We start from the raw sequence: 54920 nt of genomic DNA, 5'->3' as shown, positions 1-54920 counted from the left end.
GCATGAAGCGCACCCCGGCCAGCGCTATCCTGCCGCCGGCCGCCGGCAGCGCGTCCACTGGGTTCCCGCGGGCGAGCAAGCAGGCCCCCCCCGCGCCGGAGGCCAGCGGGTGGTTCGTCACCACCGTTCCCTTGCGGGCGGTGACAGGATGCTTCTCGGTCATGATCCCCTCCTCATGCCGGGTCCTCCGCCACGGCCACCGCCGCCGCGCGCGGCCAGCCCAGCCGCACCGCCATCCCCTCCGCCGGCATCAACGGAATGCGCCAGGACGGCACCTGCACCTTCAGCACGCCAAGATCCGCCGTCCCGACGGTGATCGAGAACTCGGTGCCGAGATAGGACCAGGCCGCGATCCGCCCCTCCACCACGTTCTCCTCCGCCGCCCCCTCCGGCAGCACGGCGATCTTCTCTGGCCGCAGCGAGAGCAGCGCCCGCCCCGGCCGCGCGGCGCCCACGCCCAGCACCCGCGTGCCGCCGCGGCGGAGCACGATGCCGCCCGCATCCCGCTCCGCCTCGCCCTCGATGAAGTTCGACCGGCCCAGGAACCCCGCCACGAAGCGCGTCGCCGGCCGCTCATACAACTCGCGCGGCGCCCCCACCTGCACCAGCCGCCCCTCGTTGAGGATGGCGATCTCGTCGGAAAGGCTCAGCGCCTCCTCCTGGTCGTGCGTCACGTTGATGAAGGTGCGCCCGACCCGCCGGTGCAGCGCCTTCAGCTCGTCCTGCAGCTCCGCCCGCAACTTCTTGTCGAGCGCCGAGAGCGGCTCGTCCAGCAGCAGCAGCGCCGGGTCGAACACGAGCGCCCGCGCCAGCGCCACCCGCTGCTGCTGCCCGCCCGAGAGCTGCGCCGGCCGCCGGTCCGCGAACCGATCGAGCTGCACAAGGTCGAGCGTCGCCCGCACCCGCGCCTCCCGCTCCGCCCGACCGAGCCGCCGCACCCGCAGCGGAAAGGCCACGTTCTCCGCCACCGTCATGTGCGGGAACAGCGCATAGCCCTGGAACACCATCCCGAACTCGCGCCGCTCCGGCGGCACGGCGGTGATGTCGCGCCCGTCCAGCAGCACGCGCCCCGCGCTCGGCTCCACGAAGCCCGCGATCATCATCAGGATCGTCGTCTTGCCCGAGCCCGAGGGGCCGAGCAGCGTCAGGAAGCGCCCGCTGCCCACCTCCAAAGAGGCCTCCGCCACCGCCACGAAGTCGCCGTAGCGCCGGGAGATCCCCTGCAGAGACAGCGCATGCCCCGCCCGCCCGCTCACGCCGCCAGGCCCCGCCGCGGCGCGGGGTTCGGATCGGGCCGCAAGGGCGGCGGAAGCGGCATCGTCAGTAGCCCCGGGCGGGATCGTAGAGGTTGGGCAGCGGCCCGCCCGCCTCGAAGCCGAGAATCGCCTCCGCCACGTAGCGGGCCCTCGCCTCCCGCCGCGCCACGCTCGCGACATGCGGCGTTACCGTGACCTTCGGATGGGACCAGAGCGGGCTCTCGGCCGGAAGCGGCTCGGGGTCGAAGACGTCCAGCACCGCGCCGGAGACCTGCCCCGAATCGAGCGCCGCCACAAGGTCCGGCACCACCACATGCCCGCCCCGCGCGGCGTTCACGAAGCCCGCCCCGGGCCGCAGCCGCGCCAGCAGCCCCGCATTCACGATCCCCGCCGTTTCGGGCGTCGAGGGCAGCAGGCAAACAAGCACGTCCGAGCGCACGAGGAAGGCATCCAGCTCCTCCGCGCCCGCGAAACTCTCCACCCCCTCCAGCGCCTTGCGGCTGCGCGACCACCCGATCACACGGTAACCCAGCCCCCGCAGCATCGGCACCGCGGCAGCCCCCAGCGAGCCCATCCCCATGATGCCCACCGTCAGGTCGCGCGCCGTGTCCTCCCCTACCTTATAGTCCCAGCGCCGCTCCGCTTGGGCGATCGCGAAGGTCCGCCCGTGCCGCAGCAGCGTCAGGCAGGCCCAGGCGAGGTATTCCCCCATCCTCTGCCCCGGCTCCTCGCCACCCATCCGCACCAGCGGCACATGGCTCGGCCAGGAGGGGTCGGCCGTGATGTGGTCCACCCCCGCCCCGAGCGAGAAGATCGCATTTAACCTCGGCAACCCCGCGAGCCAGCCCGGCGGCGGCCCCCAGGTGAGCACGTAGCGCACCTCTTCCGGCCGTACCTCCGGCGCGTCGAAGGGCCTGGCCGCCAGCCCCGGGCACATCCTCTCCAACAGGTCGCACCAGGCCTGGCGCGTCCGCGCGCCCTCCACCCTCACGAGAAGCATCAGCTCAGCCCGTGCCGGAACCGGAGGGCAAAGGGCAATCGCCCGCTGCTGAACCTTGCACCATCCATCATTCCCTTCTGCCGACCCCCGCCGCGGGGCGCCCACGGTGCCGTGCGGGCAAGCCCCATACCACGGCACCAGCCGAGGCAAGGCACCATCGGCTTGTTTCGATAAAGGAAAGGATACGTTTTCCATTGATCAGGCCGTTGCGGGAGCGGTAAATAAGCTACTCACGGTTTCGTGAGCTTCCCGAGCTACCCATCCATGCGGTGCAGGCACCCCGACGATGACCCGACCCGACCGGAAGGCCAACCACCCCCGCCGCCCGACCCGCGCCACGCTTCCCGGTGGAGTCTTCGCCCTTCTCCGCTACCTCATCGCCCAGGCTCGCTACCGGCCGGAGCGCCACTACATGCGCGGCCGCAGCGAAGCCCCGCGCGCGACCGGGAACGGTTAAGAGACCGGAAACCATCGCTGCCTAGCCTGCGGGGATGGAAACTCGAGGCGGCACATCCCCTGAAGGCGCCCCCGCGGCCCCGCGCATGCTCCGCGAGGACCACCGGGACCGCTTTCTCACCTTTGCCTTCGCCGCCGCCGACCTCCTGGTCGAGACCGGGCCGCACGCCACCATTACCTTCGCCGCCGGCGCCTTCCGCCACCACCTCGGCGAGGCGCCCGAGGCCTTCGTCGGCCGCCCCGTATACGACCTCATCGCCATCGACGAGCGCGGCGCCCTCCGCATGGCCATGCAGCTCCTTGCGGCCCGCGGGCGCCTGCCGCCCACGGCCGTCCGGCTAAACAACGCGGCCGGCACGCCCTTCTCCATCGCCGGCCTCGCCCCGGCCGGCGCGAACGGCCAGTTCTGCCTGACCTTCGGGCCCCTGCCCGCCCCGCCGCGCAGCACGGACATCGCGGGGGGCGCGGCCTTCGCCCAGGCCGCGGCCGGCATGGTGCGGGCTTCGGGGCGCGGCTCCCTTGCCGTCATCGACCTGCCGGACGACGTCCGCCGCGGCATCCCCGGCCGCCCGGGCCTGGAACGGGAACTCGACGCCGCAGTGCTGGCGGGCTCCGGCAGCGGCCTGGCGGGCCGCCTCTCCCCCGGGCGCTACGGCCTGCTCCTCCCGCGGGAGGCGGACATGCACAGCCTCGACGGCATCACCGCCGGGCTGGAGGCGGCGCTTCTCTCGCACGACATCCCCGCGCAGGTGCGGACCGCAAGCCTGCCGCTGGACGCCTCCTCGCTGACGCCCGCCCAGGCGACACGAGCCCTGCGGCAGGCGCTCTCCAACTTCGCCGGCAACGGCATCGCCGGCATCGCGCAAGGCGGACTGACGGGCGCGCTGCGCGACATCGCCGCCCAGGCCGGCAGCGTGCGCCGCGCCATCGGCGAGCGCCGCTTCGAGCTGCTCTACCAGCCCATCGTGAACCTGAAGGACCGCCGCATCCATCACCATGAGGCGTTGCTCCGCCCCACCGGCCTGAACGTCGAGACCTTCATCCGCTGCGCCGAGACCGTTGGCCTGACCGAGGAGGTGGACCTCGCCGTAACCGACCGGGTGCTCGACACCCTGCGCTTCACCCCGGGCGCAAGGATCGCGATGAACATCTCCGGCCTCTCGATGGAAAGCCCGCGCTTCCGCGAAGCCCTGCGGGCCCGGCTCGACGCCCAGAAGAACCTCCTACCCCGCCTCATGGTCGAGCTAACCGAATCCGCGGAGGTGGAGGACGAGACCGAGGCGCGCGCCACGCTCGACATGCTGCGCGACCGCGGCGTGCCGCTGTGCATCGACGATTTCGGCGCCGGCGCCGCCGCCTTCCGCTACCTCCGCAGCTTCCCCGTGAACTGGGTGAAGGTGGATGGCGCCTATGTCCAGAACGCCGTCCGCAGCGAGCGGGACCGCTCCTTCGTCGCCAGCATGGTGGACCTCAGCCTCGCCGTCGGCGCGCGCGTGATCGCCGAGCAGGTCGAGACCGAGGAGCACGCGGCGGTCATGGCCTCGCTCGGCATCGAGCTCGCCCAGGGCTATCTCTTCGCCCGCCCCGGCAAGCTCCCCGCCTCTTCGGGCGTCAGCGCCCCCGCCCGGCGGCGCGTCGCCTGAGCGGCGGCGCCTGCCTCAGCCCCCGTAGCCCGCCTGGCGCGGCAGCCACAGCGCGATCTCCGGGAAGGCGATCAGCAGCCCCGTCCCAGCCGCAAGCATCAGCATGTAGGGGATGATCGAGCGATTCACCTCGGCCAGCGGCGCTCCGGTGATCGCCTTGATCACCACGAGGTTCATCGCCACCGGCGGGCTGATCAGCGCCATCTCCAGCGAGAGCGTCAGCAGCACACCGTACCAGACCTTGTCGATTTCCAGCGCGCCCAGCGAGGGCAGGATAGCCGGCATGGTCAGCAGGATGATGGAGAAGCTCTCCAGCACCAGCCCGAGGACGAACAGCAGCACCATCATCGCGACCAGGAAGCCGGTGCGCGACAGCCCCATCTCCGTCACCAGCGCCGCCAGCTCCTGCGGGATGCGCAGCTTCGTCAGCATGTAGCCGTAGACGGCAGCGCCCGCGATGATCATCAGCAGCATCGCGCTCGTCCGCGTCGCATCCCCCACCCCATCCCAGAGGTCGCGCCAGGTCAGCGTGCGGTAGATGCCAGCCGCGATCAGGATCGCGTAGATCGTCCCCGCCCCCGCCGCCTCGGTGGCCGTGAACACCCCCATGTAGATCCCGCCGAGCACGAAGATCGGCAGCGTCATCGACCAGCCCGCGCGCCTGAGCGAGGTGCCCAGCCGCTCCGGCGGCGGCTCGTCCGCCGGCGCCACCGCCCGCCCCTCGGTGATGAACACATAGGCCGCGAAGACGAACGCCATCATCAGCCCCGGCAGCAGGCCCGCGAGGAACAGCGCCCCCACGCTCGTCTCCGTCACGAAGGCATAGAGCACCATCGGCGCCGAGGGCGGGATGAGGATGCCGAGCGTCCCGCCGCCGGCTACCACCCCGAAAGCCCCGCGCCGCGACATGCCGTAGCGCAGCATCTGCGGGATCGCGATCTTACCGATCGTCAGCGCCGTCGCGACAGACGAACCGCAGATCGCGGCAAAGACCGTGCAGGCGAGCACCGTCGCGATGCCCACCCCGCCCCGCACGTTCCGCAGCATGGCGAAGGCCGCGCCGTAGAGGTCGTTCACCACCCTCCCGCGCACCATCACATGCGCCATCATCATGAAGAGCGGGATGGCCACCAACAGGTAGCCATTGAGGTTACCGATGACGATCTCGCCCAGCGCGGGAATGCCGCCCTCCACCCAGAGCAACACCGCGAGCGGCAGCAGGAACAGCGCCGCGAACATCGGAATGCCGAGATAGAGCAGGCCGATCAGCACGGCCATCAACACGAAGAAGGACATGCGGCGCTACTCCCCGCGCGCCAGCGTGTCGCGCGGCAATTCCTCGTCGCCCGTCGGCAGGTACTCAGGTGTCCCGCCCATGAGCAGCACGATGAGCTGAGCAAGGGAAACCAGCAGCAGCACCGCCGCCCCCACGGGCAGCAACAGTTGCACCCACCATTCCGGGATCTCAGCCACGTCCGTCACCAGCCCGACCATCCTCGAGAAGGCGACCGTCTCCCACCCTGCCCAAAGCAGGATGCCCGAGACGGCGACGACCGAGGCCACGCCCACCACATGCGCCGCCCGCGCCAGCCGCGGCCCCATCCGTCCGACCGCCACATCCACCCCGATGTGCTCGAACCGCCGCTGCGCCTCGGGCGCCGCGAGCAGCACGAGCGCCAGCACCAGCCAGCCCGCTACCTTGTCGATCCAGGGCTGCGGCGCGTGGAAGGCGTAGCGCGCGACCACCGACCCGCCGATCAGCACGAGGCAGACGATCGTGGAGACCGAGGCCAGCCCATAGGCCAGGCGGGAGAGGGTGCCGACCGCTCGCCGCACCTCAGACCGCCCGCAGCAGTTCCAGCAGCCGCGGCCCGTTCTCGGGAGCCTGGCGCAGGAAGGCGTCCATCACCGGCTTCTGCATCACGTCGCGCCACTGAGCCACCTGCTCGGGCGTCTGCACCGTGATCGTCATCCCCTTTTCCCGCAGCTCGCCCACGGCGGCCTCGGCGGTGCGGACGGTCACGTCCACCGCCTCAACCTCCGCCTTCTCCAGCGCCGCCTCGATCACCGAGCGCGCATCGGGCCGCAGCCCGTCCCACCAGCGCGGATTGACGTAGACCTGCGTGGAAACACTGAAGAAGGGCGAGACCGTCCCGTATTTCTGCACCTCGTAGAAGCGGCGCGACACGGCCGCCGAGACATCCGTCAGCCCGGCATCCAAAATGCCCGACTGCAGCGCCCCCACCACCTCCGGCGCCGGCGTCGCGGCCGGGGCAGCCCCCACGGCGGTCAGCGACTGGTCGATGAGTGTGTTGATTCCCCGGATCTTCACGCCCCGGAAGTCCTCGGGGTTGACCAGCGCCTTCCGCCCGGAGGTGAAGATCGCGGAATTCGTGGTGAACAGCCAGGCCACCGAGCGCACCGCCCGCCGCGCCGTGATCCCGTCCAGGAACCGCCGCGCCTCGGATTTCGGGAAGCGCCGGTTCTGCTCCAGCCCCGTGAAGAAGAAGGGCACGGTCTGGGCGGACATCTCGGGGATGGTGTTGCCCCAGGTGAAGTTGGTGGCTACCGCCGCCTCGAAGGCGCCGCGCGCGACGCCCGGGAAGTTCTCGGCCACGCGCGCCAGCTGCTCGGCCGGGAAGACCTGCACGTCCACCGCCCCGTTGCTCCGCGCCTTCACCTCGGCCGCGAAGTTGGCCAGCACCCCGGCGATGTGGTGGGAGGGCGGATACTGGTGCGACAGCCGCATCACCGTCGCCGACTGGGCTGCCGCGGTCCGGATGGCCGGGGCGGAAATTCCTGCCGCCAGCGGCAGGGCGAGGAGATGGCGTCGGTGCATGGTCTTCCTCCGGGGCTCGTTGCCCCGGGGTTTGCGGCGCGCGCCCCCGCCGGTCAAGCGCGCAGCGCGCGGCTCAGTCCCCGCCGAACAGACGCCGCAGCGCCCCCGGCGCGAGCATCGAGAGTGGGTCGAGCCGGAAATCCGGGTCGTCCAGCTTGCCCGTCATGCGGAAATTGGCTGCGAAGATCCCCCCGTTCCGCTCGGCCGTGAAAAGCTGCCCGATCCCGGGAATCCGCCCCAGCGCGCTGTTCAGCGCATAGGAGGGAATGATCGTCCCCCTGAGGTCGTAGCGCTCCGCCTCCCGCAGGATGCGTCCCTCCACCGTCACGCCCAGCGAGGCGGAGACCGCCCGCGCCTCGCGCAGCGTCAGCGCCTGCGGCGTCAGCGTGTAGGGCGCGCTCGCCACGGTGAAGCGCAGCCCCGGCCCGCGCGCCGCCTCCGGGATGCCGTAGATCGAGAGCGCCTGCAGCAGCTTGCCAATGGACGCCGCCTCCCGCACCCCGAAGTCACGCAGCTCCGCCACCCCCGTCAGCGGCGCCCCCGGCGCATTGGACGGCCACTCCCCAGAGGCGTGGAAGGCCCCGTCGTCCACCGCCTCGAACAGCCCGAGGTCGCGCAGCAGGGTGCCAAAACCCGAGGCCCGCACCTCCATCGCCCGCCCCGCGCCGCGCGGCACCACCACCGCCTCGAAGCCGCCGCCGCGCACCCCGCGCCCGCTCGCCCGCAGCTCCCGCAGCACGCCGCGCGCATCCACGAACAGCGCCGCCTGCACCGGCGCCAGCTCCCGCCCCTCGTTCAGGAGCACCCGGTCGAACACGGCATCCACCCGCATCGCCGTCTCGCCGCCGCCTCGCCCGCTGGAGGAAGCGGCGCGTTCCCGCAGCAGCCCGCGCGCGTCGAGCACCGTGCCGCGTACCCGGATGTCCCAGGGATCACCCGGCCCGGTCGGAGAGGCGAAGCGCCCGACGAGCCGGCTCGCCCCCACCCGCGCCTCCAGCACATCGGCCGAGTAGGCGTCGCCGCGACCGAAGGCAACGCCGCCGCGCACGTCCAGCTGCGGTCCCTCGATCCGCACGCCCTCCAGCGCCACGAGCTCGTCGCCCCGGAAGCGCAGGGTCCCCTCTGCCCGGGCCGCGACGCCCGGCGCCTTCGAGTAAAGGAAGGGCGAGAGCGCCAGCCGCGTGTCCCGCAGGTCTGCCCGCACGGCGACCTCCGCCTCGCGCGAGCGGTGACGCTCCACCCCCACCACATAGCCCATCGGCCCCGTTGCATAGGGCGCGGCCTCCACGCCCAGGCGGCGCAGGTCGGCGGCCTCGGCTCGCCCCTCCACCCGCACCCGCTCCGTCACCTGGGAGGGCGGGCCGGGCCGGAAGTCGAGCTGCGCCTCCAGCCGCCCAGGGATGGTGCCGAGCTGCGCGTTGCCAGCCAGCCGCATCCCCGCCAGGTCCACCTGCACGTCGAGATCCGCCCGCTCCACCGGCTGTCCCCGGATGAAGTCGGCGATGCGGCCGTTCATCACCTTCCCCGTGGCGGAGACCGCGATCTCCTCCGTCCGCAGATCCTTCTTCAGCGGCGTGGTCAGCGTCAGCCGCGCGTCCACCATGCCGCCCGCCGCCCCCAGTTCCAGCGGCCGCTTGTCGAACAGGTGCAGCCGCGGATGCCGGATCACGGTCAGCACATCCGCCAGCGGCCCCGTCACCCGCCCGGTGATCTCCGCCTTCTCCGCGTCCACATCGAGGTCGAAGAGCCGCACCCGCGCCTCCGGCAGCGAAAGGCCTGTCCCCGACTGCCGGTTGGCCCGCGCCTGCACGACCACCTCGCCGAGCGAGAAGGTGATCAGCCCGTCCGCCCCCTCGATCGGCGGCACCGGGCGCAGCCAGTGCACCGTCACGCCCTCAGCGCGCAGCGTGCCGTTCACCTCCGTCACGCGCGGGTCGGAAAGGCCGGAACCCATCTCCCCCTTCACCACCCAACGGCCATCCCGCGCCACGCCCGCGGTCAGGTTCTCCACCAGCCAGGAGCGCACGTTCACCGCCAGGTCCGCCGGCCAGTAGCGGTCGAGGTCGGCCACCGCCAGCCAGTCCACCGTCAGCTCGGCCTGCCCGTGCCAGCGGTCCTCCCGCCGGTCCGCGCTCGCCGTCGCGCTGATCCGGGTGGGCCGCCCCGCGGGTCCCCTGGCGGGCAGCGTCAGCTCCAGCCGCTCCAGGCCAAGATGCGTTCCGTCGTTCGTCAGGACCAGTCGCGCCGCCTGGAAGGGCACGCGCCGGTCCGGCGCCACCACCTGCCCTCCCTCGGCCCTCACCTCGGCCCGCCCCGTGAAGCGCCCGTCCCCGAAGTCGTAGCGCCCGCTCAGCCGCGCCCCGAGGTCCGCCTCCAGCACCGAGAGCGGCTTGAGCGAGGGCAGCGCCGCCGCCAGCGCCGCCGGGCTCAGCGCGTCGATCTCGAGCGCCGCCTCCGCCACCGGCGGCTCCCCCGCCGCACGGCCGACGATGCGCACGGGGATCTGCTGCCCCGCCACCAGCAAGGCGCCGGACCCCGCGATGCCCAGCGCCCCGTCCGCGCCGCGGGTGAGAGAGAGCCCGACCTCGTCCAGCGACCAGTTGAAGCGCAGCGGATCGTCGCGCACCTGCACCAGCCCGCTCTCGATCCGCACCTCCTGGAGGGAGGCAAGCGGCGAATCGCTCGCCGGCCCCCGCAGCGCCCGCGCCAACGCCTGCGTCCCCGCCTCCAGGCTCTGCGCCCCGTCCGAGGGCGGCGCCTCGGGCACCGCCGGCGGCACGCCGAGGTCGAGCGCGAGGTCGCCCGCCATGTCCCGCCGCAGCGAGACGAAGGGGTCGCGCAGCAGCACCCGCTCCGGCGCCACCACGCCGTGCAGCAACGGCGCCGCCGCGAGCGTCACCTCCACCGAGGCGAGCGAGGCCCGCGTCGCCCCTTCCAGGTCCGCCACCCGCAACGCATCCAGCCGCAGCTGCAGCGGCGCCGGCCGGCCGTCCTTCCAGCCCTCCCAGGCCACCCAGGCCTGGCCGTAGGTGATGCGCACGCCCGGCGCCATGCCGGTCAGCCGCGCCGCCACCGCGTTGTTCACCGCGGTGATGGAGGGAATCGCCAGCGGCCCCTGCGCCAGCCGCCAGCCGAGCGCCGCCAGCCCCACCCCGATAAGGATCGCGGCGAGCATCGCGAGGCGGAGGACGAAGGAGACCGCCTGCACCGCGCGGCGCCAGGAGTGCCTCCCCACTTGACCAACAAGGCGCCTCACGCGTTGCCTGCTGGGAGATGTCCGACAACGATGCCAGCCGCCGCCGCCCGCCGCCGCCTTTCGACGAGGCGTCCGCGACCCGCCTGAGGGACGACTTCGCCGCGCGCGGGGCCGCCGAGGCCGCCTATGCCGCCACGCCCGCCGGCGCCGCCCTCCTCGGCGCGCTCGGCGGCCACAGCCCCTTCCTGGCCGACCTCGCGCTGCGCGAAGCCACGACGCTGCTCCGCATGGCCGAGCGCGGCGCGGACGCGGCCCTCGCGGCCGCCCTCGACCCGCTCGGCCGCGCCGATCCGGGCGCGAGCTTCACCCAGCTCGGCGCCGTGCTGCGCCAGGCGAAACGCCAGGCCGCACTCATCGCCGCCGCCGCCGACCTCACGGGCGAATGGGGCCTCGACCAGGTGACCGGCGCCCTCTCCACCCTCGCCGAGACCTGCATCGACCTCGCCTGCGCCCACCTCCTGCGGGAGGCCGCAGCGCGTGGCGACATCGCCCTGCCCAACGCCGCGAAGCGCGACGCCCGGAGCGCCAGCAAGGGCTCGGGCCTCGTCGTCCTCGGCATGGGCAAGCTCGGCGGGCGCGAGCTGAACTACTCCTCCGACGTCGATCTGATGGTCCTCTTCGATCCGGCAGCCGCCACCGATCCGGACGCCGCCCAGGCGACCTATGTGCGCCTGGCGCGCGACCTCGTGCGGCTGCTGGAGGAACGCACGGCGGAGGGATACGTCTTCCGGACTGATCTGCGCCTCCGTCCGGACCCGGCCGCGACTCCGCTGGCCGTCTCGATACAGGCGGCGATCACCTATTACGAGAGCTTCGGCCAGAATTGGGAACGGGCCGCCATGCTCAAGGCCCGCCCTGTCGCCGGGGACCGCGCCCTGGCCGAGGGCTTCCTGGCGGAGATCCGCCCCTTTGTCTGGCGCCGCCACCTCGACTTCGCGATGATCGCGGACATCCACTCGATCAAGCGCCAGATCCACGCCGTCCACGGCAGCAAGCGCGGCGCGGGGTCCGAGATCGCCGTCGCGGGGCACGACGTGAAGCTCGGCCGCGGCGGCATCCGGGAGATTGAGTTCACCGCCCAGGTCGCCCAGCTCATCTGGGGTGGCCGAGACCCCAGCCTGCGGGACCCCACCACCCTCGGCGCCCTCGTCGCACTCGCCGCCGCCGGCCGCATGGACCGGCGCGCAGCCGCCGAGCTGGCCGACGCCTACGTCTTCCTCCGCGATGTCGAGCACCGGCTACAGATGGTTGCCGACCGCCAGACCCACCGCCTGCCCGAGGACCCGGACGGCCTCGCCCGCATCGCCTCCTTCATGGGCTCCGACAGCACGGAGGCCTTCTCCGCCGCCCTGACCGGCCATCTGCGCCGCGTCGCCGGCCAGTACTCCCGCCAGTTCGAGGCCGGCCCGCCCCTCAGCCTTCCGGCCGGCGAGAGCTTCGAGGGCGGCAACCTCGTCTTCACCGGCCCCGAGAACGACCCGGCGACGCTCGAAACCCTGCGCGCCATGGGCTACGCGAATCCGACCGGCATCTCCGCCATGGTCCGCGCCTGGCACCACGGCCACCGCCGCGGCACCCGCAGCGCCCGCGCGCGGGAGCTGCTGACCGCCCTCATGCCCGCCCTGCTGGCCGCCTTCGCCCGCCAGCGCGAGCCCGACGCGGCCCTTGCCCGCCTCGACGCCCTGCTGGACCGGCTGCCGGCCGGTGTGCAGGTGCTCAGCCTCCTGCACCGAAACCCCGCCCTGCTCGACCGGATCGCCGGTGTCCTCGGCGCCGCGCCGGCCCTCGCCGACCACCTCGCCCGCGACCCGTCCGCGCTCGAAGGCCTGCTCGCCGGCGGCACGGGCCAGGCAGCATCGGCCATCCCCGCCCTTGTCGGCGCCGCCCGCCACTACGAGGAAGCCCTCGAATCGGTCCGTCGCATGGTGACGGAAGGCCGCTTCGAGGTGGATGTCGCGGCGCTCGAGGGCGCGCTCGACGTGGACGCCGCGGGCATCGCCCGCGCCGAGCTGGCGGAGGCCGCCATTTCCTGCCTTCTCCCCCAGGTGGCGAAGGACTTCGCCACGCGCCACGGCAAGGTCGCCGGCGGGGCGATGGCCGTCGTCGGCATGGGGAAGCTCGGCAGCCGCGAGATGCTGCCGGGCTCGGACCTCGACCTCGTCCTCATCTACGACCACGCCGAGGACGCGAGCGAGAGCGACGGCCCGAAGCCCCTCGCGGTGCCTACCTACTTCGCCCGCCTCGCCGCGCAGTTCGTGGCCGCCCTTACCGCCCCGGGCGCCGAGGGCAAGCCCTACGAGGTGGACATGCGACTCCGCCCCTCCGGCAACAAAGGCCCCGTCGCGGCCAGCATCGCCGCCTTCGAGCGCTACCACGGCCCGAAGGAGGGCGGAGGTCAGGCCTGGACCTGGGAGCGGATGGCCCTCACCCGCGCCCGCCCCGTCGCCGGCCCGCCCGCCCTCCGGAAGCGCATCGCCGAGTGCTGCCGAGGCGCCCTCATTGCCCATGCCGGCCCCCAGGCGGTCGCGGACGCTATCGCCATGCGCGCCCGTATGATCCGCGACCTGCCGCCCGAGGGCCCCTGGGACGTGAAGGCCATTCCCGGCGGCCTGGTGGAGGTGGAGTTCATCGCCCAGGCCCTGCAATGCGCCCATGCCGCAACGCACCCCCGCATCCTCGCCCCCACCACGCGCGACGCTCTCGCCAATCTCGCCCGCGCCGGACTGCTCGATGCAGAGGAGGCGGCCGCGCTGATCCGGGCGGAGCGCTTTTGGCGCACCATGCAATCCCTGCTCCGGCTGACGGTCGGCCGCGTGCGGACCGAGGCCCTGCCACCCGCCTCCGCCCACGCCCTGCTCCGCGCCCTCGCCCCCGCCTGCGAGGAACCGCCCGTTGACCTTCCCGCCCTTCGCGGGCAGATGCGGGACGTTGCGGCCACGGTTCGCTCGGCCTTCGAGCGCCGCCTCGGGCCGCTGCCAGTACGGGGGGCCGCATGATCGAGGTTGGTGACAAGGCGCCGGAATTCGACCTTCCAGCCGCGGGCGGGGTGCGCGCCAGCGCCGCCCTGCTGCGCGGCCGCCGCTATGCCCTCTATTTCTACCCGAAGGCCGATACCTCCGGCTGCACCGTCCAGGCCCAGGGCGTGCAGGAGAACCTCGCCGCCCTGGAGAAGGCCGGTATCACCGTCATCGGCATCTCCCCCGACCCGGTGAAGAAGATCGAGGCCTTCGCGAAGAAGTACGGCCTCACCTTCACCCTCGCCTCCGACGCCGACCAGTCCCTCGCCACCGCCTATGACGCCTGGGTCGAGAAATCGATGTATGGCCGCAAATACATGGGCATGGAGCGCAGCACCTTCCTCGTCTCCGCCGACGGCACGGTCGAGGCCATCTGGCGCAAGGTGAAGCCGGCCGAGCACGCCTCCCTCCTCCTCGGCGCCGCCTGAACCAAGTCCTGGTGAAACAAAGAGGGCACGGGGTGGACACGGCGCGCGTCCTCCCCTTTCCTGCGGCCCACTATCCGACTCAAGGGGCGTAGCATGCGGCGGAACTGGATGAAGTGGGTCATGGTCGCGGCGCTCGCCGCCCCCCTGGCCGCGGCGGACGCGCAGCAGCCGGAGGCCCAGGCCGCCCCGCATGCCTGGCTCTTCGGCAGTTGGACCGGCGGCATCTACCCCGCCACAGAGACCGAGGGTGCCAACTGCGCCGCCCAGCCCACCGTCATCTTCACCCGCGACGTCATCATGCGCGTCTCCGTACTGGAGGTGCCCTACCGCCAGCGCCTGATCGAGACCGTCTCGGGCGGCCCAGACGCCGTCGAGTTCCGAATGGCGCCCCCCGCCGCCGCCATCCCGCCCCTCGGCGGCCGCCTGCCGCCGGACAGCGCCTTCGGCTGCGCCAATCCCAACAGCCTCCGCGTTGAGCGCCGTGGTCCGAACGAGATTGTTTTCCCCAACTGCGCCGAGTTCCCGAGCCCGCTGAAGCGCTGCACCGCCCGCTGAGCCACCCGGCCGTGCCGGAGGATGAGGTACCGCTCCGCCTCACCGCCCACAGCCTTGGCGGACCGGCCCCCGCCCTCCGCCCCGCCCCCGCGCGGCGGGACTGGATGGACGCCACCCCGCAGGGCTTCGCCAATCGCTGCCTGCCGCTGACCATCGCCAATGCCCACGGCTGGGAGGTCGTCGGCGAGGGCGGCTTCGAGGCCTGGTGGAACGGTGGCCCCAACCCGGGGGACATCACCATACGCGCCGAGCGGCCCGGGCGACCCATCCCGGTCAGCCATTTCGGCTCGGCGATCCTCACCTTCCACATCGACCTCGTCTTCCGCACCGATCCCGGCATCAGCCTCTGGGTCTCGGGCCCGCCAAACCTGCCGAAGGACGGGATCTATCCCCTGACCGGCATCGTCGAGACCGACTGGTCCCCCGCCACCTTCACCATGAATTGGCGCTTCACCCGCCCCCGCCACCCCGTCCGCTTCGCCCCGGGCGAGCCTGTCTGCTTCCTCTTTCCCGTGCCGCGAGACCTCATCCCGCGGGTGGAACCCCGCCTCCGCCCCATTACGGACGATCCCGCGCTGGACGCCGCCTATCGCGAATGGTCCACCTCCCGCGCCGGCTTCAACGCCGGCCTGAAGGACCCGAACAGCGAGGCCCGCGCACAGGGCTGGCAGCGCGACTACCACCGCGGCCGCATCGGCGAGAATGCGGCGGAGGCCCACCTCACGCGGCTCCGCCCGAAGCGCTTCGCGCAGGACTGACCGGCGCCGCGGCCTCTGGAGAGGGCGCCGCCCTCTCCAGACCTCACCCGCCAAGGGCCTGAGGCCCCTGGACCCCCATCCCGCTGTCGCGGAACCTTCCTGAACATGCCGTCGCCTCGGGTCTTGGCCCCGAGGCGCACCGGCCACTCAGCGTTTCCAACTCGAAGAAAAAGATGAGAGGGGGTCCGGGGGAGAGAATTCCTTCTCTCCCCCGGAGTCACCCGTGCCGGCCAATCAAGCCGGCAGCGTCGCCACCGCCAACAACCCGCCTTCCGGCCGGTTCTCCAGCACCACGTCCCCGCCATGCGCCCGCAGGATGTTCCGCGCGATCGGCAGGCCGAGCCCCACGCCCCCGGTCTCGCGGTTGCGGCTCGTTTCCAGCCGGCGGAAGGGTTGGAACACCGCCTCGTGGCTTTCCTCGGGGATGCCCGGCCCCTCGTCCTCCACGCGGAGCTGGATCTGTCCGCCCTGGGGCGGCACCAGCACCACGCGCGCCGCGTTGCCGTAGTTCAAGGCGTTCGCGACCAGGTTCGCCAGCGCCCGCTTGAGCGCGATCGGCCGCCCGCGCACCGTCAGTCGCTCCGGCCCCTCATAGGCGAAGGTTTCCGCCGGCGCGTCCGGCCGGGCATCCGCCGCCTCGTCCAGCACCGTCCGGCAGAGCGCCGCGAGGTCGAGCGGCACAGAGGGTTCGGCCGCCGCATCGTCGCGCGCGAAGGCGAGGGTCGCGTTCACCATCGCCTCCATCTCCTCGAGGTCCGACAGCATCTTCGCTCGCTGCTCGTCGTCGTCCATGAACTCGGCGCGCAGCTTCAACCGCGTGATCGGCGTGCGCAGGTCGTGCCCGATCGCGGCCAGCATCTGCGTGCGGTCGCCGACAAAGCGGCGGATGCGCTCGGCCATGGTGTTGAAGGCATGGGCGGCGGTCGCGACCTCAAGCGGCCCGTCCTCGGGCATGGGCGGCGCGTTCACGTCCCGTCCCAACGCATTGGCCGCGCGCGCGAGGTCGCGCACCGGCCGCGTCAGCCGCCGCGTCGCCCAGACGATAAGCAGCGCCGCCGCCGCCGTCATGAGCAGGAAGGCGATGAGGAAGGTCTCGGAATGCCAGGGCCGGAGGGGCGGCATGCGCAGCTTCACGTTTACCCATTGCGAGCCGTCCGGCAGCAGCGCCGAGACATAGAGTGTCCCGAAGCCCATTCCCGCCTGCACTTCCCGTGCCCGCCAGCGCGGCGGCCCGCCCAAAAGAATCTCCGGCCTGACCATGCGGAGCACGGGCGGCGGTGCCGGCAGCATCCCCGACCGTACCCAGGGCAATGTGTCCAGCCCTGCCTCCAGCCCCTCCGGCAGCTCCATCTCCGCCAGCATGACGGCCCGCCGGTCCGGGGGGTTGATCACCATGCTGCGCCAGAGCGTGAACACGCGGGCGGAGGTCTCCCGCTCCATGGCCGCGCGTTGCAGGTCCACCCGGTCCAGCGCGTGGATGGTCAGTCCTGCCGCCTGCACAGCCATGAGCGCGAGCAGCAGGAACACCGCCGTCCGCGCCGCCAGCGTGCAGGGCAGGAAGCGCCGCAAGATACCTCTCATCGCGCAGGATGCGGCGGGCGCCGCATCAGGCCGCCCGCTCCACGTCGGCCGCCAGCACGTAGCCGCCGCCGCGCACCGTCTTGATCAGGCTGGGGTTGCGCCCGTCATCCTCCAGCTTCCGCCGCAGCCGGGAAACCGCCACGTCGATCGCCCGGTCGAAAGGCCCCGCCTGCCGCCCGCGCAGCAGGTCCATCAGCATGTCGCGCGTCAGCACCCGGTTTGGCCGCTCCACCAGCACCGTCAGCAGTTCGTACTCACCGCCCGTCAGCGGAACCTCCGCGCCGTCCGGGTTCAGCAGCCGGCGCCGCTGCGGCTCCAGCACCCAGCCGCCGAAGCGAATGGCACTCGGCAACGGGTCGCGCCGCGGTCCCTCGCCATGGGCGCGGCGCATCACCGCGCGAATCCGCGCCAGCAGCTCCCTCGGATTGAAGGGCTTGGCCACGTAGTCGTCCGCGCCCAACTCCAGCCCCACGATCCGGTCCGTCTCCTCGCCCATGGCGGTGAGCATGACGATCGGCACGTCGGACTGCGAGCGCAGCCAGCGCGCGAAGTCGAGGCCCGATTCCCCGGGCATCATCAGGTCCAGCACCACGATGTGGTAGCGCCCGAGCGGCCAGGCCCGACGCGCCTCCCGCGCCTCCCGCGCGGTCGTCACGCGGAAGCCCTGCTTTTCCAGGAACCGCGCCAGCAGCTCCCGGATCTCACGGTCGTCGTCCACGACGAGGATGTGCGGTGCGGTTTCCATGCCCGTTACATAGCGCGCCAAGGCGCCGCGTCGCGGGTCGAGTTGTTACAATCCATGTCGGAACGGCCGCCCGTTTCCAGCGGTTTCACCATCACGTAATCGCGCCTTCAACCAGCGCCGCGGCGTGCCAGATAGGGGGCAACGGCGGTGCCCTTCCCCCCAACTCCCCAGGGCATCGTCGGAGGAACGGCGACGGGCGGATCGCATCCCCCCCTTGTCGCGGCACCCGTCGCCGTTCACCTCACCCCCGCATGCCCCCGGACAGCACGAACCACCCAGCATGGGCCGCCGCAGGGCTGGCCGTCCTCGCGCTGGCCGATCCGGTCCTGCACGCCGTGCCCCTCGCGGCCGGCCCCCTGCCCTGGCGCCGCCGTGCTCCCGGCTTTCCCGGCCTGCTGCGCGCCATTTGCGGGCAGCAGATCAGCAACACGGCGGCCCAGGCCATCTGGAACCGCCTGCGCGCCCTTCCCGGCGCCCTCGATCCCGCGGGCGTCCTCGCGCTCGATGACGGCGCCCTATGCGGCATCGGCGGCCTCTCCCGCCCCAAAGCCGCCCACGCCCGCGCCCTTGCCGCCGCCATTCTCGAAGGCAAGCTCCGCCTGGACGCGATTCCCTCCATGACGGACGCGGAGGCTGTGGCCCACCTCTCGGAAACCCGCGGACTCGGCCGCTGGACCGCCCAGGTCCACCTTCTCTTCGCCGAGGACCGGCCGGACATCTTCCCCGAAGGCGACCTCGCCCTCGCCGCCTCCCTCGCCAACCTTCGCGCCCTGCCCGCCCGGCCGGCACCGCGCGCCCTGGCCGCCATCGCCGCGGACTGGGCCCCCTACCGCTCCCTCGCCGCCCGCCTGCTCTGGCACCACTGGCGCCATGTCACGGGACGGCCAGGGAAGGATCCGGAGGATGACGGCTAACTCCCCCCCTTGTGCCCCGGAGTCACCAGCGCCTCAGTACCCCAGCGCTACCGCTGCCTCACCGATCGCCCAGAAGACGGGAAAGGCGACGACGAAGGCCAGCATGGCCTCGCGCAGGGCATCGTTCGGGATCAGAGGTCGGGTTGCGGCATGGACGTATCGCATGGGCAGAAGTGAACATACCATGAACACGCCTCGCAAGCTCTGCCCTCACTCAGGTTCGCACGATCGCGCGACCCAGCTTCCTGCCGCGTCGTCCTGCGGCCGCCCCCCTCCCCCGGCACGCGACTTGCTGCAACCATGGTGCAGCGGCCTGTCCCGGCCGCAGCAAGAAGGGGGACAGGGTGCCGGCTTTCGACGAGATGCATGAGGAAGGAAGGGTGCGCGCCCCCTACGCGGGCATCGCGCGCTACCTTGAAGCGGCGGGCGGCCAGGCGCTGGAGGCCAAGCGCCGAGAGGCCGAGATTCTTTTCCGCCGCATCGGCGTAACCTTCGCCGTCTATACTGAGGGCGGCGACCCCGAGCGCCTGATCCCCTTCGACGTCATTCCCCGCATAATCGCCCGCGAGGAGTGGGAGAGCCTGAAGCGCGGGCTGGAGCAGCGCGTCCGGGCCCTCAACGCCTTCCTCGCCGATGTTTACGGGCCACGCCGCATCCTGGAAGCGGGCCTCATCCCCGCCGATCTCGTGCTCAAGAACGAGGGCTACCGCGCAGCCATGGAGGGCTTCACCCCGCCCGGCGGCGTCTACACCGTGATCTCCGGAATCGACCTCGTCCGCACCGCCGCCGACGAGTTCTTCGTGCTCGAGGACAACTGCCGCGTCCCCTCCGGGGTCTCCTACATGCTGGAGAACCGCGAGGCGATGATGCGCCTCCTCCCCGGCCTCTGCTCGGCCCACCGAATCGCGCCCGTCAGCCACTACCCCGAGGAACTGCTGGTCACCCTCAAGTCGCTCGCGCCCCCCGCCTGCGGCAACGAGCCAACCGTGGTGGTCCTCACGCCCGGCCCCTTCAACTCCGCCTATTACGAGCACTCCTTCCTGGCGGACGAGATGGGCGTGGAGCTGGTGGAGGGCGCCGACCTCTTCGTGCGCGACGACACGGTCTTCATGCGCACGACGGCCGGCCCGCGCCGCGTGGACGTCATCTACCGCCGCGTGGACGACGAGTATCTCGACCCCCTCGCCTTCCGCGAGGACTCCACCCTCGGCGTCCCCGGCCTCATGCGCGCCTATCTCGCCGGGCGCGTGACCCTCGCCAACGCGCCGGGCGCCGGCATCGCGGACGACAAGGCGGTCTACCCCTTCGTGCCGGACATGATCCGCTTCTACCTCTCGGAGGAGCCGATCCTGAACAACGTCCCCACCTACATGTGCGAGCGCGAGGAGGACCGCGCCTATGTCCTCGCCCATCTCGGCGAACTCGTGGTGAAGCTCGCCCGCGGCTCCGGCGGCTACGGCATGCTCGTCGGCCCCCACAGCACCCCGGAGGAACGCGCCCTCTTCGAAGCCCGCATCCGCGAGCGCCCGGCCGACTACATCGCCCAGCCCACCCTCGCCCTCTCCACCGTCCCCACCCTCGTCGCCGGCGGCATGGCCCCCCGCCATGTGGACCTGCGCCCCTTCGTCCTTTTCGGGCGGGACCAGGTGCGCATGGTTCCCGGCGGCCTCACCCGCGTCGCCTTGCGGGAGGGCTCGCTCGTCGTGAACTCCTCCCAGGGCGGCGGCACGAAGGACACCTGGGTGCTCGAAGGCGAGGCCCCCTCCATGTCGCAATCCATGGCGATGGGCGGCATGACACAGAGCATGGGCGACATGACGCAATCCTTCGCAAAGCCCGACGACGGGAATCCCCGCTGATGCTCGCCCGCACCGCCGACAGCCTCTTCTGGCTCGGCCGCTACATGGAGCGCGCGGGCAACGTCGCGCGCAGCCTCAAAGTCTCGCTCCGCATGGCCGCGCTCGCCGCTCCACGCGGCACGGAGGGCGCCGAATGGGTCGCCCTCCTCGCCGCCACCGGCACGGGCGCCCATTACGCCGAGCTCTACGGCGATCCCACGCCGGATGGCGCCGCGCGCTGGCTCACGCTCGACACCCTCAATCCTTCCTCTATTTCCGCCTGCTTCGAGGCCGCCCGCCGCAATGCCCGGGCCGTCCGCACGGCGCTCACCGTGGACATGTGGGAGGCCGTGAACGACAGCTGGATTGACCTCCGCAAGCTCGAACCCGGGGATGCCGGCGGGGACCGGCTGATGGGCTTCCTCGATTGGGTGATGTCCCGCACCGTGCTGTTCAACGGCGCCGCCATGGACACCATGCTGCGCGACGACGCCTGGCGCTTCGTCCGCCTCGGCACGATGCTCGAGCGCGCGGACAACACCGCCCGCCTCCTCGCCTCGCGCAGCGACGCCTTCGGCGTGGGGGCGGAGGAGAACCCAGCGAACCATGTCCAGTGGCAGGGCCTGCTCCGCTCCGTCTCGGCGCTGCGGGCCTATCAGCACATGTACCGCGACCGCTTGCGCCCGGCGCGCGTGGTGGAGCTGCTGCTGATGCGCCCCGAGCACCCGCGCTCCGTCACTGCCTGCTACGAGGAGGTGAACGACATCCTCAGCGTCCTCGCCATGTCCGAGGGAGAGGACCGCGTCTCCTGCCGCCGCCTGGCCGCGGCGCTGCGCGGCCGCTGCGTGGCGCAGACCCCCGCGCGCCTGATGGATGGCGGCTTGAAGAGCCTGTTGGGCGAGGTGATCGAGGGCAATGCCAACCTCGGCGTCTCCATCGGGAAGTGCTTCCTCGTCGGATAGGAACGAGCCGGCACGGCCCCGCCCTTCCGAGGTAGCGCAACCCGACGCTGGGCCCGCGGAAACGAAGTGCCGCGCCGCGTGTTGCCCCGGCGCGGCGGCGGGGAGCCCGGCACTATGACCTACTGCGTCGGCCTCTTCCTGAGGGATGGCCTCGTGATGCTCGGCGATACCCGCACCAACGCGGGCGTCGACAACATCTCCACCTTCTCGAAGCTGTACACCGCCGGGGTGGAGGGAGACCGGAACTTCGGCCTCCTCTCCGCGGGAAACCTCGGCATTACCCAGGCGGTCTGGAATCGCCTGCAGGAGGGCGTGCCGCTCGACGGCGAGGTGCAGACCCTCCTCACCGTGCCCACCATGTTCCGCGCCGCCCAGCTCGTCGGCGCCGCCGTGCGTGCCGTCTACGCGGCGGATGGGGCGGCGCTTAAGGCACAGGGTCTCTCCTTCACCGCCTCCTTCCTCATCGGCGGGCAGATCCGGGGCGACGACGCGCACCTCTTCCTCGTCTACTCCGCCGGCAACTTCATCGAGGCAACGGCGGATACCCCCTTCCTCCAGATCGGGGAGCACAAATACGGCAAGCCCATCATCACCCGCGTGCTGACGCACGACACGCCGCTGGAGGACGGGGTGAAGCTTGTGCTCGTCAGCATGGACGACACGGTGCGCACCAACCTCTCGGTTGGCCTGCCGCTGGATTTGCTTGTGCTCCGCAAGGATATCTTCGCGACGCCCGCCGTGCGCCGCATCGCCGCGGACGACCCGTATTTTGCGGTGCTGCGCGATGGCTGGTCCAGCCGGATGCGTCAGACCTTTAAGGACCTGCCCTCGCCGGAATGGCTCTGAAAAGGCAGCCATTCCTCACGTGGGATGCTGATGTGCCCTTAACGCAACAGTTTCACTTAGGTTGATCACGGGACTGTGAAAAGACGATGATAGGGCGCTAACCTCGCCTCATGAGCAATTTCCGAGCCCTCTCCCTCCCTGGCCGCGTTGTCCTGGTTCACGACATGCCTGATCAGACCGTGGTCTCCGAGTTCGATGCAGCGGAGGCGACGACGCTGCTGCGCCAGCTCGAGGACGCGCTGGCACAGGTCCTCCGCGGCCTGGCAGAGCAGGCTGGTGGGCCGCTCTGCCCGGAAGCCGTGGGCTGAGGCGAGCCGCCCGGCGCCTTTCGGCCCGGGCTTCGTGGGGATGTGGCGGGTCGCCTCGGCTTTGCCGGGGGAGTTCCGCCCCACGCGTCACGCCGCCAGGGCGCCGCGGATCGCGGCCAGGGCTTCGGCTGACTTGCCGCCCTCGGGGCCGCCGGCCTGGGCCATGTCCGGGCGACCGCCGCCGCCCTTGCCGCCGACCGCGGCCGAGGCGGCGCGGACGAGGGTGACGGCGTCCGCCTTCCCCTTCGCGGCCTCGCCAACGGCGACGACGATGCTCGCCTTTCCTTCCGCGGAGGAGACGAGGGCGACGACGTCGGCGGTGCCGCCCTTGAGGATGGCTTCCGCAAGGCCCTTCAGGTCGCGGGGCGGAACCTCGCCGAGGTCGCGGAGGGAGACGCGGAGGCCGGCGACTTCCTCGACCTCGGAGGCGCTGCCGCCGGTGGCGAGCTTACGGCGGAGGTCGGCGATCTCGCGCTCCAGCTTGCGGCGGTCCTCCAGCAGGGCCGTGATGCGGGCGGGGACCTCGCTCGCGGGGACCTTGAGGGCGGCGGCGGTCTCGCGGAGGAGGCGCTCCTCTTCCTCGACGATGGCGAGGGCGGCGGGGCCGGTGACGGCTTCCACGCGGCGGACGCCGGCGGCGACGGCGCTCTCACCCACGATCTTGAAGAGGCCGATGTCGCCGGTGCGGTTCACATGGGTGCCGCCGCAGAGTTCCAGCGAATAGACGCCGTGGCGCGAGGTGGCCTCGGGGTCGTGGGCCATGCCGACGACGCGGACCTCGTCGCCGTACTTCTCGCCGAAGAGGGCCATGGCGCCGGCCTCGACCGCCTGCTCGGGGGTCATCAGGCGGGTGGTGACCTCGCCGTTCTGGCGGATGCGGAGGTTCACCTCCTGCTCCACCCATTGCAGGTCCTCGGGGGACATGGGGGTGGGCTGGGAGACGTCGAAGCGGAGGCGGTCGGGGGCGTTGAGGCTGCCCTTCTGGGCGACGTGGTCGCCGAGGCGCCGGCGGAGGGCTTCGTGCAGGAGGTGGGTGGCGCTGTGGTGGGCGCGGATGGCGCTGCGGCGGTGGTGCGCGACCTCCGCCAGGACGGGGGCGCCGGTCTTGGCGGTGCCGTGCTGGACGATGCCGATGTGGATGAAGAGGCCGAGCTTCTTCTGGGTGTCGCGCACCGCGATCTGGAGGTTATCGGGGCCGGTGATGAGGCCGGCGTCGCCGACCTGGCCGCCGGACTCGGCGTAGAAGGGGGTCTGGTTGAGGACGACCGAGACCTCGGTTCCCTCGGGGGCCTCGGTGACTTCCTTGTTGTCGGCGACGATGGCGAGGATCGAGGCCTCGGCGCGTTCCGTCGTGTAGCCCTGGAACTCGGTGCCGGTGGCGAGGCGTTCCTTGATGTCGAACCAGAGGGTTTCCGTCGCGGCGTCACCGGTGCCGGACCAGGCGGCGCGGGCACGGCGGCGCTGCTCGGCCATGGCGGTCTCGAAGCCCTCGGTGTCCACGGGGCGGCCCTCGGCGCGGAGGGCATCCTGGGTGAGGTCGAGGGGGAAGCCGAAGGTGTCGTAGAGGCGGAAGGCGACATCGCCCGGGAGGGGCTGGCGGTCGCCGAGCTTCGCGGTCTCCTCCGCGAGAAGGCCGAGGCCGCGCTCGAGGAGGTGGCGGAAGCGGGTTTCTTCCAGGCGGAGGGTTTCGGTAATGAGGGATTCCGCGCGGACCAGTTCGGGGTAGGCGGCGCCCATCTGGCGGTTGAGGACCGGGACCAGGCGGGGGAGCAGCGGGTCCTTCGCGCCCATCATGTGGGCGTGGCGCATGGCGCGGCGGAGGATGCGGCGGAGGACGTAGCCGCGGCCCTCGTTGGAGGGGAGCACGCCCTCGGCGATGAGGAAGGCGCCGGAGCGGAGGTGGTCGGCGACGACGCGGTGGCTGGCCTTGAAGGGGCCGTCCGGGTCCTGGCCGGTGGCCTCGGCGCTGGCCAGGATGATCGCGCGGAAGGTGTCGGTGTCGTAGTTGTCGTGGACGCCCTGCATGATCGCGGTGAAGCGTTCCATGCCCATGCCGGTGTCGATCGAGGGGCGCGGGAGGGGGTTGCGGACCCCTGCCGGCTGCTCGAGGAACTGCATGAAGACGAGGTTCCAGATCTCGATGAAGCGGTCGCCGTCCTCGTCCGGGCTGCCGGGGGGGCCGCCGGGGATGCTGGGGCCGTGGTCGTAGAAGATCTCGGAGCAGGGGCCGCAGGGGCCGGTGTCGCCCATGCGCCAGAAGTTATCGCTGGTCGCGATGCGGATGATCTTCTCTTCCGAGAGGCCGGCGATCTTCTTCCAGAGGGCGGCGGCGTCGTCGTCCTCGTGGTAGACGGTGACGAGGAGCTTTTCGCGGTCTAGCGCGAAGTCCTTCGTGAGCAGGGTCCAGGCGTGGTGGATGGCCTGTTCCTTGAAGTAGTCGCCGAAGGAGAAGTTCCCCAGCATCTCGAAGAAGGTGTGGTGGCGGGCGGTGTAGCCGACGTTGTCGAGGTCGTTGTGCTTGCCGCCGGCGCGGACACACTTCTGGGCTGTCGTGGCGCGGTTGTAGGGGCGGCGCTCCGCGCCGGTGAAGACGTTTTTGAACTGGACCATGCCGCTGTTGGTGAAGAGCAGCGTGGGGTCGTTGCGCGGCACCAGGGGGCTGCTGTCCACGACGGCGTGGCCGTTGCGGGCGAAGTAGTCCAGGAAGGTGGCGCGGACGTCGTTGCTGCTGGTCATGGCGGGTGTTTTGGTTCCGATTCCTCGCGCGGACGCGACCGGTGCCCTTAGCCCGGCGGGGGTGGGGGCGTCGAGGGGCGGGGGTGTCATGGCCAGGCGTTCCTGACCGAAGGGGGGATGCGCTTGCGGCCGGCGGCGGCCCTGGTGAGGGCGGCGAGGGTTTTCAGGTGGGATCGGACGGCCTCGAGCGAGGCTTTCGTGGGTTCGAGGCGGGGGCGCGGGGCTCGGGCGACGATTTCGGGCAAATAGGGGTCCGGGAGGAGCCAGGGCGGGGCGTTGAGGGCGGTTCGGAGGCCGAGTTTACGGATGAGGAGGAGCAAGGGCATGCCGCCGAGGCGGGCGGCGCGGCGGGTGGCGCGGCAGATGGCGTACTCGATGGAGCGGAGGGGGTGGTTGGGGGCGGCCTCCGCCAAGGCTTCGAGGAGGCGGTGCCAGAGGCCGGCGTGAGTCAGGCGGCGGAAGAAGCGGGCGACGGTCTGGGGGTTGCCGTACTCGGGCGGGAGGGTGCGCCAGGGGTCGCCCGGGGTGTGGGCGAGGTGGAGAGGGCGTTCATGCGGTGGCGCAGGTCGGGGATGCGACGGCCCTGCGGGGCGCGGGGGAGGACGTAGGGGAGGAGGGCCTGCCAGGCGTCGTCCGAGAGGGGGGTGAAGGGGCGGGGTGGGGTGAGGCGGGACATTGGGGGGCCTCCGCCAAGGTCAAGATGCCTTGATAAAGGAATGAAGTCCTTTTGTCAAGAGGAACAGGTGAACACCGTAAAGACTGTGACCGTTTAGTTCTCTAGCGTCGCTGAGCGACTAAACCCGTAAATTATTGGACATTAGATATATGCCGCCTATGTAAGATGACAATTTCCGTTGACACGGCCACGTACGTGGGAGAAAAGCAATCTTGCAATATAAGTCACAACACTTCGTGCCAAAATGCCACATGAGACCATTCTCTAGCAACCAAAATGGAAAAACTGTTGTAGCCTTTAATATTCGAAGAAAGTTTGTGATCCCAAGTGCGGGCATTAAGGAACAGTGCGCCAGAGACTATTTTTACGATCGCACAGGCGATATAGACGCAATTTTCAACAATTGGGAGGGACGCTATTCCAGCATTGTACGTAAAGCAACCGCCCAATCCGGACGTCTTTCCGGAGAAGACCGCCAATTTCTGAGATTTTTTGCTTATCTCCAGTATCTTCGTACTGACGCAATGGCAAAGCAACAAGCTAGCGCCTTTGTTGAAATGGCTGACTTTGTCTTCGACGGGGACGCGGAAGGAAGAGCTTGGGCAACGTTTGACCCGAAGGACATTCCTGGAGAGAGTTTAGGCCACTTTCTAAAAACGATCCCGTACTTAGGAGGTTTGGCAGATTGCCTGATCTTAAATAAAACCGGAACGGATTTTATCACGTCCGACAACCCTGCAGTTGCTTCCAATCGCTTCCGTACGCAAAGACTAAAACATCTTCTCGGGGGATCGGGCACAATAAGTAGTGGCTACATGCTCACACTTCCACTCACCCCAAGGCTACTGTATGCCGCTTATGATCAAGGTATCTACAGTGCAAAACTCGATGGAAATAATGTGGTCTCGACATCGCGGACAGCAGATATAGATGCTCTAAACGCTTTACAAATAATTAGAGCAAGTGAGAATGTATACTTTGGTGCCGTCGATCAGAGTGCGTATGTAGTAGCTTTGATGCAGGCGTTCGAGGGATGCAGGCCAAAAGCGTGGTATAAATGGCATTTCGCGGTCGAAAATAAAGCTTTAGGAACAAAAACTTATCGGGCATTTTCCGAAGTACAAACACCGTCGGAGTTGCGGCAAGGAAATGGATTTATGCACATCGAGTCGATTGCCGTCGACCCAAAAAAATGGTGCTCCATTTTTAAATTTCGCAGCAATCCTCATTACGTAGATACGAAAAGCGCTGCTGGTCTAGTACGCTCCAAAGCACTCCTAGATCTACGCAAATACCTAAGTGACCTACCTCGACCGATTAAGGTGCCGAGAACGCCCAAGAACAAGAACACTACATCAGCTTAGAAGCAGATTGCGGGTCCAGGGGCCTCAGGCTCCTGGCGGATGGGGGTATCGGGGGGTCCGAGGCACTGCCTCGGACGCCGAAGGCCGGCAGGGCCTTCCCTCGGGCCGCTCGCCACGGTCGAAAACGAAAAAAGGCCGCACCCGGAGGTGCGGCCCTTCGTCGTTCCGTGCCGGCGCGGAGGTTACTCCGCCGCGGCGGCGGCTTCCTCGGCGTCCGGGGCGACCATCATGGCGTTGGCGACCTGGTTGGCCTGATCGCGGATGCGCTTCTCGATGGACTCCGCGAGGGCGGGGTTGTCGCGGAGGAACTGCTTGGCGTTCTCGCGGCCCTGGCCGATGCGCTGGCTGTCGGCGGAGAACCAGGCGCCGGACTTCTCGACCACGCCGGCCTTGACGCCGAGGTCGATGAGCTCGCCGACCTTGGAGACGCCCTCGCCGTACATGATGTCGAACTCGACCTGCCGGAAGGGCGGGGCCATCTTGTTCTTCACCACCTTCACGCGGGTCTGGTTGCCGACGACTTCCTCGCGGTCCTTGATCTGGCCGATGCGGCGGATTTCCATGCGGACGGAGGCGTAGAACTTCAGGGCGTTGCCGCCCGTGGTCGTCTCCGGGTTGCCGAACATGACGCCGATCTTCAGCCGGATCTGGTTGAGGAAGATCATCATGCAGTTGGAGCGGCTGATGGAGCCGGTCAGCTTGCGCAGTGCCTGGGACATGAGGCGGGCGTGGAGGCCGACGTGGCTGTCGCCCATCTCGCCCTCGAGCTCGGCGCGGGGGACGAGGGCGGCGACGGAGTCGATCACCAGCACGTCGATGGCGCCGGAGCGGACGAGGGTGTCGGCGATTTCTAGCGCCTGCTCACCGGCGTCGGGCTGGGAGATGAGGAGGTTGTCCACGTCCACGCCGAGCTTGCGGGCGTAGCCGGGGTCGAGGGCGTGCTCGGCGTCGATGAAGGCGCAGGTGCCGCCCTTCTTCTGGGCTTCGGCGACGGCCTGGAGGGCGAGGGTGGTCTTGCCCGAGGACTCGGGGCCGTAGATCTCGATGATGCGGCCCTTGGGGAGGCCGCCGATGCCGAGTGCGAGGTCGAGGCCGAGGGAGCCGGTGGAGACGACCTCCACTTCCTCGTTCATCTGCTTGCCGCCCATCCGCATGATGGAGCCCTTCCCGAAGGAGCGCTCGATCTGGGAGAGAGCGGCCTCGAGAGCCTTGTTCTTTTCCATTGTGGAAGTAGCCCCTTGCGTTCGGTGGACGCGTCGCGTGCCACCGGCGGATGAGTGGATGGCGTGTAACACCACCGCCTCACGCGCTTGTTAACCGGCCGGGGTGGGCGTGCACAAGGTGAAACGCCGCCCCGGTCCGGGATGTTCATATTATGTTCAGGGTCGGCGAAAGCAAGGGGAAAGCGGGCGATTCAGGGGAGGTTGGCGACGGCTTCGACGATGTCGGCGGGGCGGTAGGGCTTGGGGAGGAAGCGGGTGGGGGGGCGGGGGGCGCTTGCCTGTCCTGGCCCCTGCCCTGCCCCTTCGGTTGCCTGTGATCCGGGGGAGAGGTCGCGGGTGAGGTCGGTGCCGAGGGCGGCCTCGGCGTAGCCGCTGGTGAGGATGACGGGGAGGTCGGGGCGCCTGGCGCGGAGGGCGCGGGCGAGGGCGACGCCGTCCGTGCCGGGCATGGAGATGTCGGAGACGAGGGCGTCGGGGGTGAGGCCGTCTTCGACGAGTTCGAGGGCGGTGTCGCCGTCCTCGGCCTGGGTGACGCGGTGGCCGGCGCGCTCGAGGGCGACGGCGGAGAGGCGGCGGAGGGGGGCTTCGTCGTCCACGAGGAGGATGTGGCGGGTGGCCGGGCGCGGGGGGAGTGCGGGGGTGACGGTTGCCGCGGGTGCTTCGGCCTCTCCCTCGTGGCGGGGGAAGGCGATGCGGAAGCGGGTGTGACCGGGGCGGCTCTCGATCTGGAGGGCGCCGCCGGACTGGCGGACGATGCCGTGGACGGTGGCGAGGCCGAGGCCGGTGCCGCCCTGGGACGCGCGGGTGGTGAAGAAGGGCTCGACGACGCGGCCGAGGGTTTCGGGGGGCATGCCGGGGCCGTTGTCGGTGACTTCGAGGACGACCCAGCGGCCGGGGGGCAGGGTGTCGGGGAGGCCGGGTTCCTCGCGCAGGGCGACGGCGGTGTCGGTGGCGATGGCGAGGCGGGCGGTGCCTTCGGGCAGGCCGGCCATGGCGTCGCGGGCGTTGGTGGCGAGGTTGAGGAGGACCTGGTCGAGCTGGACGGGGTCCACGCGGACGCGGCGGCCGAGGGCGTTGGGGCGGAGGTCGAGGGTGATGCGCGGGCCGAGGAGGCTGCGGAGCATGGGGGTCATGGCCGCGACGGTGTCGTCGAGGCTGACCACGCGGGGTTCGAGTTGCTGGCGGCGGGCGAAGGCGAGGAGGCGACGGACGAGGGCGGCGCCGCGGGCGGCGGCGTCGAGCGCGGGTTGGAGGTCGGCGGCGGCCTGCGGAGCGGCCTCACGGGCGACGTCCACCGAGGAGACGATGATCGAGAGAAGGTTGTTGATGTCGTGGGCGATGCCGCCGGCGAGCTGGCCGACGGTGCGGAGGCGCTCGCCGGCGGCGGCGCCCTCGCGGCCGCGGGCGCGCTCGGAGAGGTGCTCGGCCAGGAGGATGCGGGTGCCGTCCGGGAGGGGAGAGAGGGTGAGGGCGGCGAGCAGCGGGGGCTGGCCCTCGGGCTGGGCGAGCTCGGCCTCCAGCGCTGTCGGGGCGGGGCTGTCGAGCCACTGGAGGATGGCGGGGCGGGCCGCGAGGCTCGCGAGGGAGATCGCGGGGGTGCCCGGGCGCAGCGGGACGGCGGGGCCGAGCATCCGGCGGAGGGCGGGGTTGGCGTGGAGGAGCGTGTTCGCCGCGTCCAGCAGGGCGGCGCCCTGAGGGAGCGCGTCGATGAGCGCGGGCTGGGCCGTGCCCGGCGCGGGGCCCGGCCGGGAAAGTCCGAGTGCCCTCCGGATGCCGTCCGCCATGGGGGCCAGCCTAGCGTGGGCGGTGGGCGCGTCCAGCGGTGCGGACGCGGTCCTCGCGCGGGGGCGGTTCATAGCGGCGGCCTGTTGCTGCGGGCGCGCCAGACGAAGGCGATGATCTCGGCGACGGCCTGGTAGTGCTCGGGCGGGATCTCAGTCTCGAGCGGCAGCTTGAAGAGGGCGCGGGCGAGGGGCGGGTTGGAGACGAGGGGCACACCCGACTCGCGTGCGCGCTCGCGGATGCGGGCGGCGACCTCGTCGGCGCCCTTGGCGAGGATCTTCGGGGCGGCGGCGGAACCCTCGTCGTAGCCGAGGGCGACGGCGAAGTGGGTGGGGTTGGTGATGACGACGGCGGCGCGGGGGATGGCGGCCATCATGCGCTGGCGGGCGCGCTGCTGGCGGACGGCCTTCTGCTTGCCCTTCACATGCGGGTCGCCCTCGCTGTCCTTCGCCTCCTGCTTCATCTCCTCGCGGCTCATCCGCAGGCGGCGGAGGTGGCGGAAGTGGACGAGGAAGACGTCGGCCGCAGCGAGGAGGGCGAAGGCGGCGAGGGTGGCGGCGACAAGCCGCAGGCCCTGGTCGGCGACGGTGGAGAGGAGTGCCGCGGCCGGCTGGTGCATCAGGGTTTCGAGCAACTCGGGTGCGGCGCCGGCGTGCCAGATGGCGGCGCCGACAAGGGCCATCTTGAGGAGCGTCTTCAGGAATTCGATCAGCGCTTCCATGCCGACGAGGCGCTTGAAGCCGGACATCGGGGAGAGGCGGGAGAGTTGTGGTTTGAGGCCCTGGGCGGAGACGAGGCCGCGGGTTTGCAGGAGCGTGGTGCCGGCGGCGCCGATCGCGGCAGCGGCGAGGACGGGGAGGAGGACGAGGGCGGAGGGTTGGAGGAGTTCCAGCGCCTGCTGGGCCGATAGCTCGTGGCCGCGTTCCAGGATGCCGCGGAGAGCGCGCAGGAGGTCGCGGCCCATCGTGGGAAGGGCGGAGGCGGCGGCGAGGATGGCGAGGAGGAGGGCCATGAAGCCCGAGGCCTCGCGCGAGTTCGGGACCTGGCCTTCCTCGCGCGCCTTTTCGAGCCGCCGGGCGCTGGGTGGGCCCTGGCGGTCCTCGGCGTCGGCGCCCTCCTCCTCGGCCATGGTTCAGCGAAGCCCCGGGAGGGTGGACCAGCGGGCCTGGAGCGCGACCATGAAGCCGTCCAGGAGCGAGGGCGCGAGGAGGGCGAGGAGCGCGAGGCCGGCGACGATCTGGCCGGGCGCCGCGACGAAGAAGACCTGGATGGAGGGCGCGACGCGGGCGATGAGCGCCATGGCGAGGTTGATGGTGACGGCGGCGAGCACAAAGGGCGCGGCGAGGCGGAGCGCGAGGGCGAGCATGGCGCCGCCGGCCTCGGCGAGTTCGCCCGCGGCCTCGGCGGCGGGCCAGGGGGCGCCGGGGGGCAGCAGCGTGTAGGACTCGGTGAGGGCGCGAAGCGGCAGCGCGTGCAGACCGGTGGAGAGGACGAGGACGGCGGCGGCGAGCGTGCCGAGGCGGCCGAGGGCGGAGGCGCCGCTGCCGAGCGCCGCGTCCGGGACGAGGATGTTGGCGAGGCCGAGCAGGGTGGCGCCGGCCTGAAGGGCGACGGAGAAGGCGAGCGCCAGGAGGCGGGCGAGGCCGCCGATCCAGAGGCCGGTCGCGACCTCCAGCGCGAGGAGGCGGAGGATGGTGGCGGGGTCGTCCGGGGCCCCCGGGAGGGCGGGGGCGAGGACGGGCAGCAGGAGCGGCACGAGGCCGAGGGCGAGGGCCAGGCGGACCGGGGCGGGCACGTCGCTCTCGCCGAGGCCGGGGAGGATCATCGCGGCGGCACCGAGGCGGGCGAGGATGAGCACGGCCTGGAAGGCGAGCGAGGGCAGGGCTGCGAGGAGCTCGGCCTCGGTCACGGCATGCCGCCGAGGGCGATCATGCGGTCGAAGAGGGTGACGGTCCAGGCGCGGAGCGATTCGACCATGAAGGGGCCGAGGAGGAGGAGGCCGCCGCCGGTGACGGCGAGCTTCGGCAGGAAGGCGAGCGAGGCTTCCTGGATCTGGGTGAGGGCCTGGATGACCGATACGGCGAGGCCGACAACGAGGAGCGCGATCAGCAGGGGCGCGCCCAATTGCAGGCAGATCCAGATCGCGTCGCGCATCGATTGCGCGACGAGTTCGACGTCCATTCGGCCCTCCTGGCCTTTGTGCGAGCGGTGTCGGCGGACGGGGCGCGCTAGATCGGCATGCGCATGACGTCCTGGTAGGCGGAGACCATGCGGTCGCGCACGGCGACGGCGGTTTGCAGCGCCATCTCGGCGCGGGTGACGGCGAGGACAGTGTCGGTGACGCTGACCTGGCCGAGGATGGCGCCGGAGCTGGCGGCGTCGGCCTGGCGGCCGGCGTCGACGGCGCCCTCGATGGCGCGCTTGAGGGCGCCGCCGAAGCCCTCCCCTCCCCCGCCCGCCGAGGGGGTGGCGTTCACGCCGCGATAGGCGGCGGCTGCGGCGGCGGCGCCGATCGGGGCGGGCATCAGCGCAGCGACTCGATCGTGCGGGTGAGCATGCCGCGCGTGGTTTCCAGCACCGAGAGGCTGGCGCTGTAGCTGCGCTGGGCCTCGCGCATGTCCATCACCTCGATGAGGCTGTCGACATTGGGCGTTTTCACATAGCCCTGGGCGTCGGCGGCGGGGCTGGAGGGGTCGAAGCGCCTGGGGAAGTCGCCGGGGGCCTGACCGATGCGCGAGACGGAGACGGTCTGCGCGCCCGTCGCGCGGTCGAGCTGGTTGGCGAAGCTGACGGTGCGGCGGCGATAGGGATCGGCGCCCGGGGTGTTGCCGGTGCTGTCCCGGTTCGCGAGGTTTTCCGCCACCACGCGGAGGCGGGTGGACTGCGCCGCCATGCCGGCGGCGGAGATCCGGAGTGCCCTGTCCATGTCCATGCGGGGGTTTCCTTGCGGTCTATCCGTTGCGGCCGAGGGCCGTGCGGAACATGCCCGTCCAGCGGCGATGCAGGCTCATTGCCAGGGAATGGGCGGTGTCGGTGTCGGCGACCTTGATGGCCTGCTCGTCGAGCGAGACGGCGTTGCCGTCGGGCGAGACCTCGGCCGCGCGATCGGGGCGGGTGCCGGCGGCGCTGCCGGTGCCGACGAGGTGGCCGGGGCTGGTGCGGGCCATGCCCTGGGTGCCGGTGGCGCGGGCGAGCTGGGCGGCGAAGGGCGTGAGGTCGCGGGCCCGGAAGTTCGGCGTGTCGGCGTTGGCGATGTTGCGCGCGAGGACCTCCTGCCGGCGGTCGAGCCAGCGGAGGCGGGCCTCGGCGAGCTCGATCGGGCTTCTGGCCGCGGCGGGGGTGGTTCGGTCCATGCCCGGCATTATCCGCCGGGTTGGTTAACCGATGCTTGATGCGGCGCGGAGCGGCGTTAACGGTTTGGAAGGGTTGGGGCGGCAAACTCTGCCGCATGACGAGCACGCCGCAAAAAGCCGTTCTCGCCGCCGTCGATGAGTTGCACGGCGTGCTGAGCCTCGCAGAGGTCCTCCTGATCACGGGACGGACGCTCGACCTTGGGGGACTGGACAAGGAGGTCGCGGCGATCTGCGACGCCGTGGCCGCCCTGCCGCCGGAGGAGGGCCGCGCCGCGCGGCCCGCCCTGACCGACCTGCTTCGCCAGGTGGAGGGGCTGCATGGCCAGCTTCGGGCGCGATGAGCCGGTTTTCCGTGGCCGGGCCGGGGGGCGGGCATGAACGAGGCGATGGGGCAGTGGGTGAGCGCGGCCGGGGCGCTGGCCGTGGTGCTGGGGCTGCTCTGGCTCGTTGCGCGGCTGGCGCGGCGGGGCGGGATGGCGGCCTCGGGGCCGCGGCGGGTGCGGGTGTTGGAGGCGACGGCCATCGATCCGCGCCGGCGCGCCGTGATCCTGCGGGTGGACGGGCGCGAGGCGCTGGTGTTGACGGGCGGGCCGGCGGACGTTTTCGTCGGCTGGCTCTGATCGCGGGGTTCGTGCTGCTGCCCGTCGGGGCTGCGGTAGCGCAGTCGGTTTCGCTCGATCTCGGCGGGTCCAGTTCGGGCAGCACGGCGCGGCTGGTGCAGCTGACGGCGATGATCGGGCTGCTGTCGCTGGCCCCTTCCCTTCTGGTGATGGCGACGGCCTTCGCGCGGATCGTCATCGTGCTGTCGCTCCTGCGGAGCGCGATCGGGGCGCAGGGGATCCCGCCCAATCCGGTGCTGATCGGGCTGGCGCTGTTCCTCACCTTCTTCGTCATGCAGCCGGTGATCGAGGCGTCCTGGGCGCAGGGACTGCAGCCGATGCTCGCGGGGCAGATGGCGGAGCTGGACGGGCTATCGGCCTCGGCGGAGCCGTTCAGGAAGTTCATGGCGGCGAATGCGCGGGATTCGGATCTCGCGCTGTTCCTCGATCTCGCGCAGTTGCCGGCGCCGGCAGGCCCGGAGGCGACGCCGTGGCGCGCGCTGGTGCCGGCCTTCATGGTGAGTGAGCTGAAGCGGGGGTTTGAGATCGGCTTTCTGATGTTCCTGCCGTTCCTCGTGATCGACCTGGTGGCGGCCTCGCTACTGATGTCGCTGGGCATGATGATGCTGCCGCCGAGCGTGGTGGCGCTGCCGTTCAAGATCATCTTCTTCGTGATGGTCGACGGGTGGCGGCTGGTTTCGGCGAGCCTCGTGCAGGGCTTTGCGAACCAATAGGGTTACGGCCGCCGCGTCCCCGCGTTCCCGATCCATCCCGCACGCCGCATGACGCGGCGGGGACGGCCAGATGGGGAACCGGTGGAGCGCGGCGGCCGAAACGCTTACCCGTTCTTCGGGAGGTGCTTCGCGATATAGGGCGGCAGGTTGAAGGCGCCCGCGTGAATTTCCGGCGTCCAGTAGCTGGTGGTGCCGAGGATGCCGGCCACCTCGGCGCGACGCCGGATTTCTTCCGGGGCGATCGCGCGCATCGAGGCGTCCTTCGCGGCCCAGCCGAGGGTCATCAGGCCGCCGACATAGGTGGGGACGGCCGCGGTATAGGCGTGGATGTCGGGGAAGGACTTTGCGCGGCGGAGCGAGGTTTCGGCGAGTTCCTCGGCCTGCATGGCGGGAACGCCGCACTGGTTCACGACAAGGCCGCGATCCGTCAGCAGGCGGGCCGTGTTGGCGTAGAACTCGTCGGTGAAGAGCGCCTCGCCGACGCCGACGGGGTCGGTGCTGTCGACGATGACGACGTCGAAGGAGCCGGCCTCGGCGCGGCGGACGTAGTCGATGCCGTCGGCCACCAGCACCTCGGCGCGTGGGTCGTTCCAGGCGTCGCCGGCGATGTTCGGCAGGAATTCCTTGGCAAGGCGGATGACCTCGCCGTCGATCTCGACCATCACCGCGCGCTCGACGTTGCGGTGCTGGAGGACGCGGCGGAGGACGCCGCCGTCGCCGGCGCCGATGATGAGGACGCGCTTCGCCTCGCCATGGGCGAGGAGCGGCACGTGCGTCAGCATTTCCTGATAGACGAACTCGTCCATCTCGGTGATCTGCACGGCGCCGTCGAGCAGCATGACGCGGCCATGCGTCTCCGACTCAAAGATCAGGATGTCCTGAAATTCCGAGTGGGTGCGGGCGAGCTCCCGCACGACGCGGAAGCGCTGGCCCCAGCCGGCATAGAGGGTTTCGTTCACCCAGATGTCGGTCGTCATCGCGCTGCTCCGGACAAGAAGAAGGGGCGGACCCTAGGGCCCGCCCCTGGTCAGGTCAGGTGAAGCTTCTGCTTCAGGCCTGCATGCCGCGGCGGTGTTCCGCGAGCTGCACGCGCTCCGGCAGGAAGCCGCGCTTGAGCACGGGGATCGCCAGATAAGGGTCGCAGGCGCCGCAGACGAAGATGTCGAGCGCGGCGTAGGACTTCTCGGGCCAGGTGTGGATCGACACGTGGCTCTCGGCGAGCACGAGCACGCCGCTCACTCCGCCATTCGGCTGGAAGTGGTGGAAGTGGCCGTGGAGAATCGTCGCGCCCGTCTCGATGGCGGCGTCGCGCAGGATCTCGTCGATATGCGCTGGGTCGTCGAGATTCGTCGCCCCCCACAGATCGATAATCAGGTGAGTCCCGGCGAAGCGGATGCCGTTCTTCTCGACGAAGTAGTCCTTCGTCTCCTCAGTGTGCAGGGCTTCGCTCGGGCTGAAATCCGAAACCATCCCCAGCGGAGCAACAAGAGTGTCCATCAGCGGGCCCCCCAATCCTCGACCGGCGATGACCAGGGCGATCGGGAATTCGATCAGGTCAACGGGGGGCGCATATGAGGCACCCCGCCCCCCCACGCAAGCGAAATTACGAATTTTCCGGCCGAAAAAAACGCGGCGCCCCCCCGCGTTGGACGCGCAGCTCAGCGCGAAACAGCGGCTGCGGTCCGGAAGGCCTCCAGCCCTGCAGAGATTCCCCGGAAAAGGTCCAGTTCGCGGGTGAGCCTCGGCAGGTCGGCGAGGCCTTGAACGGGATCGGTGGTGAGCAGGCGGAAGGCTTCGGCGAGCGGACCGTTGCCGAGGCGGGGGGCCCAGTCGCCGCGCAGTGCGATCAGGCGCGCGGTGTCGCGCGCCAGGGTGGCGAAGGCTGCGGCGCGCAGAACGTCGCGCGGTGTGGAGGCTTCGTCCGGACGAGTGGCGGCGAGGGCGGCGGCGGCGTCCGAGGCGCCGGCCCAGTCCTGTCGCTCGGCGAGGAGAGCGGCGAGCGCGGGAAGGCCGGGGGTGCCGAGGGAGCGGAGGATGGAGGCCGCGCCGTCCGCGTCGCCCAGGCGGGACTTGATGCGGGCGGCGAGGAGGCCGCGGGGAGCGGTGTTCTCGGGGGTGGCGGGGGCGGACTCCAGGGCGGTGAGGGCGCCGGGGGCATCGCCGGCCGCAAGGCGGAAGCCCGCGAGCTGCAGCGCGAGGGCGGGGCGCTGGGCGGGCGTGGCGCGCTCCCCAGCGCGCTCGGCGAGGGTGGCGGCGCGGTCGGGGAGGTCCATCCCGGCGAGGCGCTCGGCGAGGCCGAGTAGGGCCTCGGTGCCGCGGGCATCGCGCGGGAGGAGGGATTCGTTGGCCTCGAAGAGAGCGATGGCGACGGTCGGCTGCTCCTGCGCGAGGGCTTGGATGAGGGCGGTTTCCTGCGCGGCGCGGAGGGCTTCGGTGCGGTCGGGGAAGATCTTGCCGGTGTCGCGGAGGAGGTCGAGTGCGGCGCGGCTGTCGCCAGCGGCCTGGCGGAGCACGGCGATTCGGAGGCGGGTTGCAAATTCCTCGCCGTCCCCGCGCCAAGCGAAGAGGGCGGATTCGAGGGCGGCGGCGGCGCCGGCATTGTCCAGCATACCGGCGGCAAGGCGTAGTTCGGCGGAGCGGCGGAGGGCGCGGGCGCGGGCGAGGCGGTCCCTCCCCTGCCCTAGCGCGGCGTAGAGGGACAGGGCCTCGTCGCGGCGGCCCTCGGCCTCGGCCAGGCGGGCGCGAGCGAGGGCGAGGTCCGGGCGATCGCCCGCGCCGCGGAGGAGGCGGCGGGCGGAGGTGAGGTCGCCGGCCTCGATCAGCGTGTCGGCCGCCAGGGGGAGAAGGCGGGCGCGGACCGGCTCGGGATAGATGAGCATGAGGGGGAGCGTGGCGGCAAAGCCAGTGGCGGCCGGCTCGCCCCTCCCGGCGGCGAGGACGGCGCGCCAGAGGGTGAGCTCGTCGCTTGGCGGGAGGGCCGGGGAGAGGAGGTTCGCGGCCTCGGCGGGGCGGTTGGCCAGGAGGGCGGCGGCGCCGTGGACGAGAAGGGCGGCGGGGTCCGTCGAGGCGCGCGAATCCTCCTGGAAGGCGAGGCGCATCATGGACTGCGCCTCGTGCGCCATGCCGAGGGAGAGAAGCCCCTCGGCGGCGGCGCGGCGGATCGGCAGGCGGGCCAGCGGCGGGGTGGCGGCGAGGCTGGCGCTCTGCGCGCGCTGGCGCTCGTTGGCAGCGGCGTTGTCGAGGGAAGCCAGGTCCATCAGGCGCGACATGGCGGCGGCCTCGGCGGCGTCGGGCAGGGCCGCGACGCCGCCGAGGCCGGAGAGGAGGAAGCGGTCGCCGACGCGGCGGAGGGAGGCGGTGTCGGCGCGGGCGAGGGCCGCGACGCCGAGCTGGGTGGGGAGGAGATCGAGCTGGGCGAGGCTGCGCGTGCCACCCATGGCCTGGCCGGGCTCGCGCACCGTGCCTAGGAGGAGGGGCAGGCCAGTCTCAGGGTCGGGGATGGGGACGGGGCGGCCGGGGGCGGCGACGCGCATGACCATCCGGGCGCCCTCGGGCTCGGCGAGGATGGAGCGCTCCCGCTCGGGGGTGGCGACGGGGGTGAGGAACCAGCGGGCGCCGTCGCGCCCGGCGCGCAGCGAGGCCGGGGCGGCGAGTGGGAGACGGAGGACGGTGGCCTCGGGGCGGGTCTCGACCTCGAGGGCGCCGAAGACGGGATCGTCCCGCAGCGGGGTGGCGTCGAATTCCTGCGGCTGGTCGAGAACGATCAGGAGGAGGTCGCCGCGGCGGAGGATGGCGAGGGCCGTCTCGGGGGCGAGGGGCAGCGCGAGGGCACGGCGGTCGCCGTCTCCGACGAGGCGGAGGGGGGTGCCGCTGGGCGCGGGCGCCGGGGGCTCGGCGGGTGGTGGGAGCGGGGCGACGACGACGGGCGTGACCGGGGCGGCGGTAAGGGCCGGCAGAGGAGGAGCCGGGGCGGGGTTGGGCGGTGCGAGGGCCAGCGGCGGCGCGGACTCGGGCGCGGGGGTGCCGCGGCCGGCGCGCGGGGGCGGGCCGTCGAGCACCTCCAGCACGAGCCGGTTGCCGGCGCGCTGGTGGCGGAGATGCGTGCCGGGGCGGGTGGTGAGCAGCAGGCCGTCCGCGTTCGCCTCGATCCCGCGGAGGTTGCGGGGCATGCGGCGGTTGGCCGGCATGTCCAGGGTGAGGTTGGGGCCGAGGCGCACGAAGGTGCCCCTCGGCCAGGTCTCCACGCGGTAGGGCGTGTCAGGCGCGGCGAGGTCCAGAACCACCCGGCTGTTGCCGGGCTGGTCGCTCAGCCGCACCCCGACGCGCTCCGCCAGGGCGGGCGAGGCGAGGAGGAGCAGGGCGAGGCCGGTCGCCGCGAAGCGCATCAGTCGAAGCTCGCGAGCAGGGCGTCGATCTCCGCCTGGGAGGAGGCGGCGGCGACGGGCTGTGGGCCGTTCGCCAGGCGCTCGCCCTCTGTCCGGGCAGGGCCGGTGCGGGCGGGGAGCGCGACGGAGGGCGCGTAGCGGCCGGTGGTCTCGCGCACGCGCTGCTCGATCTGCTTCAGCGCGTTCACCACCTTGCCGATGCGCTGGCCGGTGATGTCCTGGAAGGCGCAGGCCTCGTAGATGCGGGTGACGCAGACGGCGACCGTATCCGAGGCCTCCGGCGGGAGGCTCGGCTGAAGGTTCTCGAGCGTCTCGCAGACATCGAGGATCTCGTTGGCGGCGTTGGCGGTGCTCTTCACGACCTCGTCGAGCTCGTCGGTCGCGGCGGGGAGATGCGTGGCGTCCACGTTCTCCACGCGCATGGCCGCGATCTCCTCCTTCGCATGGGCTACCATGCGGCCGAGGGCCTCCAGCTCCTGCAGGAGGGTGGCTTCGGTCCTGTTGAGGCCCGACATGACGTTCAGCGCGATCTGGGCGCGGTCCACGTTAAGCATGGGCCATCACCTTCTCGATCTTCTCGCGCAGCGTCTCGGCGTTGAAGGGTTTGACGATGTAGTTCGAGACGCCGGCGGCGCGAGCGGCGACGACGTTCTCGGTCTTGCTCTCGGCGGTAATCATGATGAAGGGAATGGACTTCAGGCGGGCGTCGGCGCGCACCTCCTTCAGCAGGTCTAGGCCCGTCATCGGCTCCATGTTCCAGTCGGAGATGACGAGGCCGAAATGGCCGGCGCGGAGCTTGGCGAGCGCCTCCTGGCCATCGGTCGCCTCCTCGACGTTGTTGAAGTCGAGCTGCTTGAGCAGGTTCCTGATAATGCGCAGCATCGTCTTGTAGTCGTCGACGATGAGCACGTTGGTGTTCTTGTCCATCAAAAGGCTCTTCTTTCAGTCCGTCCGGTTTGTGGCAGCGCGGAGCCGGGCCAGCTCCGCGGTCAGGCTTCTTGCCCGATCGGGCCGCATGGCGCCGATCACGGGAGCGGCCTTCGCCTCCCGCATACGGTTCACGATCTGAAGGAGCACGGGCATCTCCAGCTCGTCGAAGACGGTGGCGGCGTCGCGGGGGCGCATCGCCTCGTAGGTTTTCACCAGGCCGCGCCAGCCGGCCTCCTCGCGCTCGCCGCGGCCGCGCTCGAGCGTTTCCAGGCGGGCCTGCAGGGCGGCCATTTCCTCGAGGCGCGTGGTGAGGCGGCGCTCGGCGGCGGCGAGGACGGATTCGCGGGCGGCGAAGGCGGCTTCCTTCGCCTCCAACTCGGAGCGGCGCTCGCGCAGGCGGCCGAGGAGGGCGCGCTCGGCCTGGTCCACCGGGTCGGGCGGCACGGGCTCGGGCAGCGGCGCCGGCGGGGCTGCGGCGCGAGCGGGCGCGGGGGCCGGCGGGGGCGAGGAGGCGGCGGCGGGCGAGACGAGCACCGCGCCGTTGGGGGCCGCGCTCAGCAGGGCCTGGGCCTTCACCAGCGCGAGGACCGCGCAGGTCGCGAGGATGAGGGGCAGCAGGCGCGGCTTCGCGCGGGGGAGCCGCGCGGCGAGGCCGCGCTTCGCTGCGACGGGGGCTGGCATCAGCGGGCCTGCCTCAGCGCCTGGAGGAGGTCGCGCTCGGCCTGGCTGCGCGCGGGTTCCTCGGCCGGCGCGGCGCCGGGCGGGCCGGCGAGCGGGCGGGCGCGGCGGACGGCGCCCTCGAGGCGGTCGGCGAGGCCTTCGGCGCGCTCGATGAGGAAGCGGAGGTCGTCGCGCAGGGCCTCGGCGGCGGCCGCCTGGCGGGCCTGCACCTCGAGGGAGGAACGCAGCGCGGCGAGGACGGACTGCGCGCCGCGGGCCGCGGTCTCGACACCCTCGGCGCCGTCGTTCAGGGCGGCGCGGTCGCGGCGAATGGCGGCGAGGCCGCGCTCGAGCCGGAGGGCGAAAGGAATGGCGGCGAGGAGGAGGACGAGCAGCGCGCCCTGCAGGATCCACTCGATGATGCCCATGACGGTCATGCCGGCTCCTCCGCCTCCATGCGCTTCAGTTCGCGTTCGATCTTCACGGCGAGGCGGTTCTCGCGGCGGCCGAGCATCGCCTCGAAGAGGGAGACCTCGCCGCAGCGGAGCACCACGGGCGCGCCGGGGCCGACGTTCAGCGTGATGCGATCGCCGGGCTTGAGGTTGACGACGGCCGAGAGCGGGAGTGGCTGGTCGTCCAGCACGACGTCGAGGGCGACGTCGGTGTGGCGCAGTTCGTCGGCCAGGTGGTTCTCCCAGATGGAGTCCCGACCGAACTTCTCGCCCATGAACTGCTGGAGGAGGAGTTCGCGCACGGGCTCGAGCGTGGCGTAGGGGAGGAGGAGCTCGACGCGGCCGCCACGGTCCTCCATCTCGACGCGAAGCTTCACGAGGATGGCGGCGTTGGAGAGGCGCGAGATAGCGGCGAAGCGCGGGTTGACCTCCAGACGCTCGAACTGGAACTCCACGGGGCAGAGGGGCTCGAAGGCCGCCGAGACGTCGCGGAGGATGACGCCGATGAGGCGCTCCACGAGCGTGCGCTCGATCGTCGTGTAGGGACGGCCCTCGATGCGCATGGCGGCGGTGCCGCGGCGGCCACCGAGGAGGACGTCCACCACGGAGTAGATCATCGCGGAGTCGACGACCATCAGGCCGTAATTGTCCCACTCCTTCGCCTTCGTGACAGCCAGCATGGCGGGGAGCGGGATGGAGTTGAGGTAGTCGCCGAAGCGGAGCGAGGTGATGCCGTCGATCGAGACCTCGACGTTGTCGGAGGTGAAGTTGCGGAGCGTGGTGCTCATCAGGCGCACGAGACGATCGAAGACGATCTCGAGCATCGGAAGGCGCTCGTAGGAGACGAGGCCGCTGCTGATGATGCGCTCGATGCCGGACTTCGCGCCCTCGGCGGGACCGTCGTCGAAGCCGAGAAGGCTGTCGATCTCGGCCTGGTTGAGGACGCGGGCGGCGTCGGCGCCGGAGGTCGCCGCAGGTGCGTCGTCGCCCTCCTCGTCGAGGGAGGCGCCCCAGGCGGCGGCGAGATCGTCGTCTTCGGTGCTCATCGACCCGCCCTCACTGCACGATAAGTTCGACGAAGAGCACGTCGAGCACCTTGCCCGGGCCGACGGCCACCGAGGCGCGGTTCCGCAGTTCCTCCCGCAGGCGGTAGGTGCCCTGGCTGCCGCGCAGTTCCTCCGGCCGCATCTCCCGCAGGTAGGTCTGGGAGAGGTCGAGCAGGCGGGGCATGGCGGCGTTGGTGGCCGCGATGTCGGCATCCGCGGCGAGTTCGAGCTTCGCGCGGAGGCGGATGAAGGTGGCGCGGCGGCCGGTGACGTTGAGGTTGGTCAGGACCTCTGGCATGTCGAGGAAGACGTTGCCGCGGCCGGCCTGCGCGCCGGCGGCGTGGCCGGCAGCCGCCGGGGCGCCGTGGCCTGCGGCGGGCGCGCCGTGGGCGCTGGGCGCGGCGCCGTGCGCGGGGGCTTCCGCCGCGTGGTCGCCCGACTTGCCGAAGGGCAGGAGGCCGCTGAACCAGAGGCCCGCGCCGGCCCCGCCGAGGAGCAGCGGGACGAGGGCGATGACGATGAGCTTCTTCTTGCCGCCCTTGACGGAGGCCGCCTCCCCCTCATCCGCCGTGATCGCCGCGCTGGACATTGTCGTCGGGTGCTTCCTGCCGTTCCGATGAGGTGATCCTGACCGGATGCGGTTAACGGAGGGTTGCACCGGGTGCGAATGGCCGCCTGACCGGCAGTTCTTGCCGGATGGGCGGCAGCGAGGGCGGGCCGGGGCGCGAGAAGGAGTGGCACGCGGGTTGCGCCAACGGTTCTGAAACCTTCGCGGCGCATGGTGGCGCCCCTGACGCAGGAGGCGGACGGAAGATGGACAATGCCGGCTACATCGCCCTCTCGCGGCTGGTGGCGCAGAATCGGTCCACGGCCGTGCTCGCGAACAACATGGCGAATGCGGAGACGCCGGGGTTCCGCGCCATCCGGCCGGCCTTCGCCGATCACCTCGAGCGCCAGAGGGGCGCGCAGTCGGTGCCCGGCGGCGAATCGCTGCATTTCTCGGAAGACCGCGCGGCCTGGCGGGACGAGCGGCCGGGGCCGGTGCAGATGACGGCGAATCCGCTGGATGTCGCGATCTCCGGCGAGGGGCTCTTCTCCGTCGGGACGCCGCGGGGGGAGCGCTACACGCGGGCGGGGCGGTTCAGCCTCGGGCCCGAGGGGACGATCGTGGACATGGAGGGAAATTCGCTGCTCGACACCGGCGGGAATCCGCTGCGCGTCTCGCCGAACGACACGCGGCTGACGATCAAGGGCGACGGCACGCTGTCGAGCGAGAACGGAGAGATCGGGCGCATTCGCGTCGTGCGGTTCGCCGAAGCGCAGCGGCTGGTGCCCGAAGGCGACCGGCTGCTGGCGGCGGCGCCCGGGCAGGCGCCGGAGACGATCGAGCGGCCGGCGGTGGTGCAGGGCGCGCTGGAGGGAAGCAACGTGCAGCCGGTGCTGGAGCTGACGCGGCTGACGGCCGAGATGAGGGAGTTCCAGTTCATGGCGCAGTTCGTGGAGAAGGAGGGCGACCGCGTTTCGACGGCGGTCGAGCGCATCCTTCGGAAGCGCAGCTGATGAGTGGGTTCGGGATCAGGGGCCGGTCTTTGCCGAAGGGGGAGCGGCAGCCGGCGCGCGCGCTCTGGACGGCCGGCCAATCGTCAATGAAGCAGTGCCGGCGGTCGCCGGTTGGGGAGTTCTAGCGGATGCGCGCGCTCTGGACCGCCGGCACGGGCATGATGGCCCAGCAGACGAATGTCGAGGTCATCTCGAACAACATCGCGAATATGAGCACGACGGGATTCAAGCGCCGGCGCGCGGAGTTCCAGGACCTGATGTACCAGAACATGCGGCGCGTGGGCTCGCAGTCCTCGGATACGGGGACAACGCTGCCGTCGGGCGCGCAGGTCGGGCTCGGCGTGCGGGCGGCGGGCGTGTACCGCATCCACGAGCAGGGGAGCCTGCAGCAGACGGAGAACAAGTTCGACATCGCGATCCGCGGCAACGGGTTCCTGCAGGTGCAGCTTCCCTCGGGCGAGACGGCCTTTACGCGGGACGGCACGCTGGGGCTTTCGCCCGAGGGCGTGATCGTGACGGCGGAGGGTTATCCGGTGGCGCCAGGGGTCACTATTCCCGCCAATGCGCGGGACGTGACGATCAACGGCAACGGTGAGGTGCTGGTCAAGCTCGACGGGCAGACGGCGGCGCAGAATGTCGGGCAGTTCCAGCTTGCGATTTTTGCGAACGAGGGCGGGCTGGAGGCGGTGGGCGACAACCTGTTGATGGCCTCCGCCTCCTCCGGCGCGGCGCAGCAGGGGGCGCCGGGGGCGCCCGGGTTCGGCAACGTGATGCAGGGCTTCGTCGAGACATCGAACGTGAACGTGGTGCAGGAGATCACGAGTCTCATTACGGCGCAGCGCGCCTATGAGATGAACAGCAAGGTGATCACGGCGAGCGACGAGATGCTCAACACCGTGGCGCGGCTGCGGTGAGCGCGGTGCGGGGGGCGCTTCTCGCGGTCGGGCTGCTGCTGGCGCCGCTCTCGGCGCGGGCGGATCTCGCGCTGCTGCGGCCGGTGGCGGTGGTGGAGGATGCGGCGATCCGGTTGTCGGACCTGTTCGACAATGCCGGGCAGAACGCAGCGCGGGTGGTCGGGCCCTCGCCCGCGCCGGGGCGGCGGATCGTCGTGGAGCCGGCGCAGCTTCTCGCGATCGCGCGGGCGAATGGCGTGCTGTGGCGGCCGCTGACGGCGGCGGACACGGTGATGGTGGAGCGGCCCGGGCGCGCGGTGCCGCGCGACGAGGTGCTGGACCTGCTGCGCGCGGAGTTCGGGCGGATGGGGCTCGACCCGGCGGCGGAGTTGGAGTTGCCGGGGTTCCAGGCGCCGATGGTGCCGCTGGCTTCCTTCACGCAGCTGGCGCTGGAGCAGCCGGCCTTCGAGGCGGCGACGAATCGCTTCTCGGCGACGCTGGTTGTCGTGGCGGAGGGAGTGCCGACGCTGCGGCTGCGGCTGGCGGGGCGGGCCGTGGCGACCTCGGTGGTGGTGATCGCGACGCGGCGGCTGGCGCTGGGCGAGGTGGTGCAGGCCGAGGACCTGCGGCTGGTGCGGCAGCGGGCGGAGCGGGTGCGGCCGGGGCTTGCGACCGATCCGGGCCAGGTGGTGGGCAAGGCGTTGCGGCGGCCGGTGGCGGAGGGGCTGCCCTTCGCGATGGTCGATCTTTCGGCGCCGGCCGTGATCGAGCGGAACGCGACGGTGCTCATGCTGATCGACGGGCCGGGGCTGAGCCTGACGGCGCAGGGGCGGGCGATGGCGCCGGCGGCGCGAGGCGAGGTGGTGCCGGTGATGAACCTTTCCTCCCGCGCGATGGTGCAGGCGGAGGCGATCGGGCCCGGGCGTGTGCGTGTGGCTTTTGGAAGCGTGCCGAGCGGCAGCGTGCCGGCGAACCGGTGAGGAGGGGTGCGATGACGAAGCTCGCCAGGATTTCGGTGGGGCTGCTGATGGGGGCGCTGCTGGCGGGCTGCGGCTCGGTCGAGCGGCTGGCGCGGGTGGGGCACGCGCCGGAGCTGGCGCCGATCGCGGATCCGACGCGGGATCCGGACTACCGGCCGGTCTCCATGCCCATGCCGTCGCCGCAGGACTCGCGGCAGCTCGTGGCGAACAGCCTGTGGCGGCCGGGGAGCCGCACCTTCCTGCGGGACCAGCGGGCGGCGGCGGTGGGGGACCTGATCACGGTTCTCGTCGCGATCAAGGATACGGCGCAGCTCTCCAATTCCTCGGAGCGGTCGCGCGGGAATACGGAGAACATGGGGCTTCCGCGGCTGATGGGGCTCGATTCGTCCTACGCGCGGCTGCTGCCGAGCGGGATCGATCCGACGAAGCTCGTGGAGGCGAATTCGGCCAATACCTCGAACGGCGACGGCAAGATCCAGCGCAACGAGGCGGTGACGATGCGGATCGCGGCGACGGTGAACCAGGTGCTGCCGAACGGGAACCTCGTGGTGGGTGGGCGGCAGCAGGTGCGGGTGAACCACGAGATGCGCGACCTGACGGTTGCGGGAATCATCCGGCCGCAGGATATCGCGAGCGACAACACGGTGCAGCACGACCGGCTGGCGGAGGCGCGGATCGCCTATGGCGGGCGTGGGACGATCAGCGACGTGCAGCAGCCGCGCTATGGTCAGCAGCTGCTGGATGCGATCCTGCCGTTCTAGGGAACACGGTTCCGCTTTGAGGGCGATTTCTGGAGCGGATCGCGGTGGGCGGCTGGCTTCCGGAATGCGACGATACAGGAATGATCAGGCGCGCTTCCTGCTTCGTCGGCGAGCGTTGCGTAGCGGCCTCTTTCCAGCACTCGCCCCAAGGGATCAGGGCTCCCGGGTTATAGGCCGTTCACGAAAATTGGTGGCGGCAGTTCGGGTCGCTCCCTTTGGCCACGGCTCTCGTCGGCTGCGGACCGGGCCGGGCCACTGGAGCAGTGTTAAGGATAGGGAAGGACCCTCGAGGTGGGATCAACTTGTCGTCCAAGTTGGATCGACCTCTCGGCAGCTCGACTGGACCGGGCTTTCCGGACAAGCGTTACTGTTTCCATGGGGAATCGCGCGACGTGGGGCCTTTCCTGGCCCTTTCAGGACAGCGAAATGGCAGGGCGTATCCGGGCCCATGACTGGGCTGCCGGGCCGCTTGGTCCAGTCGAGGATTGGCCGGAGCGCTTGAAGCTCATGGTCGAGTTCGTGCTCGCAAGCCCATCGGTCTCCGCTCTGGTTTGTGGGGCGGAGCTGATCCTGATCTACAATGATGCGGCGGCGCGGCTTTATGGCGAGCGGCACCCGGCCGCGCTGGGGCAGCCCCTGCCCGCCACCTTTCCGGAAGGCTGGAGCACGGCGAGGACTCTCTACGCCCGCGCCTTCGCGGGCGAGGCCGTGCAGGTTACCGGTCAGGCACTGGGCAGGGCTGGCGAGGAGGCAGGCACCGGCCTGTTCGACGCCACGCTCACCCCTGTTCGCGACGACGCGGGCGATGTCGTCTGCGTTCATGTGGCCGGACATGCGGTCGGCGCACAGGGGCGGTCCGACGAGCGTCTCGAGCGGAAGAATGCGGTGCTCGACGGCATCAACCGGATCTTCAAGGAGGCGCTGACCGCCGCCACGGAGGAGGAGCTCGGCCAGGTCTGCCTTGCCGTGGCCGAGGAGGTGACGGGGAGCGCCTTCGGCTTCATGGGCGAGATCAACTTCAGGACGAATCGGCTCGACGATCTCTCCGTCAGCGAGCGCGGCTGGCAGGCCTTCTCCATGGAGGATCCCTCCTTCCCGAAGGGGAAGGCGCCGACGGGGCTGAAGCTCCATGGCATCTACGGTCGGGTGCTGTTGGACGGAAAGGGGCTGATTGCCAACGATCCCGCGTCGCACCCCGACCGGATTGGGACGCCCAAGGGACATCCACCGCTGAGATCATTCCTGGGCGTGCCGCTGATCCATGCCGGGCGCACGATCGGGATGCTGGGGCTGGGCAACCGCGAGGGCGGGTATCGTCCGGAGGATCTGGAGGCGGCCGAGGCGCTCGCCCCGGCCATTTTGCAGGCCCTGTTCAGCAGGCGTATCGAGCAGCGGCTGCGCGAGAGCGAGGAGCGGCTTGCCACGGTCTTCCATGTCCTGCCGGTCGGCATTGGCGTGCTGGACAGCCGCGGCGACCTCATCCTTTCCAACCAGGAGATGCGCCGCTTCCTGCCAACCGGACACATGCCTTCGCTCGACGAGGCGCGCCGGGAACGGTGGCGTGCCTACCAGCCGGACGGGCGCCGCATGGAGCTTTCGGACTTCCCTGGCTCCCGCGTGCTGCGTGGCGAGCAGGTCCTGCCCGGATTGGAGATGAGCTACGCACAGGAGGACGGCCGCGAGATCTGGACCCGGGTGGCCGCGGTTCCCATCAAGGATGCGCTGGGGAGGGTCAGCGGGGCGGTCGCGGTCATCACGGATATCGATGCGCTGAAGCGCAACGCCGCGATGCTGGAGCAGAACCAGGAGCGGCTTCAGGTCCTGGTGGCCGAGCTGCAGCACCGCACGCGGAACCTGCTGGGGGTCGTGCGCACCATTGCGCGCCGGAGCCTGGGCACGTCGGCGGCGCTCGAGAAGTACGATGCACGCTTGTCTTCGCTGGGCCGGGTGCAGGGCTTCCTCTCCCGCGCGCCGGCCTGGACGGTGCCGCTGGCCGACCTCGTGGCCGCCGAGCTTGCGGCACTGGGCGCCGGGCGGTCGGAGCGGGTGATCGTCGGCGGGCCGGCGATCGATCTGCCGGCGGCGCAGGCGCAACTCTTCACGCTGGCACTGCACGAGCTGGCGACGAACGCCCTCAATACGGGGCCCTGCGCCAGGCGGAGGGACGCCTGACCGTCTCCTGGCACATCGCGCTTGAGGAGCCGGGCCAGGCGCCCTGGCTCCATGTGCTGTGGCAGGAAGCGGGGGTTGCCATACCTGGCGGCACAGGGCTCCGGCCCGGGGGCTTCGGACGCGAACTGATCGAGCGCGCCCTGCCCTATCAGCTCGGCGCGAGGACGAGCTACGAGCTGGGTGCGGACGGGGTGCGCTGCACGATCGCTGCTCCCCTCGCCAGCGAGGCAGGGCGGGGAGCGGCTAGCGCTGGCTGATCAGGGCTTGGCTTAAGGCCCGGGCGGCCCTGCGGGGGTGGCCAGATCAACACCGGGAGGGGCGGTTCCCTGGGGCGGTCGCGGCCATGCGGCCCGAGGCCTGGGCGGGTCTTCCGTTGCGCCCGCTCTCCTTCGCTCCTGGCCCGGGCGCCGGCGCTGCTCGGGGGGAGGCGAGCCTTGCCGCAGGCCCCCTCCCCGCTTCAGCACATCGGCGTCCTCACGGGCGCGGCGCCTGCCTCCCCTCCCCCGGGATGCGCCGACCGGCGTGCCGGCGGAGGTTTCGCCGGCGCGGCGCGTCAGAGGACGATGTCCGTGGCGACGATCGTGTGTAGGCCGGTGAGGACGAGGGAGAAGTCGGCGGCGAGGTCCCCGTTGGCGTTCCCTTCGACATAGGTTTCGCCGGTCGCCGCGTTCTGGACGGCGCGGAGTTGTCCCGCGCCCGTGAAGGCGGCCGTTCCAATGAAGACGAACTTGTCGTTAGTGCTCGTCGCGGCGATGGCGTCGATCTTGGAGACGTCGATCTTGTCGCCGGCCGTCCAGTCCGAGATGACGTCTGAGGGCAGGCCCGTTGCGCCGCCGCCGATTTCGGCGGCCGTGCGGAAAAGGAACTTGTCGGCCCCCGCCCCGCCTGTCAGCAGGTCGCGCCCGGCGCCGCCCTCGATGACGTCGTCTCCGCCCATACCGAGGATGATGTCGTTTCCGTCCCCGCCGACGAGCGTGTTGATGCCGGCGTTACCGGTGATCCGGTTGTCGGCGGCGTTCCCGGTGCCGGAGCTGTCGGCCGTGCCCGTCAGTTCGAGGTTTTCCACATTGGACTTGAGGGTGAACTTGCCGGTGCCTGAGAAATACACAAGGTCCGTGCCCTCCCCGGTCTTCTCGGTGATCACGTCGCTGGTGCTGTCGGCGTAGAAGGTGTCGTCGCCGATGCCGCCGTAGAGGGTGTCGTTCCCTGCCCCGCCGATCAGCGTATCGTTGCCGGCGCCGCCGTAGAGGGTGTCGCCGCTCGCGCCGCCGTCGATGATGTCGTTGCCGGCCAGGCCATCGATCCGGTCGGCCAGGACGGTGCCGGTGAGGTTGTCGTCACCGGCCGTGGGCGCCGTGCTGACGGGCGCGCCATCGTCGTTCTGGATGGTTCCCGTGGCCGTGGCGGTGCCGATGGTGGTGCCGGCCGAGGGCGAGGCGAGCGTGAGGGTGAAGGTCTCGTCCGTCTCCGCGAGCAGGTCGCCTGCGACGCTGACGGTGATGGTCTTGCTGGCTTCGCCGGCGGCGAAGGCGACGGTGCCGCTCGGCAGGGTGCCGCCGAAGTCCGCGGCGTTGGCCGGGTTGCTGCCGCTGCCGGCGACGGCCCAGGAGGCGCTGCTGGTGCCGCTGAGGTCGCCCGTGCGGGTGACGGTGTAGGTGAAGGCGGTGCTGCCGCTGTTTCCTTCCGCCTGGCTCAGGGCGCCGGAGAGGGCGAGGCTGGGACTGGGCAGGGCCGCGTCGTCGTTCTGGATGGTTCCCGTGGCCGTGGCGGTGCCGATGGTGGTGCCGGCCGAGGGCGAGGCGAGCGTGAGGGTGAAGGTCTCGTCCGTCTCCGCGAGCAGGTCGCCTGCGACGCTGACGGTGATGGTCTTGCTGGCTTCGCCGGCGGCGAAGGCGACGGTGCCGCTCGGCAGGGTGCCGCCGAAGTCCGCGGCGTTGGCCGGGTTGCTGCCGCTGCCGGCGACGGCCCAGGAGGCGCTGCTGGTGCCGCTGAGGTCGCCCGTGCGGGTGACGGTGTAGGTGAAGGCGGTGCTGCCGCTGTTTCCTTCCGCCTGGCTCAGGGTACCGGAGAGGGCAAGGCGGCTTGCGGTGAGTTCGGCCGCCGCGAAGGTCGTTCCGGCGAAGCTGAGGAACTCGACGTCGATGAGCGTATCCGTGCCTTCGGCCGAACTGACGATGATCGATCCGCCTGAGCCGCGGGAGATCGTGACGTCCTCGCGCGCGGCGGAGAAAACGGCGGTGTCCGTCCCGCCCTCGCCGGAGATCCAGTCGTCACCGGCGCCGCCGATGATCCTGTCGTCGCCAGTACCGGCCCAGACGGTGTCGTTCCCCTCCTGGCCATCGACGGTATCGTTGCCGGCGAGCGCGTAGATGGTGTTGTCCTGGTCGGTGCCGGTGATGGTGTCGTTGCCGGTGGAGGGCGCAACCGGGATGGCGCCGCCGAAGATGATGCTGATGGGGCGGGTGTTGGTGTAGTTGCCGTAGACGTGGAGTGCCTCGCCGCCGAGTGCGCTGAGCCCATCGTAGGATACGCTGAAGGTCAGGAGGTCGCCGCCCGCGAGCGGGCCGTAGCTCCGGTCGAAGAGGCCCGTTCCGCTGAGGCTGGCACTGCCGTCGCCGGTCAGGTCGGCATCCACGATGCCCGAGATGGTGGCGGCGCCCTCGGCGCCGAGGTTTCCGATCGCGAAGGTGGCCTGGGCGGCCGTGCCGGTGACGAAGTTGATGTAGTAGGTCTGCACCCCGTTCACCATGCCGATCAGCTTCAGCTCCTGGCCGGACACGCTGACGGCGCCGAGGATGGCGCCCTGGCCGATGGTCGCCCCGGGGCCATAGGTCGCGCTGCTCTCAAAAGCTGCCTTCCAGGCGTCGATCGTCTTGTAGCTCGTGCCCTTGTAGAGCCAGGCCGAGCTGGCGTTCCCGTCGGCCGCGTAATAGTTGTTGCCGGCGATGCTCGTCGTGCTCGAGCCCGCGCTGACGGCGAGGAAGGAGTCGGGGGTGCCGGTAAAGGCCACCGTGTTGCCGATGATCGTGGCGTTGCTGGCGTTGTAGGCGCTGTCGGACATGTCGCCGATATTGATGATATCAGGGTTGTATCCGCCGTCCTGGTAGCTTGTGTTGTAGAGGAACTGAACGCCGGTTCCGCCCTTCTGGTAGAGGCTTTTGCCGGAGGTATGCGTATCGGTGTTGTCGAAGACGAGGGTCTCGCCCGACATGCCTTTCAGGACGTAGGCGAGATCCGTGTAGTCCATGCTGTTGTCGTAGACCTGGGCGCCGTTCTGCCAGCCGACGAGGATGCCGTGCAGCTTCGACCCTTCTGAGCCGGTATCGCCGATGCCGGTATTCCCATAGATCTGGTAGTTATTGACGTGGTTGCGCGCGGTGGCGCCCGGGTCTGAGTCGGCACCGACAAGAATGATCTTGCTCGCGTCGCCGTCGATGAAGTTGCGGAGCGTGTTGTATCGGATCACCCCGTTCGAGGCGTCGTAGGGGGTGGTCGGATCGACAGTGACAAGGATCGTCGTGCCGATCTGGTCGCTTGTGGTGCCGGTCTGCGTGATGTCGTTGTGCTCGATCAGCGGATGCGCCACGTCGGTCAGGCGGATGCCGTAGTAGATCCCTGCGGCGCCCGCGGCGTTCAGGTTGGCCGTCACGCCGGAGATCACGACCGGGACGTCGTGGCCGTCGGCGTTGATGGTGGCGATGCCGCCGAAGCCGGAGCGCGCGACGCCCGGAAGGTTCACCGTTCCGCCCGTGATGGAGACGGAGCCTTCCACCAGGGCCTGCACGTTGATCATCGAGAGGGCGGTGGAGCCGGAGAACTGCACGTTTTCCAGGTTGAAGTGCGCGTGGGTGCCCGTGCTGACCCCTTGAATGCCGTAGCTGACGGGGTTGACGAGCTTCGTGCCGTCGAGGTGGAGGGTGTACGCGGTTGGCTGGTCGTTGACCGTGATGAGGGCGGCGTTCGCGTTGATCCCGTCGATGATGATCTTGCCGAAGGTGACCGTGCCGCCGTTGTCCTCGGAAATCCCGATCACCCGTGACTGGCCCGTCACGCCGCGGATGGTGGCGCCGTAGTCCGTGACCGGCAGCCAGGCGACAGAATTCGAGATAACCAGCGTCTTCGCCGGGGAGTAGACGCCGTCGTTCAGGTAGACGGTGTCTCCATCGGCCGCTGCGGCGTTTGCCTTGTCGATCGTCGCCCAGGGGCGTTCCCGCGAGCCATTTCCGGTCGTATCGCTGCCTGCGGGAATGCCGTTCGCCGCGGCGGCTGAAACGTAGATGGTGCTCATTTCCGTATCCCTGGCGCCGGATGTGGCTGCGGCGAGAAGTGTTGATCCGCGGCGTCCGCCTTCAGGGCAGAAGCCGCTTGCGAACAGGCCTGCAGGCCGTGCTCAGCCCGGCCGGGCATCAGCCGTGAATGCTCCCGACCAGCATCTTCGCTCCCCGCTAGGCTCGCCGTGGTGAACAGACATCCGCACGACAGGCCGAGAGGTTCTGAATGCCGGGCATGCTCGCTGCACGGCCGTCGTGCTCGAATATTCACGCATCGTCGCAGCTCAGGAGACATCCGGACATCGCAATCCGCTCCAGAAATGCCCCTCAAAAGGAATGCGGTCGCGCAGCGCGGGCTACGCCTGGGACGGCTCGCGGCGCCGGTGGTTCAATGTACCTGTGCCGGGCTCCGTCGCTTCCGGTCCAGATCGGAAACGACGGGAAGTGGTGCCGGGCGCTACAACCCACCGATGGAAGCGGCGGACGTAGACAGGGAGAGGAGGTGGATGAAGGGGGCGACAACCTTCTGCGCCTCCCAGACGGGTGCGTTGCTGACGTAGAGGATGTCGTTCGGGAGCACGGCAAAGCTATGGGCCAGCAGCATGGATTCGCCACGTGACATATCAAGGTGGAACACGGTCGGCTGCGCCGCCGTCCCGCCAGTGGGGCGGAAGACGAAGACGCCGGCGGGATCCGCCCTGCTGTCGTTCAGCCCGCCGGCCGTGCCAAGCGCGTCCAGCATGCTCATGCGGGAGAAGGTCATCGTCTGCAGTCCTGGCCGCAGCACCGAGCCCATGACCAGCAAGCGCTTCTCGTTCGGCTCCAGGATCACCTGGTCTCCGGCAGCAAGGCGAAGGGAGGGCTGTGACAGGAGTTCGAGATAAGGCAAGCGGCGGGGGGATGCTTGCTGGCTATAGATGACGGCATCCAGTGCCTGCGCGGGCTGCGTGGGGCCGCCGGCACGCGCCACCGCGTCCAGAACTGTCAAGGGGCCGTCCAGCAGCGTCACGCGGCCGGGTGTCCGCACCTCGCCCGATACCAGCACGGAGTGATGGGCGCTGCTGGCGAGCTGCACATGAACGCGCGGATCGACGGCCGTTCCCGTCAGGGCGCCGGTGATCCGCGCCGCTGCCTGGGCAAGGGTGAGCCGGGCAACCTGGACCCGCCCGGCATAGGGAAGCGTCACCGCGCCGCCCTCGTCCACCCGAACCCCCGGGAAGTTGCTGCCGCCTGTGGAAGCGGGGGCGAAGAGGCCACCGTCGCTGCGCTCGAAGATCACGATGTTGAGGACGTCGCCGGGCGCTATGCCGAACTGGTCCGGCCGCGCGCTCGCTCCGGTGGCGTCGCTGCGGGAGCGCGCGCCGAAGGTATAGGGGCGGATCGTGGATGCCGAGATCTCGATGACGTCGTAGACTCTTTCGTTCGGCGGGGGTGAGAGAATGGCCGAATAGGTCGGTCCGCTACGCGCGGTGAGTCCGCAGGCCGCCAGCGACATGATAAGTCCCAGGCAGAGTACCAGCCTGACGAATCTTCTACCGGGCATAGCTTTCCACCGTCCCTTCCAGCATCCGATCGACCGAAAAATGGTCCGTGACGAAGCGCCTCGCGGCCTGAGACATCGGGCCGGCGCGGCCGCCCGCCTCCATTACCTGGAGCACCCGTTCGGTGATCTCCTCGGACCGCAGCGTCTCGGCGCTCTCCAGAAGGAAGCCTGTCTCGCCGTGGAGGATCGCTTCCGAGGTGCCGCCCGCCGGTGTTGCGACGGCGGGGACGCCGGCTAGCTGGGCCTCCAGCACGACGTTCGGCATTCCCTCGAAGCGAGAGAGGAGCACCAGGCAATCCATCTGGGACAGCCAGTAGCCGACCTCCGTGCACCGTCCGGTGAACAGGATCCGGCCGCCGAGGCACGCTGCCCTTGCCTCCGCCGAAGCGCGCAGCGGG

The 54920-nt window shown here is 70.7% G+C and carries 54 protein-coding genes (2 of these 54 only partly in view); 21 read left to right on the top strand and 33 right to left on the bottom strand.

Annotated elements, in window-relative coordinates:
- From D9599_RS07625 to D9599_RS07615, 3 genes are all read right to left on the bottom strand, one after another.
- Positions 1–163, bottom strand: the 5' portion of a protein-coding gene (locus D9599_RS07625; RefSeq protein WP_198380616.1) for a hypothetical protein. 20 nt of this gene lie to the left of the window's left edge; 163 of the gene's 183 nt are visible here — the first part of the coding sequence; it begins with the start codon at positions 161–163; its stop codon lies off the left edge, out of view.
- 10 nt (positions 164–173) lie between these two features.
- Positions 174–1256, bottom strand: a complete 1083-nt coding sequence (locus D9599_RS07620; protein ID WP_309228568.1) for an ABC transporter ATP-binding protein — start codon at positions 1254–1256, stop codon at positions 174–176.
- A gap of 64 nt (positions 1257–1320) precedes the next feature.
- Positions 1321–2256: a glyoxylate/hydroxypyruvate reductase A gene (locus D9599_RS07615; RefSeq protein ID WP_198380614.1), complete on the bottom strand. Its 936-nt coding sequence runs from the start codon at positions 2254–2256 to the stop codon at positions 1321–1323.
- A 286-nt stretch (positions 2257–2542) separates the two neighbouring features.
- Between D9599_RS07615 and D9599_RS07610 the strand changes: the two genes are divergently transcribed.
- Positions 2543–2713: a hypothetical protein gene (locus D9599_RS07610; RefSeq protein ID WP_198380613.1), complete on the top strand. Its 171-nt coding sequence runs from the start codon at positions 2543–2545 to the stop codon at positions 2711–2713.
- Positions 2714–2798: 85 nt separating this feature from the next.
- Positions 2799–4355 carry an EAL domain-containing protein gene (locus tag D9599_RS07605; protein WP_198380612.1) on the top strand — a complete coding sequence of 519 codons (1557 nt, stop codon included), beginning with the start codon at positions 2799–2801 and terminating at the stop codon, positions 4353–4355.
- 15 nt (positions 4356–4370) lie between these two features.
- Here D9599_RS07605 and D9599_RS07600 read toward each other — a convergent pair whose 3' ends face one another.
- The 4 genes from D9599_RS07600 to D9599_RS07585 form a co-directional block, all read right to left on the bottom strand.
- Positions 4371–5651, bottom strand: coding sequence for a TRAP transporter large permease (locus D9599_RS07600; protein ID WP_198380611.1), 1281 nt, complete (start codon positions 5649–5651; stop codon positions 4371–4373).
- Between the two features lie 6 nt (positions 5652–5657).
- Positions 5658–6191, bottom strand: coding sequence for a TRAP transporter small permease (locus tag D9599_RS07595; protein WP_198380610.1), 534 nt, complete (start codon positions 6189–6191; stop codon positions 5658–5660).
- Between the two features lies 1 nt (position 6192).
- Positions 6193–7194 carry a TRAP transporter substrate-binding protein DctP gene (dctP, locus tag D9599_RS07590; RefSeq protein ID WP_198380609.1) on the bottom strand — a complete coding sequence of 334 codons (1002 nt, stop codon included), beginning with the start codon at positions 7192–7194 and terminating at the stop codon, positions 6193–6195.
- 73 nt (positions 7195–7267) lie between these two features.
- A complete protein-coding gene (locus tag D9599_RS07585) occupies positions 7268–10450 on the bottom strand; it encodes a DUF3971 domain-containing protein (protein WP_198380608.1) in 3183 nt (1060 codons plus the stop codon).
- A gap of 17 nt (positions 10451–10467) precedes the next feature.
- Between D9599_RS07585 and D9599_RS07580 the strand changes: the two genes are divergently transcribed.
- From D9599_RS07580 to D9599_RS07565, 4 genes are all read left to right on the top strand, one after another.
- Positions 10468–13446, top strand: coding sequence for a bifunctional [glutamine synthetase] adenylyltransferase/[glutamine synthetase]-adenylyl-L-tyrosine phosphorylase (locus tag D9599_RS07580; RefSeq protein WP_198380607.1), 2979 nt, complete (start codon positions 10468–10470; stop codon positions 13444–13446).
- Positions 13443–13895: a thioredoxin-dependent thiol peroxidase gene (bcp, locus tag D9599_RS07575; RefSeq protein WP_198380606.1), complete on the top strand. Its 453-nt coding sequence runs from the start codon at positions 13443–13445 to the stop codon at positions 13893–13895. Before D9599_RS07580 ends, bcp begins: the two co-directional genes overlap by 4 nt.
- Before the next feature lie 93 nt (positions 13896–13988).
- Positions 13989–14450, top strand: a complete 462-nt coding sequence (locus D9599_RS07570) for a hypothetical protein (protein WP_198380605.1) — start codon at positions 13989–13991, stop codon at positions 14448–14450.
- An 11-nt stretch (positions 14451–14461) separates the two neighbouring features.
- Positions 14462–15208 (top strand): DUF6065 family protein, encoded by a 747-nt coding sequence (locus D9599_RS07565; RefSeq protein WP_198380604.1) that lies wholly within the window; start codon positions 14462–14464, stop codon positions 15206–15208.
- Positions 15209–15442: 234 nt separating this feature from the next.
- Here D9599_RS07565 and D9599_RS07560 read toward each other — a convergent pair whose 3' ends face one another.
- Complete coding sequence (locus D9599_RS07560; protein WP_408906382.1) at positions 15443–16777, bottom strand: ATP-binding protein; 1335 nt, start codon at positions 16775–16777, stop codon at positions 15443–15445.
- A 37-nt stretch (positions 16778–16814) separates the two neighbouring features.
- Positions 16815–17534, bottom strand: a complete 720-nt coding sequence (locus D9599_RS07555) for a response regulator (protein ID WP_043831354.1) — start codon at positions 17532–17534, stop codon at positions 16815–16817.
- 251 nt (positions 17535–17785) lie between these two features.
- On the opposite strand from D9599_RS07555, the gene D9599_RS07550 reads away from it, so the two are divergent.
- Entirely contained in the window at positions 17786–18448 is a 663-nt protein-coding gene (locus D9599_RS07550; RefSeq protein WP_198380602.1) for a DNA-3-methyladenine glycosylase, read from the top strand.
- Between the two features lie 33 nt (positions 18449–18481).
- On the opposite strand, the gene D9599_RS07545 is transcribed toward D9599_RS07550, so the two are convergent.
- Positions 18482–18634 carry a hypothetical protein gene (locus tag D9599_RS07545; RefSeq protein ID WP_198380601.1) on the bottom strand — a complete coding sequence of 51 codons (153 nt, stop codon included), beginning with the start codon at positions 18632–18634 and terminating at the stop codon, positions 18482–18484.
- Positions 18635–18810: 176 nt separating this feature from the next.
- Here D9599_RS07545 and D9599_RS07540 point away from each other — a divergent pair, with 176 nt between their 5' ends.
- The 4 genes from D9599_RS07540 to D9599_RS07525 all read left to right on the top strand — a co-directional run bounded on the left by D9599_RS07540 (position 18811) and on the right by D9599_RS07525 (position 22402).
- A complete protein-coding gene (locus D9599_RS07540; protein WP_198380662.1) occupies positions 18811–20307 on the top strand; it encodes a circularly permuted type 2 ATP-grasp protein in 1497 nt (498 codons plus the stop codon).
- Positions 20307–21248 carry an alpha-E domain-containing protein gene (locus D9599_RS07535; protein ID WP_198380600.1) on the top strand — a complete coding sequence of 314 codons (942 nt, stop codon included), beginning with the start codon at positions 20307–20309 and terminating at the stop codon, positions 21246–21248. The genes D9599_RS07540 and D9599_RS07535 overlap by 1 nt, the downstream gene beginning before the upstream one ends.
- A 114-nt stretch (positions 21249–21362) precedes the next feature.
- On the top strand, positions 21363–22094 hold the full coding sequence (locus tag D9599_RS07530; protein ID WP_198380599.1) for a peptidase: 732 nt from the start codon (positions 21363–21365) through the stop codon (positions 22092–22094).
- 164 nt (positions 22095–22258) lie between these two features.
- Positions 22259–22402, top strand: a complete 144-nt coding sequence (locus tag D9599_RS07525; RefSeq protein WP_198380598.1) for a hypothetical protein — start codon at positions 22259–22261, stop codon at positions 22400–22402.
- Positions 22403–22489: 87 nt separating this feature from the next.
- On the opposite strand, the gene alaS is transcribed toward D9599_RS07525, so the two are convergent.
- From alaS to D9599_RS07510, 3 genes are all read right to left on the bottom strand, one after another.
- Positions 22490–25138, bottom strand: a complete 2649-nt coding sequence (gene alaS, locus D9599_RS07520) for an alanine--tRNA ligase (protein ID WP_198380661.1) — start codon at positions 25136–25138, stop codon at positions 22490–22492.
- A gap of 86 nt (positions 25139–25224) precedes the next feature.
- Positions 25225–25551: a transposase gene (locus D9599_RS07515; protein ID WP_198380597.1), complete on the bottom strand. Its 327-nt coding sequence runs from the start codon at positions 25549–25551 to the stop codon at positions 25225–25227.
- A 35-nt stretch (positions 25552–25586) separates the two neighbouring features.
- A complete protein-coding gene (locus tag D9599_RS07510; RefSeq protein WP_198380596.1) occupies positions 25587–25814 on the bottom strand; it encodes a hypothetical protein in 228 nt (75 codons plus the stop codon).
- Between the two features lie 236 nt (positions 25815–26050).
- On the opposite strand from D9599_RS07510, the gene D9599_RS07505 reads away from it, so the two are divergent.
- Positions 26051–27178 (top strand): DUF4238 domain-containing protein, encoded by a 1128-nt coding sequence (locus D9599_RS07505; protein ID WP_309228571.1) that lies wholly within the window; start codon positions 26051–26053, stop codon positions 27176–27178.
- A gap of 182 nt (positions 27179–27360) precedes the next feature.
- On the opposite strand, the gene recA is transcribed toward D9599_RS07505, so the two are convergent.
- The 8 genes from recA to flgB form a co-directional block, all read right to left on the bottom strand.
- Entirely contained in the window at positions 27361–28401 is a 1041-nt protein-coding gene (recA, locus tag D9599_RS07500) for a recombinase RecA (protein WP_198380594.1), read from the bottom strand.
- 191 nt (positions 28402–28592) lie between these two features.
- Entirely contained in the window at positions 28593–30257 is a 1665-nt protein-coding gene (locus tag D9599_RS07495; RefSeq protein WP_232480245.1) for an ATP-binding protein, read from the bottom strand.
- Positions 30254–31312 (bottom strand): flagellar biosynthesis protein FlhB, encoded by a 1059-nt coding sequence (locus D9599_RS07490; RefSeq protein WP_198380592.1) that lies wholly within the window; start codon positions 31310–31312, stop codon positions 30254–30256. Before D9599_RS07490 ends, D9599_RS07495 begins: the two co-directional genes overlap by 4 nt.
- A 3-nt stretch (positions 31313–31315) precedes the next feature.
- Positions 31316–32092 (bottom strand): flagellar biosynthetic protein FliR, encoded by a 777-nt coding sequence (locus D9599_RS07485; protein WP_198380591.1) that lies wholly within the window; start codon positions 32090–32092, stop codon positions 31316–31318.
- Complete coding sequence (locus D9599_RS07480; RefSeq protein WP_198380590.1) at positions 32089–32364, bottom strand: flagellar biosynthetic protein FliQ; 276 nt, start codon at positions 32362–32364, stop codon at positions 32089–32091. The genes D9599_RS07485 and D9599_RS07480 overlap by 4 nt, the downstream gene beginning before the upstream one ends.
- A 47-nt stretch (positions 32365–32411) precedes the next feature.
- The gene (fliE, locus tag D9599_RS07475; protein ID WP_198380589.1) at positions 32412–32708 is read right to left on the bottom strand and encodes a flagellar hook-basal body complex protein FliE; all 297 of its coding nucleotides are present in this window, start codon (positions 32706–32708) and stop codon (positions 32412–32414) included.
- On the bottom strand, positions 32708–33115 hold the full coding sequence (gene flgC, locus D9599_RS07470) for a flagellar basal body rod protein FlgC (protein WP_198380588.1): 408 nt from the start codon (positions 33113–33115) through the stop codon (positions 32708–32710). Before flgC ends, fliE begins: the two co-directional genes overlap by 1 nt.
- A gap of 19 nt (positions 33116–33134) precedes the next feature.
- Complete coding sequence (gene flgB, locus D9599_RS07465) at positions 33135–33536, bottom strand: flagellar basal body rod protein FlgB (RefSeq protein ID WP_198380587.1); 402 nt, start codon at positions 33534–33536, stop codon at positions 33135–33137.
- Between the two features lie 95 nt (positions 33537–33631).
- Here flgB and D9599_RS07460 point away from each other — a divergent pair, with 95 nt between their 5' ends.
- The 3 genes from D9599_RS07460 to fliP are packed head-to-tail and all read left to right on the top strand — an operon-like array spanning position 33632 to position 34869.
- Positions 33632–33877, top strand: coding sequence for a hypothetical protein (locus tag D9599_RS07460; RefSeq protein ID WP_043831377.1), 246 nt, complete (start codon positions 33632–33634; stop codon positions 33875–33877).
- Between the two features lie 33 nt (positions 33878–33910).
- Positions 33911–34156, top strand: coding sequence for a flagellar biosynthetic protein FliO (locus D9599_RS07455; RefSeq protein WP_198380586.1), 246 nt, complete (start codon positions 33911–33913; stop codon positions 34154–34156).
- Between the two features lie 11 nt (positions 34157–34167).
- Complete coding sequence (gene fliP, locus D9599_RS07450) at positions 34168–34869, top strand: flagellar type III secretion system pore protein FliP (protein ID WP_309228567.1); 702 nt, start codon at positions 34168–34170, stop codon at positions 34867–34869.
- A 104-nt stretch (positions 34870–34973) separates the two neighbouring features.
- Here fliP and speE read toward each other — a convergent pair whose 3' ends face one another.
- The 9 genes from speE to D9599_RS07405 all read right to left on the bottom strand — a co-directional run bounded on the left by speE (position 34974) and on the right by D9599_RS07405 (position 42931).
- Complete coding sequence (speE, locus tag D9599_RS07445; RefSeq protein WP_198380585.1) at positions 34974–35846, bottom strand: polyamine aminopropyltransferase; 873 nt, start codon at positions 35844–35846, stop codon at positions 34974–34976.
- 73 nt (positions 35847–35919) lie between these two features.
- Positions 35920–36366, bottom strand: a complete 447-nt coding sequence (speD, locus tag D9599_RS07440) for an adenosylmethionine decarboxylase (RefSeq protein ID WP_198380584.1) — start codon at positions 36364–36366, stop codon at positions 35920–35922.
- A 161-nt stretch (positions 36367–36527) separates the two neighbouring features.
- The gene (locus tag D9599_RS31895; protein ID WP_198380583.1) at positions 36528–39254 is read right to left on the bottom strand and encodes a hypothetical protein; all 2727 of its coding nucleotides are present in this window, start codon (positions 39252–39254) and stop codon (positions 36528–36530) included.
- Positions 39254–39808 carry a protein phosphatase CheZ gene (locus D9599_RS07430; protein WP_198380582.1) on the bottom strand — a complete coding sequence of 185 codons (555 nt, stop codon included), beginning with the start codon at positions 39806–39808 and terminating at the stop codon, positions 39254–39256. The genes D9599_RS31895 and D9599_RS07430 overlap by 1 nt, the downstream gene beginning before the upstream one ends.
- Positions 39801–40181 carry a chemotaxis response regulator CheY gene (locus D9599_RS07425; protein WP_198380581.1) on the bottom strand — a complete coding sequence of 127 codons (381 nt, stop codon included), beginning with the start codon at positions 40179–40181 and terminating at the stop codon, positions 39801–39803. The genes D9599_RS07430 and D9599_RS07425 overlap by 8 nt, the downstream gene beginning before the upstream one ends.
- 15 nt (positions 40182–40196) lie before the next feature.
- Positions 40197–40865 carry a MotE family protein gene (locus D9599_RS07420; RefSeq protein WP_198380580.1) on the bottom strand — a complete coding sequence of 223 codons (669 nt, stop codon included), beginning with the start codon at positions 40863–40865 and terminating at the stop codon, positions 40197–40199.
- Positions 40865–41281, bottom strand: a complete 417-nt coding sequence (locus tag D9599_RS07415) for a DUF6468 domain-containing protein (protein WP_198380579.1) — start codon at positions 41279–41281, stop codon at positions 40865–40867. Before D9599_RS07415 ends, D9599_RS07420 begins: the two co-directional genes overlap by 1 nt.
- Positions 41278–42342: a flagellar motor switch protein FliM gene (fliM, locus tag D9599_RS07410; protein ID WP_198380578.1), complete on the bottom strand. Its 1065-nt coding sequence runs from the start codon at positions 42340–42342 to the stop codon at positions 41278–41280. Before fliM ends, D9599_RS07415 begins: the two co-directional genes overlap by 4 nt.
- A 10-nt stretch (positions 42343–42352) precedes the next feature.
- A complete protein-coding gene (locus D9599_RS07405) occupies positions 42353–42931 on the bottom strand; it encodes a flagellar basal body-associated FliL family protein (RefSeq protein WP_198380577.1) in 579 nt (192 codons plus the stop codon).
- 224 nt (positions 42932–43155) lie between these two features.
- Here D9599_RS07405 and D9599_RS07400 point away from each other — a divergent pair, with 224 nt between their 5' ends.
- The 6 genes from D9599_RS07400 to D9599_RS07375 all read left to right on the top strand — a co-directional run bounded on the left by D9599_RS07400 (position 43156) and on the right by D9599_RS07375 (position 48965).
- Complete coding sequence (locus D9599_RS07400) at positions 43156–43902, top strand: flagellar hook-basal body complex protein (RefSeq protein ID WP_198380576.1); 747 nt, start codon at positions 43156–43158, stop codon at positions 43900–43902.
- Between the two features lie 128 nt (positions 43903–44030).
- Positions 44031–44816, top strand: coding sequence for a flagellar basal-body rod protein FlgG (gene flgG / locus D9599_RS07395; RefSeq protein WP_198380575.1), 786 nt, complete (start codon positions 44031–44033; stop codon positions 44814–44816).
- The gene (flgA, locus tag D9599_RS32235) at positions 44813–45775 is read left to right on the top strand and encodes a flagellar basal body P-ring formation chaperone FlgA (RefSeq protein WP_198380574.1); all 963 of its coding nucleotides are present in this window, start codon (positions 44813–44815) and stop codon (positions 45773–45775) included. Before flgG ends, flgA begins: the two co-directional genes overlap by 4 nt.
- 11 nt (positions 45776–45786) lie before the next feature.
- Positions 45787–46536 carry a flagellar basal body L-ring protein FlgH gene (flgH, locus tag D9599_RS07385; protein WP_198380573.1) on the top strand — a complete coding sequence of 250 codons (750 nt, stop codon included), beginning with the start codon at positions 45787–45789 and terminating at the stop codon, positions 46534–46536.
- Positions 46537–46962: 426 nt separating this feature from the next.
- The gene (locus tag D9599_RS07380) at positions 46963–48708 is read left to right on the top strand and encodes a GAF domain-containing protein (RefSeq protein ID WP_198380572.1); all 1746 of its coding nucleotides are present in this window, start codon (positions 46963–46965) and stop codon (positions 48706–48708) included.
- Between the two features lie 53 nt (positions 48709–48761).
- Positions 48762–48965 (top strand): hypothetical protein, encoded by a 204-nt coding sequence (locus D9599_RS07375; RefSeq protein WP_198380571.1) that lies wholly within the window; start codon positions 48762–48764, stop codon positions 48963–48965.
- Between the two features lie 296 nt (positions 48966–49261).
- Here the strand turns inward: D9599_RS07375 and D9599_RS07370 are convergent, their stop codons facing one another.
- From D9599_RS07370 to D9599_RS07360, 3 genes are all read right to left on the bottom strand, one after another.
- Complete coding sequence (locus tag D9599_RS07370) at positions 49262–52996, bottom strand: S-layer family protein (RefSeq protein WP_198380570.1); 3735 nt, start codon at positions 52994–52996, stop codon at positions 49262–49264.
- A 440-nt stretch (positions 52997–53436) separates the two neighbouring features.
- A complete protein-coding gene (locus D9599_RS07365) occupies positions 53437–54474 on the bottom strand; it encodes a polysaccharide biosynthesis/export family protein (protein ID WP_198380569.1) in 1038 nt (345 codons plus the stop codon).
- A gap of 37 nt (positions 54475–54511) precedes the next feature.
- On the bottom strand, positions 54512–54920 hold the final stretch of the coding sequence (locus D9599_RS07360; RefSeq protein ID WP_198380568.1) for a glycosyltransferase. The gene runs 1583 nt beyond the window's last position; 409 of the gene's 1992 nt are visible here — the last part of the coding sequence; the start codon falls outside the window, past its right edge; it ends in the stop codon at positions 54512–54514.

It is taken from the genome of Roseomonas sp. KE2513 (genome assembly GCF_016107305.1).
GTDB lineage: Bacteria > Pseudomonadota > Alphaproteobacteria > Acetobacterales > Acetobacteraceae > Roseomonas.
The sequence above is the reverse complement of the archived record's forward strand: the minus strand, read 5'-3'. Positions and strand labels throughout refer to the sequence as shown.

Bases quoted from the DNA above. Each gene is read 5' to 3' on its own strand.
- D9599_RS07415 (WP_198380579.1), bottom strand. From the start codon at position 41,281: ATGACCGTCATGGGCATCATCGAGTGGATCCTGCAGGGCGCGCTGCTC.
- D9599_RS07490 (WP_198380592.1), bottom strand. From the start codon at position 31,312: ATGGCCGAGGAGGAGGGCGCCGACGCCGAGGACCGCCAGGGCCCACCC.
- D9599_RS07555 (WP_043831354.1), bottom strand. From the start codon at position 17,534: ATGGAAACCGCACCGCACATCCTCGTCGTGGACGACGACCGTGAGATC.
- D9599_RS07610 (WP_198380613.1), top strand. From the start codon at position 2,543: ATGACCCGACCCGACCGGAAGGCCAACCACCCCCGCCGCCCGACCCGC.
- D9599_RS07535 (WP_198380600.1), top strand. From the start codon at position 20,307: ATGCTCGCCCGCACCGCCGACAGCCTCTTCTGGCTCGGCCGCTACATG.
- flgB (WP_198380587.1), bottom strand. From the start codon at position 33,536: ATGGACCGAACCACCCCCGCCGCGGCCAGAAGCCCGATCGAGCTCGCC.
- D9599_RS07540 (WP_198380662.1), top strand. From the start codon at position 18,811: ATGCATGAGGAAGGAAGGGTGCGCGCCCCCTACGCGGGCATCGCGCGC.
- D9599_RS07545 (WP_198380601.1), bottom strand. From the start codon at position 18,634: ATGGTATGTTCACTTCTGCCCATGCGATACGTCCATGCCGCAACCCGA.
- recA (WP_198380594.1), bottom strand. From the start codon at position 28,401: ATGGAAAAGAACAAGGCTCTCGAGGCCGCTCTCTCCCAGATCGAGCGC.
- D9599_RS07600 (WP_198380611.1), bottom strand. From the start codon at position 5,651: ATGTCCTTCTTCGTGTTGATGGCCGTGCTGATCGGCCTGCTCTATCTC.
- D9599_RS07580 (WP_198380607.1), top strand. From the start codon at position 10,468: ATGTCCGACAACGATGCCAGCCGCCGCCGCCCGCCGCCGCCTTTCGAC.
- D9599_RS07400 (WP_198380576.1), top strand. From the start codon at position 43,156: ATGGACAATGCCGGCTACATCGCCCTCTCGCGGCTGGTGGCGCAGAAT.
- D9599_RS07365 (WP_198380569.1), bottom strand. From the start codon at position 54,474: ATGTCGCTGGCGGCCTGCGGACTCACCGCGCGTAGCGGACCGACCTAT.
- D9599_RS07495 (WP_232480245.1), bottom strand. From the start codon at position 30,257: ATGAACCGCCCCCGCGCGAGGACCGCGTCCGCACCGCTGGACGCGCCC.
- dctP (WP_198380609.1), bottom strand. From the start codon at position 7,194: ATGCACCGACGCCATCTCCTCGCCCTGCCGCTGGCGGCAGGAATTTCC.
- D9599_RS07530 (WP_198380599.1), top strand. From the start codon at position 21,363: ATGACCTACTGCGTCGGCCTCTTCCTGAGGGATGGCCTCGTGATGCTC.
- flgG (WP_198380575.1), top strand. From the start codon at position 44,031: ATGCGCGCGCTCTGGACCGCCGGCACGGGCATGATGGCCCAGCAGACG.
- bcp (WP_198380606.1), top strand. From the start codon at position 13,443: ATGATCGAGGTTGGTGACAAGGCGCCGGAATTCGACCTTCCAGCCGCG.
- D9599_RS07460 (WP_043831377.1), top strand. From the start codon at position 33,632: ATGACGAGCACGCCGCAAAAAGCCGTTCTCGCCGCCGTCGATGAGTTG.
- speE (WP_198380585.1), bottom strand. From the start codon at position 35,846: ATGACGACCGACATCTGGGTGAACGAAACCCTCTATGCCGGCTGGGGC.
- D9599_RS07525 (WP_198380598.1), top strand. From the start codon at position 22,259: ATGCCTGATCAGACCGTGGTCTCCGAGTTCGATGCAGCGGAGGCGACG.
- D9599_RS07615 (WP_198380614.1), bottom strand. From the start codon at position 2,256: ATGCTTCTCGTGAGGGTGGAGGGCGCGCGGACGCGCCAGGCCTGGTGC.
- D9599_RS07510 (WP_198380596.1), bottom strand. From the start codon at position 25,814: ATGTCCCGCCTCACCCCACCCCGCCCCTTCACCCCCCTCTCGGACGAC.
- D9599_RS31895 (WP_198380583.1), bottom strand. From the start codon at position 39,254: ATGCGCTTCGCGGCGACCGGCCTCGCCCTGCTCCTCCTCGCCTCGCCC.
- D9599_RS07405 (WP_198380577.1), bottom strand. From the start codon at position 42,931: ATGTCCAGCGCGGCGATCACGGCGGATGAGGGGGAGGCGGCCTCCGTC.
- fliM (WP_198380578.1), bottom strand. From the start codon at position 42,342: ATGAGCACCGAAGACGACGATCTCGCCGCCGCCTGGGGCGCCTCCCTC.
- D9599_RS07380 (WP_198380572.1), top strand. From the start codon at position 46,963: ATGGCAGGGCGTATCCGGGCCCATGACTGGGCTGCCGGGCCGCTTGGT.
- D9599_RS07370 (WP_198380570.1), bottom strand. From the start codon at position 52,996: ATGAGCACCATCTACGTTTCAGCCGCCGCGGCGAACGGCATTCCCGCA.
- D9599_RS07550 (WP_198380602.1), top strand. From the start codon at position 17,786: ATGCCCCCGGACAGCACGAACCACCCAGCATGGGCCGCCGCAGGGCTG.
- D9599_RS07480 (WP_198380590.1), bottom strand. From the start codon at position 32,364: ATGGACGTCGAACTCGTCGCGCAATCGATGCGCGACGCGATCTGGATC.
- D9599_RS07570 (WP_198380605.1), top strand. From the start codon at position 13,989: ATGCGGCGGAACTGGATGAAGTGGGTCATGGTCGCGGCGCTCGCCGCC.
- fliE (WP_198380589.1), bottom strand. From the start codon at position 32,708: ATGCCCGCCCCGATCGGCGCCGCCGCCGCAGCCGCCGCCTATCGCGGC.
- speD (WP_198380584.1), bottom strand. From the start codon at position 36,366: ATGGACACTCTTGTTGCTCCGCTGGGGATGGTTTCGGATTTCAGCCCG.
- alaS (WP_198380661.1), bottom strand. From the start codon at position 25,138: ATGACCAGCAGCAACGACGTCCGCGCCACCTTCCTGGACTACTTCGCC.
- D9599_RS07425 (WP_198380581.1), bottom strand. From the start codon at position 40,181: ATGGACAAGAACACCAACGTGCTCATCGTCGACGACTACAAGACGATG.
- flgH (WP_198380573.1), top strand. From the start codon at position 45,787: ATGACGAAGCTCGCCAGGATTTCGGTGGGGCTGCTGATGGGGGCGCTG.
- flgC (WP_198380588.1), bottom strand. From the start codon at position 33,115: ATGGACATGGACAGGGCACTCCGGATCTCCGCCGCCGGCATGGCGGCG.
- D9599_RS07420 (WP_198380580.1), bottom strand. From the start codon at position 40,865: ATGCCAGCCCCCGTCGCAGCGAAGCGCGGCCTCGCCGCGCGGCTCCCC.
- D9599_RS07455 (WP_198380586.1), top strand. From the start codon at position 33,911: ATGAACGAGGCGATGGGGCAGTGGGTGAGCGCGGCCGGGGCGCTGGCC.
- D9599_RS07605 (WP_198380612.1), top strand. From the start codon at position 2,799: ATGCTCCGCGAGGACCACCGGGACCGCTTTCTCACCTTTGCCTTCGCC.
- D9599_RS07430 (WP_198380582.1), bottom strand. From the start codon at position 39,808: ATGCTTAACGTGGACCGCGCCCAGATCGCGCTGAACGTCATGTCGGGC.